42 protein-coding genes and 2 pseudogenes (1 of these 44 running past the window's edge) are annotated in these 57671 nt (G+C 61.6%); 30 read left to right on the forward strand and 14 right to left on the reverse strand.

The window, feature by feature from the left end; all coding sequences use genetic code 11:
- The first annotated feature begins 228 nt into the window (after window positions 1–228).
- Together FJ404_01275 and FJ404_01280 are read left to right on the forward strand one after the other, a co-directional pair.
- Window positions 229–615, forward strand: coding sequence for a type II toxin-antitoxin system VapC family toxin (locus FJ404_01275; protein ID MBM3821513.1), 387 nt, complete (start codon window positions 229–231; stop codon window positions 613–615).
- A gap of 119 nt (window positions 616–734) precedes the next feature.
- Window positions 735–1040, forward strand: coding sequence for a hypothetical protein (locus FJ404_01280; GenBank protein MBM3821514.1), 306 nt, complete (start codon window positions 735–737; stop codon window positions 1038–1040).
- Window positions 1041–1055: 15 nt separating this feature from the next.
- Here the strand turns inward: FJ404_01280 and FJ404_01285 are convergent, their stop codons facing one another.
- Both FJ404_01285 and FJ404_01290 read right to left on the reverse strand, forming a co-directional pair.
- On the reverse strand, window positions 1056–2096 hold the full coding sequence (locus FJ404_01285) for a hypothetical protein (GenBank protein ID MBM3821515.1): 1041 nt from the start codon (window positions 2094–2096) through the stop codon (window positions 1056–1058).
- A 250-nt stretch (window positions 2097–2346) separates the two neighbouring features.
- On the reverse strand, window positions 2347–2619 hold the full coding sequence (locus tag FJ404_01290) for a hypothetical protein (GenBank protein ID MBM3821516.1): 273 nt from the start codon (window positions 2617–2619) through the stop codon (window positions 2347–2349).
- Window positions 2620–2774: 155 nt separating this feature from the next.
- Between FJ404_01290 and FJ404_01295 the strand changes: the two are divergent.
- Window positions 2775–2978: pseudogene (locus FJ404_01295) on the forward strand (type II toxin-antitoxin system HicB family antitoxin).
- Entirely contained in the window at window positions 2975–3133 is a 159-nt protein-coding gene (locus FJ404_01300; GenBank protein ID MBM3821517.1) for a type II toxin-antitoxin system HicA family toxin, read from the forward strand. The pseudogene FJ404_01295 and the gene FJ404_01300 overlap by 4 nt, the downstream one beginning before the upstream one ends.
- Before the next feature lie 86 nt (window positions 3134–3219).
- Here FJ404_01300 and FJ404_01305 read toward each other — a convergent pair whose 3' ends face one another.
- The 5 genes and pseudogenes from FJ404_01305 to FJ404_01325 form a co-directional block, all read right to left on the reverse strand.
- On the reverse strand, window positions 3220–4722 hold the full coding sequence (locus FJ404_01305) for a DUF3160 domain-containing protein (GenBank protein MBM3821518.1): 1503 nt from the start codon (window positions 4720–4722) through the stop codon (window positions 3220–3222).
- A gap of 33 nt (window positions 4723–4755) precedes the next feature.
- Entirely contained in the window at window positions 4756–5976 is a 1221-nt protein-coding gene (locus tag FJ404_01310; protein MBM3821519.1) for a DUF3160 domain-containing protein, read from the reverse strand.
- A gap of 294 nt (window positions 5977–6270) precedes the next feature.
- Window positions 6271–6486 (reverse strand): annotated as a pseudogene (locus FJ404_01315) (type II secretion system protein).
- Window positions 6487–6566: 80 nt separating this feature from the next.
- Entirely contained in the window at window positions 6567–7058 is a 492-nt protein-coding gene (locus tag FJ404_01320; GenBank protein MBM3821520.1) for a hypothetical protein, read from the reverse strand.
- Window positions 7059–7173: 115 nt separating this feature from the next.
- Window positions 7174–7917, reverse strand: a complete 744-nt coding sequence (locus tag FJ404_01325; GenBank protein ID MBM3821521.1) for a sigma-70 family RNA polymerase sigma factor — start codon at window positions 7915–7917, stop codon at window positions 7174–7176.
- Between the two features lie 235 nt (window positions 7918–8152).
- Between FJ404_01325 and FJ404_01330 the strand changes: the two genes are divergently transcribed.
- The 3 genes from FJ404_01330 (at window position 8153) to FJ404_01340 (ending at window position 12418) form a co-directional block, all read left to right on the forward strand.
- Entirely contained in the window at window positions 8153–9259 is a 1107-nt protein-coding gene (locus tag FJ404_01330; GenBank protein MBM3821522.1) for a zinc-binding dehydrogenase, read from the forward strand.
- A gap of 430 nt (window positions 9260–9689) precedes the next feature.
- Complete coding sequence (locus FJ404_01335; protein MBM3821523.1) at window positions 9690–10151, forward strand: (2Fe-2S)-binding protein; 462 nt, start codon at window positions 9690–9692, stop codon at window positions 10149–10151.
- Window positions 10148–12418: a xanthine dehydrogenase family protein molybdopterin-binding subunit gene (locus tag FJ404_01340; protein MBM3821524.1), complete on the forward strand. Its 2271-nt coding sequence runs from the start codon at window positions 10148–10150 to the stop codon at window positions 12416–12418. The genes FJ404_01335 and FJ404_01340 overlap by 4 nt, the downstream gene beginning before the upstream one ends.
- Window positions 12419–12760: 342 nt before the next feature.
- Here the strand turns inward: FJ404_01340 and FJ404_01345 are convergent, their stop codons facing one another.
- On the reverse strand, window positions 12761–13813 hold the full coding sequence (locus FJ404_01345) for a ThuA domain-containing protein (GenBank protein MBM3821525.1): 1053 nt from the start codon (window positions 13811–13813) through the stop codon (window positions 12761–12763).
- Window positions 13814–13863: 50 nt separating this feature from the next.
- On the opposite strand from FJ404_01345, the gene FJ404_01350 reads away from it, so the two are divergent.
- Window positions 13864–14247: an NADH-quinone oxidoreductase subunit A gene (locus FJ404_01350; protein ID MBM3821526.1), complete on the forward strand. Its 384-nt coding sequence runs from the start codon at window positions 13864–13866 to the stop codon at window positions 14245–14247.
- 90 nt (window positions 14248–14337) lie between these two features.
- Window positions 14338–15774 (forward strand): phosphoglucomutase/phosphomannomutase family protein, encoded by a 1437-nt coding sequence (locus tag FJ404_01355; protein ID MBM3821527.1) that lies wholly within the window; start codon window positions 14338–14340, stop codon window positions 15772–15774.
- 22 nt (window positions 15775–15796) lie between these two features.
- Here the strand turns inward: FJ404_01355 and FJ404_01360 are convergent, their stop codons facing one another.
- Window positions 15797–17170, reverse strand: a complete 1374-nt coding sequence (locus FJ404_01360; protein ID MBM3821528.1) for a hypothetical protein — start codon at window positions 17168–17170, stop codon at window positions 15797–15799.
- Between the two features lie 276 nt (window positions 17171–17446).
- Between FJ404_01360 and FJ404_01365 the strand changes: the two genes are divergently transcribed.
- From FJ404_01365 to FJ404_01390, 6 genes are all read left to right on the forward strand, one after another.
- Window positions 17447–19588: a hypothetical protein gene (locus FJ404_01365; protein MBM3821529.1), complete on the forward strand. Its 2142-nt coding sequence runs from the start codon at window positions 17447–17449 to the stop codon at window positions 19586–19588.
- Between the two features lie 26 nt (window positions 19589–19614).
- Complete coding sequence (locus tag FJ404_01370; GenBank protein ID MBM3821530.1) at window positions 19615–20544, forward strand: glucosamine-6-phosphate isomerase; 930 nt, start codon at window positions 19615–19617, stop codon at window positions 20542–20544.
- A gap of 35 nt (window positions 20545–20579) precedes the next feature.
- The gene (locus FJ404_01375; protein MBM3821531.1) at window positions 20580–21389 is read left to right on the forward strand and encodes a TatD family deoxyribonuclease; all 810 of its coding nucleotides are present in this window, start codon (window positions 20580–20582) and stop codon (window positions 21387–21389) included.
- Between the two features lie 18 nt (window positions 21390–21407).
- Window positions 21408–23405 (forward strand): hypothetical protein, encoded by a 1998-nt coding sequence (locus FJ404_01380; protein MBM3821532.1) that lies wholly within the window; start codon window positions 21408–21410, stop codon window positions 23403–23405.
- Window positions 23069–24115, forward strand: a complete 1047-nt coding sequence (locus tag FJ404_01385; GenBank protein ID MBM3821533.1) for a hypothetical protein — start codon at window positions 23069–23071, stop codon at window positions 24113–24115. Before FJ404_01380 ends, FJ404_01385 begins: the two co-directional genes overlap by 337 nt.
- A gap of 604 nt (window positions 24116–24719) precedes the next feature.
- Window positions 24720–25151 (forward strand): DUF309 domain-containing protein, encoded by a 432-nt coding sequence (locus FJ404_01390; protein ID MBM3821534.1) that lies wholly within the window; start codon window positions 24720–24722, stop codon window positions 25149–25151.
- A 33-nt stretch (window positions 25152–25184) separates the two neighbouring features.
- Here the strand turns inward: FJ404_01390 and FJ404_01395 are convergent, their stop codons facing one another.
- Complete coding sequence (locus FJ404_01395) at window positions 25185–27101, reverse strand: hypothetical protein (GenBank protein MBM3821535.1); 1917 nt, start codon at window positions 27099–27101, stop codon at window positions 25185–25187.
- Between FJ404_01395 and FJ404_01400 the strand changes: the two genes are divergently transcribed.
- The 4 genes from FJ404_01400 (at window position 26968) to FJ404_01415 (ending at window position 33409) form a co-directional block, all read left to right on the forward strand.
- Complete coding sequence (locus FJ404_01400; protein MBM3821536.1) at window positions 26968–29277, forward strand: heavy metal translocating P-type ATPase; 2310 nt, start codon at window positions 26968–26970, stop codon at window positions 29275–29277. The genes FJ404_01395 and FJ404_01400 overlap by 134 nt on opposite strands.
- A 1602-nt stretch (window positions 29278–30879) precedes the next feature.
- Window positions 30880–31473, forward strand: a complete 594-nt coding sequence (grpE, locus tag FJ404_01405; GenBank protein MBM3821537.1) for a nucleotide exchange factor GrpE — start codon at window positions 30880–30882, stop codon at window positions 31471–31473.
- A 4-nt stretch (window positions 31474–31477) separates the two neighbouring features.
- Complete coding sequence (gene dnaJ / locus FJ404_01410; GenBank protein ID MBM3821538.1) at window positions 31478–32632, forward strand: molecular chaperone DnaJ; 1155 nt, start codon at window positions 31478–31480, stop codon at window positions 32630–32632.
- Between the two features lie 15 nt (window positions 32633–32647).
- Complete coding sequence (locus FJ404_01415) at window positions 32648–33409, forward strand: 16S rRNA (uracil(1498)-N(3))-methyltransferase (protein ID MBM3821539.1); 762 nt, start codon at window positions 32648–32650, stop codon at window positions 33407–33409.
- 28 nt (window positions 33410–33437) lie between these two features.
- On the opposite strand, the gene FJ404_01420 is transcribed toward FJ404_01415, so the two are convergent.
- The 4 genes from FJ404_01420 to FJ404_01435 are packed head-to-tail and all read right to left on the reverse strand — an operon-like array spanning window position 33438 to window position 35663.
- A complete protein-coding gene (locus FJ404_01420) occupies window positions 33438–34028 on the reverse strand; it encodes a hypothetical protein (GenBank protein MBM3821540.1) in 591 nt (196 codons plus the stop codon).
- Window positions 34021–34428: a hypothetical protein gene (locus tag FJ404_01425; GenBank protein ID MBM3821541.1), complete on the reverse strand. Its 408-nt coding sequence runs from the start codon at window positions 34426–34428 to the stop codon at window positions 34021–34023. The genes FJ404_01420 and FJ404_01425 overlap by 8 nt, the downstream gene beginning before the upstream one ends.
- Window positions 34425–35171 (reverse strand): hypothetical protein, encoded by a 747-nt coding sequence (locus FJ404_01430; GenBank protein ID MBM3821542.1) that lies wholly within the window; start codon window positions 35169–35171, stop codon window positions 34425–34427. The genes FJ404_01425 and FJ404_01430 overlap by 4 nt, the downstream gene beginning before the upstream one ends.
- 9 nt (window positions 35172–35180) lie before the next feature.
- Window positions 35181–35663, reverse strand: a complete 483-nt coding sequence (locus FJ404_01435) for a hypothetical protein (GenBank protein ID MBM3821543.1) — start codon at window positions 35661–35663, stop codon at window positions 35181–35183.
- A gap of 433 nt (window positions 35664–36096) precedes the next feature.
- Between FJ404_01435 and FJ404_01440 the strand changes: the two genes are divergently transcribed.
- From FJ404_01440 to FJ404_01490, 11 genes are all read left to right on the forward strand, one after another.
- A complete protein-coding gene (locus FJ404_01440; GenBank protein MBM3821544.1) occupies window positions 36097–37761 on the forward strand; it encodes a type II/IV secretion system protein in 1665 nt (554 codons plus the stop codon).
- A 28-nt stretch (window positions 37762–37789) separates the two neighbouring features.
- A complete protein-coding gene (locus FJ404_01445; protein MBM3821545.1) occupies window positions 37790–38992 on the forward strand; it encodes a type II secretion system F family protein in 1203 nt (400 codons plus the stop codon).
- 176 nt (window positions 38993–39168) lie between these two features.
- Window positions 39169–39687, forward strand: a complete 519-nt coding sequence (gene gspG, locus FJ404_01450; protein MBM3821546.1) for a type II secretion system protein GspG — start codon at window positions 39169–39171, stop codon at window positions 39685–39687.
- Window positions 39688–39716: 29 nt separating this feature from the next.
- Window positions 39717–40469 (forward strand): hypothetical protein, encoded by a 753-nt coding sequence (locus FJ404_01455; GenBank protein MBM3821547.1) that lies wholly within the window; start codon window positions 39717–39719, stop codon window positions 40467–40469.
- Window positions 40470–40484: 15 nt separating this feature from the next.
- Window positions 40485–41000: a hypothetical protein gene (locus tag FJ404_01460; GenBank protein MBM3821548.1), complete on the forward strand. Its 516-nt coding sequence runs from the start codon at window positions 40485–40487 to the stop codon at window positions 40998–41000.
- Entirely contained in the window at window positions 40997–41779 is a 783-nt protein-coding gene (locus FJ404_01465) for a hypothetical protein (protein MBM3821549.1), read from the forward strand. The genes FJ404_01460 and FJ404_01465 overlap by 4 nt, the downstream gene beginning before the upstream one ends.
- Window positions 41779–43218 carry a hypothetical protein gene (locus FJ404_01470; protein MBM3821550.1) on the forward strand — a complete coding sequence of 480 codons (1440 nt, stop codon included), beginning with the start codon at window positions 41779–41781 and terminating at the stop codon, window positions 43216–43218. Before FJ404_01465 ends, FJ404_01470 begins: the two co-directional genes overlap by 1 nt.
- Window positions 43211–44833 carry a hypothetical protein gene (locus FJ404_01475; GenBank protein MBM3821551.1) on the forward strand — a complete coding sequence of 541 codons (1623 nt, stop codon included), beginning with the start codon at window positions 43211–43213 and terminating at the stop codon, window positions 44831–44833. Before FJ404_01470 ends, FJ404_01475 begins: the two co-directional genes overlap by 8 nt.
- Window positions 44830–45849: a hypothetical protein gene (locus tag FJ404_01480; GenBank protein ID MBM3821552.1), complete on the forward strand. Its 1020-nt coding sequence runs from the start codon at window positions 44830–44832 to the stop codon at window positions 45847–45849. The genes FJ404_01475 and FJ404_01480 overlap by 4 nt, the downstream gene beginning before the upstream one ends.
- Before the next feature lie 54 nt (window positions 45850–45903).
- Complete coding sequence (locus FJ404_01485; GenBank protein ID MBM3821553.1) at window positions 45904–57555, forward strand: hypothetical protein; 11652 nt, start codon at window positions 45904–45906, stop codon at window positions 57553–57555.
- Between the two features lie 26 nt (window positions 57556–57581).
- Window positions 57582–57671 carry the 5' portion of a hypothetical protein gene (locus FJ404_01490; GenBank protein MBM3821554.1) on the forward strand. Its footprint extends 396 nt past the window's final position, so the window shows 90 of its 486 coding nt (coding positions 1–90); it begins with the start codon at window positions 57582–57584; the stop codon falls past the right edge of the window.

The following is a 57671-nucleotide window of genomic DNA, read 5'->3' on the forward strand; positions in this document are numbered from 1 at the left end:
CGGATCCTCACTTTGTCGATCTGTCCGGACTGGTAGCTCAGGGGGGCGGTGCCCGCCAAACATTGCAGCACGTTGTGGCTGCCGTAGCGTTGAGGATCGATGCCGATGGCGGCCAGCAGCCGCGGCGGTCGATCCCGTGGCGAAGCCTCGCTTCGGCTGCTTGGCGGGCAAAATCCAATTGGCCCCTGACTTCGACGAGCCCCTTGCAGACTTGGGCGAACACATGCAATGAAGTTGCTGCTGGATGCGCACACTCTGCTGTGGTTCTACGAGGGCAGCCCGTCCTTGAGCCTCCCGGCTCGCGCCGCCATCGAGGATCCAGCGAACGAGAAGCACGTCAGTCACGCAACCGCCTGGGAAATCGCGATCAAAGTGAGCTTGGGCAAACTCAAGCTGGCCGTGCCCTACGAAGACGTGTACCCCAACGCCGTCGCCGCGAACGGATTTCTGGTTCTGCCTCTTGATTTCCGCCACCTCCGCGAGCTTCTGACGTTGCCGTTCCACCATCGGGATCCATTTGACCGGCTTTTGATTGCCCAAGCTTTCGTCGAAGAGATGACGCTCGTATCTTGCGATCCTCATTTCCCGGCTTATGGAGCCAAGGTGCTCTGGTAAGAATTGTCCTCCCAACTGCACGTGCGACCGCAGAGAATGATCGCGGGAAAAGAACTCAAGGCAATTGAGCTTCTCCGTGTGCGCCGCCCAGGTCGTCTCAAGCTGCGGCACAGTGGAATATGACATCAACGTGCTCATGGGGCGACCGCCCGGTTGAAGCGCTTGGGGGCGTGGGTGGCGGTGGGGGGGCAGACGGTGGACGAGCCATTGAACCCGCCGAGCGGGTTGGTGAGCGGGTGCCAGATTTGCAGGTCGGTGGAGGATTCCAGCCGGGTGGTGTCCGGCGGGCCGGCGCCGCCAAGCAGCACGCGGCCGTCGCGCAGGCGTTTGACGCGGTCGAGGCGCGGAGCTGGGCCTTCGCCGAGGATCGTCCACTTGAGCAGTGTTTCGGTGCCTGCTCGCTCATGAGCATGAGCGACCCATGATTCATGGATGCCAGGTCATCTCGCAAGAGCACGGTAAAAGCGCTGGGAACTGTTGCCACCGGCGGGCATGGTCAGTTTCATCGGAGCGGCCCCCGGTGCGTTCGTGAAGGCCGGTTGCCAGTCCGCGGGCGAAAGACGAGTGGCGATTTCGATGACGATCGGTGAGGTGGCGTAAACGCCGGGCGAAAGGGGAAGCATGACCGTGCCATCGGCCGCCACTGTTGGAGTCCCAAGCCGCAAGGCCCGGCCATCGCCGTTCAATCGGACAAGGTGCGGGCGAGGAAATCCGCCGAAATCGGTGAATTCTCCCGCAACGAGGATTTGGCCGTCCGGCTGGACCACGATCCGATTCACGAATGCGGGGGAACGCACTCCCTCCGACGGCCATGGTGTGAGGGGTCCACTGCCGGCGTCGAACGTTATGTCCTGGCTGCCGTCGATGTGCAGCCGGACCAAGCCCGCCCGGTCGAACCGGGGCGGGTTGTTCGTCGTGGTGTATGAGTTCCAGCCCGCGAGAATTTTTCCATCCGGCTGAACGGCCAAAGCCGTTACGTTGAGCTTACGATGCGGCGCGGACAGTTGCGGCCATTTCGGCAGGAAACTTACGTCCACGGTCCCATCAAGGTGCAGTCGGACGATGGTTCTATTGGTGGCTCCGTTCAGATTAGCCAGCCGCCCCGCCGCCAGATACCGACCATCCGGCTGAATGACGATGCCAGGTCGTAGAATTGAGAAATCGTCGTTAGTGGAAAGAAGCTCCTTGAAGCTCGGATCCCGGGCTCCATTCGACAAGAGCCGCACGAGTTGGCGGCGAAACGATGGTTGATAGAACGTCAACACCAGCAACATTCTTCCATCGGGTTCAACCACCACGTTGTTGTCTTGAGACTGCAAGCTGACCCATGCATCGCGGAATTGAGGCTCCGCCACGAATAGGATTGACACTTGTCCCCGCCGCTGCGCCGACAGCAGATTCGGCAAACTCGCTCCCGGCTCCATCTGCAACCGGGCGGGAATCCACTTCAACGTCATCGTCGTCTTCGTCCGCAACTTCACGGCATGCTTCACTCTTGCCGGTCACCCCACTTGCGGGTAACTGCTCAGGTCCTGGGCCCACGAATCCACACCAATTCACACGAATTTAGAGTCCGCGACGATTGTAGTCGACTCGGCGTCTGGCCATTCGTGTCGATTCGTGTTCATTCGTGGGTGACCTGAGTAGTCATTGTTCAAGACAAGCTTTCGGCCGGCGGCGCTACGAGGAAGCCCATGTCGAAATATCAGACGTCATCGCATCGGGCCGGTCTCACAGGGCTAGAATGACCCAGCAAAAGGTCTGGCCGATCGGCTCGATTGGTTTGCTGAAAACCAACCGTTTTTGGGTGGTGGTCGCGGTGACAACGGCGTCGGTGCGCCACGGTGCGTCGAGGGTGTCCTTGCGTTGAACCCCGTAACTCTTGCCGGGACGCTCGGGGCGGTTTGATGTGATCGAAATCCCCGATCCGTTGCCCAACCTCGTCGGGCAGATTCCGCAGGAAGACTTGGACTTGGTGGTGGACTGCCAGGACCGCAAACGCATCCCTAACCCCGAGCACAAGAACGGGGTGATGTACGATGAATTCAGAGGTGTTCGGGCTAGCGGTACAGAGTCCGGCCACAGGTTGAGTTTTACGATTTGCGATCATTGTTTTCCCGCTTCTCTCTGATGCCGCCCGCGGGTAGCATTGCCGTGTTATGAAGCAATTCACTTTGGAGTAATGGATGGACGATGGCTGGTACGTGGGACGCCTGACAGAGATTCCCGCGGTGATGAGCCAAGGAGAGACGCTGGCGGAGTTGAAGGAGAACATTCGAGACGCCTATGAATTGGTTTCCGCCGATGCAGCGAGTGACGCTGATCTTCCTCCGCAGCGACAGCGAGTCTTGGTGGAGTTGTGAAACGGCGGGAGCTCATTCGTGAACTCATTGATGAGGGTTGTTACCTCAAACGGCATGGCGGGCGGCATGACCTCTACCACAACCCCGCCACCGGCCGATCCGTGCCCGTCCCTCGTCATACCGAACTGAAGGACAGTTTGGCCCGCGGTATCTGAAAAAAGCTTGGCCTTGTAGCTTCCAATTGAGCGACATCTAGGCTTCATGGCATCACCGCCCGCTAGAAGCGCGTGGGGATGTATGATCATGGCGCCGGCACGAGGTAGTCGCGCGTCCACGGAGGCGGCGGGGGAACCTGGCGTGTGTTGCCGAATTCGTCTTTCACTGTGCGCCATTCGGGGCGAAGCGGCTTTTCCAGTGGCTGACCCCAGAGCGCATCCTGCCATTGCGAGTCGGACAGCCGCCGCGGCGGTCCGATGAGTTCGAACTCGAAGTGACTCAGCACGGGGCCGGCGAACATCACCGGCTTGCCGCTCCGTTCCACCACGATGAACGCCATGTTGACCGCGCCGATGCCCTCATGCAGCACGCTGCCAGGGTCGCCGGGCGCGGTGACATCGGTGTGAACGTCGGCGACGATGGCGTCGAACTTGCCAACGCCGGTGTCTTCGTGGAAGGAGTTGCTCTTGTCGTTCAAAATGCTTCGGTAGAAAAGGCGCGGGTACCATCCGTCATACTTTCGCAGTGAACCGGACCCATCAGGAGTCCATGATTGCTCGATCAAATCACACGCAAACTTCTCCAGCGTGGGCGAATGTGCCAGATCGCCGCCTTGTTCCTGAATGCGTGCGATGGCTTCCAGGTTGGCGATGGACTCGACGAACGTGTCCAGATGTTCGACTTGCCGCGCCTTGACCACACCCAACTCCACCGAGCCAAATATCCTGGCCAGAATGTTGCGCTGTTCTTCGTCGAGTGTGGCCGGATCTTGCGTGGTCAGGGTTTCCCACTCCGCCAGGGTCTCAGAACTCCAGATTGGCCGGTAGGCGAAGCGAGTTCTGCCTTCATAACTCAACCCTCCGATGGCATCGCGGGTCCGTTTCACCATCTCGCGCATCCGCGTCCAGAATGCCGGATGGGGCTCGACCAAGAACGCTGGAAACTCACAATTGCCACCGCCCGTATAGCTCTGCTTTGCATAGAGAATCGTGTCGTGCCGCAGTTGCGACCACGAGGCGAGTTGGGTGTTGAGCGACTTCATGGCCCACGCTTTCGTGCGCAACGCTTGCGGAAACTTCGTATCGGTGAGCGGCTGGGAGAGTTCGCGCAGCGTGCCGAGCCAGTCCATGTAGAGGTTGCGCGTCCAGGCATTGGCACCTTGGGCATCCATCACGCCGCGCACAGCGGCAAGGTTGTGCTGGTAGTTGAAGCCGTCGCGGAACGGGTGGCGCGCCGGAGATCGATCGCGCAGACGCGCCAGCAACTCCGGCACGGTTTGGTTGTTGCCCAGCGTGCTGAAGGCCACATCCAAAGCGCTCGGCACACGGCGACTGACCTTCTGCTCATCCCAAATGATGCTGTCGAAGACGCACTGAGCCAGCGCCCAACTGTCCGGCACGAACTTCTGTCCGAAGACAGTGAACGATTGCGGCAGGCTGATCTGCTCGCGCCCGAGTGGCGAGACGAAGTAATCCGAGCGGATGTTCTGCACGCCGATCTGGCCTTGCGCGATCTGGTCCTGCAACCGCAGCAGCGCCGCCATGTCCGGCAAATCGGCGAGCGAAGTGATCTTCGCGGCGCGCAGCAGATCGCCGAGCTGCGCAAAGGTCGCCGAGTCGGTTCAGCCAACGAACACCTGGATGATCTGATCGAACTGCCGCCAGCGCTCGAATTGGCCGGATTGTTCCAGCAGCCAGTTCAACACCACGGCCGTGCCGAGTTCCCGTGGCGGCGCGGGATGCGGTTCGGTGCAATCCGAGTCGATCAACGGCCCGCCCGCCAGGCGCAGATCGGTTCGTCCCAGCCACATGACGGATTGGAAGTAGCGTCCGAGCCGGGGCGAGTTCTCGTAATGCCCGCGCACCTTGAACTGCGAGAAATCGACTGCGCGCGGCGCGCCGAACAGATCGAAATAGGTGTCGAGCTTGGGCTCGGGATCTTGAATGGCCTTCAGCGATTTGGCCACGCGCGCGTCCTGGCCGAGCGCGCTGGGAACGGGCTTGCCCTTGAGCAGCGTGCGTGCCACGGCGATGAAGTAATCCGCGTCGAGCACACTGTCCTTGAGCACGCCCTGGCCGGCTTGCGCCGCGGCGGCGGCGAGTTTGCCCGCCATGCCGTCGAGCAGGCGCTCGAGGTTTTCGTAGAGGAAGGTTTCCTCAAGTTCCTCCAGCATCGCATCGTAGGTGCGATGCCAGGCGTGGAGGATCGCATCGGTCGAGACATACACCGGCATGTCGTCCTTCCAGATGCGGTAGAATTGGTCAGCGAAACTTGGCATGGCCTGGCGTTCGCTGACGACAAAGCCGTTCTTCTTGAACACCGCGAGTTCGTCCGCGTTCAGGCGGAAATCGGTGAGACGCTGCGGCTCGGTTTCGGGCAGGCCTTTGGCGTTGACCTTGGCAGGATCGGCATCGAAGTCGGTGAAGAACTTCGCCGCGAACTGTTCCGGACTGATCTGGCCGAGTTTGGTGAGCTCCGTCACGAAGGCTGCGCCGTAGCCAAAGACCTCCGCTCCACCCGAGGCGAGGCTCGCCTTGGCCCTGGTGTCGTAACGCGCGAGCAGGCGGTAGAACGCGCGGGCACGATCGGTGGCGAACGAGCGCAAGTGCAGTTCATCACTCGACGCGGAACGGACCGGGGACCCGATCGGGGACCACTGCCGGAGGTCGTCGCTGGTTTCGAGCTGGTAGGTTGGGAGACGGTTCTGCGGCCCGCCCGCCGGGTTGCGCCAGCGCAGTTCGACGCCGTTGGGTGTGCGTTGCAGGTCGAGCTTGGGCGGGGTTTGGGCGAGCGTCGCGACTGCCATGGATAGCAGGGCGAGAGATGCGGGGAAGCGCTTCATGGGAACGTTGGGATTGGTGGCTGCGGAGGTTGGGCGAGTGGGCTGTTCGTTCCTGGTTCACGTTCGAGGGAACGAGGCGGCGTGCGAGGGGCGGGGTGTCATGAGCGTGCGGATCTGAACGGCAGAGATGGTTGTCCGTGAGCATTCCTAAGGCGATGGGCGGGAGGACCTTTCGTGTATCCAGGCGATGTCCCGGTTGGAGGGATTGCCCGGAGCGCCGTCCATGTCCCCGGTCACCCAACGGAAAGGGGAGCTGTCGACTATCCAGCCCGAGTGGATCAACCGATCCCGACTGTCATCGGCGTACATCCGCCAGGCGAGCGCCAATTGATTGTGATTGTTCATGCAGAAGATCCCCTGCGCCTTCTGCTTCGCCTTGCCCAGCGCGGGCAGGAGCATCCCCGCCAGAATGGCGATGATGGCGATGACGACGAGCAGTTCGATGAGGGTGAAGGCGGTGGCGAGGGGGTGGGGACTGCAGGAGCGGGCATAGGATTGCGAAGTCTTCATACTGCGTTTCTACAGGAAAATCGTTTCAAGGTTGTGCCGTAATTTCGAAAAGGATGCGTCTCGTAGTTGAAGGTGCCTGATCAGTGACGCCGAGAGGGTATGGCGCGGTCCAGGGCGGCCAGGTTCGGTCCGTCCACCCACTCCATGGCGATGAAATGCTGACCCTGATGCAAACCGACTTCATGCACCGCGACGATGTGGGGATGATGCAGTGCGCCGGAGGCCGCCGCTTCGGTGCGGAATCGGCGAATGGCCTCCGGGGACGACATGGCGCCCAGGCTCAGGACCTTCACGGCCACCCAGCGGTGGAGGCTGTGCTGCCAGGCTTTGTAAACCACGCCCATGCCGCCGCGCCCGATTTCCTCGTGCAGCACGAAATTGCCGAAGGGAGTCCCTGCGTCGTCCATCGGCGAGGAGGCGGTGTCCGGAGCAGGCTCGAATTCGAGCGCGAGCGAGAACAGGCAGCGCAGGCACCGGCCGCGGGGAGCAAACGCATCGAGTGGGGCGCCGCATTGGGGACAGAGGGAACGAGGATCCATAACAAGATTGGGGATGGCATCGCGATCGTTCATTCCATCCGTTACAACGGAGAACGCGCGAAAAGGTGACAACGAACCGGACCCCGGCGGAGGGCCGGTTGACGGGACCCGAAATCCGAGGAAGCACGGGGTGGACTCGGCACGCCGGTCATCGGCTCAGGATCGCGAAAAGATAATCGATTTCCTCCTGGACCTCGGGCGGACTGGACACGGTTTGGGCCACTTCCTCGCGGAAGAGGTCGCGGTAGCGGGCGCGCAGGCGCGAGATTTCCTTTTTGACAGCGTCCTCCGACATGCCGAGTTGGAGCGCCAATGTCGCTTGGGGTTCGTCGGGTTTGCGATCGAGCAGCCAGGGTTCGAGCCGGGCGAAGACACCGCCGCGCCCGCGCGCCCGATACTCTCCTTCGAGGCGGTCAAGGACATGGTCCAACAGGGCCGCGGCCCAAGCGCGGTCGAACAGGAGGACAGGGTTGTCAGGGGCGGCGGGTTCTGGCGGAAAAGGGGAGTTGGATTCCGGCACGGGTTCGTCGAGGGGAACCCATTCGATGCCGCCGCCACGTTTGAGGGCCTGGTTGCGGTCGTGTTGATCCGCGAGAAAATGTTTGAGGCAGCGAAGCAGGTAGGAACGGAATTTGACGCCGGTTCGGGGTTTGACCCTCGAGGCCAAGCTGGCCTTGAGGAAATGAGCGAAGAATCCCTGGGTCAAGTCTTCGGCTTCGGATGGACCCGAGCCCAGGTGACGAATGTGAGCCAGCACCGGGGAACGATAGGTTTCGCAAAGCCGGGCCAACGCTTCGGCCGCCACCGGTTCGGCCCCGGCGCCTGCTCGCAGGATGACGCTCCAGTGCGTGGTGGCGAAAGCCGCCGGATGGCCATGCGGTCCGGAACTCATGGGGCGGAGAGTATGTCAAAGGGTCGTGAGCGCCAAGCATTCAGGTCAAAGTTGTGCTGTGTTCAGGGCATTCACAGGTTGTCGGTGATGCGCGCGGCGGCGCCGTGAACGGCGCGCTCCGACAGCTTGCGCATGCACCGCCGTGAGTGGGCAGTCGTCATTGAAGATTGACTCGGATGGGGGGCGGGGCATCGTCGCGCCGGTTTTTTGATCCTTGGTTGACCGTCGAGTTCACATGAAATCTCCCTTGGCACGAGCGGCTGTCCTGGATGCATTCAAGGCGCCCCTGAATCTCACGAGTTATCCGTTGCCGGAACACCCCGAACCGGGGGCGGCACTGGTGCGAACCTTGATGGCCGGAATTTGCGGCACGGATGTGCATCTGTGGAAAGGCGAGCTGCCCATCCAGCTCCCGGTCATTCTGGGCCACGAAACGGTGGGTGAGATCGTCGCGCTGGGTGAAGGGCTTGAAACGGACTGGAACGGCCAGCCCCTGCGCCTGGGAGATCGAGTGACCTGGACGTCCACCTCTTCCTGCGGCGCGTGCTATTATTGCACGGAGAAGAAGCAGCCGACGCGGTGTCCTCGCCGGCGGGCCTACGGCATCGGTTATCGCTGCGATGAATCACCGCACTTTTTGGGAGGGTATGCCGAGTTCCATTACCTGAAGCCACGAGCCAACATTTTTCGCATTCCCGAAACGCTGCGGACGGAGTCGGTGGTGGGGGCGGGATGCGCCTTGATCACCGCCATCCACGGGGTTGAGCGGACCGGCATCGAATGGCGGGACACGGTGGTGGTGCAGGGGAGCGGTCCCGTCGGGATTGCCGCCCTGGCGGTGGCGAAAAGCGCCGGAGCGGGCAGGGTTTGTGTGATGGGAGCACCGCGCCATCGACTGGAGATGGCGAAGCGTTTCGGAGCTGACGCGGTGGTGGATATCGCCGAGGTGAATTCGCCGGAGGACCGGGTAGCTTGGGTGCGTGAGTGGAGCGGGGGTTATGGCGCGGATGCGGTGCTGGAGTGCGTGGGACATCCGAGCGCGATTGGCGAGGGCATGGAAATGTGCCGGGACGGAGGCAAATACCTGATCTTGGGCCACTATTGCGACGCGGGTCCGGTCTCGTGGAATCCGCATGTGGTGACGCGAAAACAACTGCAGGTGTTCGGATCGTGGTCCAGTGAACCGCGGCACCTGAAGGCGGCACTCGATTTTCTAAACTCAACCTCCGGTTTGTTTCCTTTCGCCGAGATGGTGACGCATCGATTTCGTTTGGAGCAAGTCAACGAGGCGCTGGAGACGACCGCCAGTTGGGCTGCCGCCAAAAGCGTGATCGTGCCTTGAGACCGGACCGCGCCGTTCACGGCGCTTCAAGGTGTGTCTTCAACGGGACAGGGCAGGTTCAAGGGGCAAGGGTGCGGCCATGGCCCAGGCATTCACTCAGGGCGGGCCATGGAGCGGGATGATATCGCCGCGGCAGGTTGGCGCGAGCGGAAGCGCCGTGAACGGCGCGCCCCGACCACCTCTGGATACACTGCATGGGTCGCGGTGCATCCCGATGTTGCCGGAGATGCAGGTAGGGCGCGTCCGTCCCGGCGCGCCGCCGGAGCATGATGTTTTGCATCCAGTGGGCGGCGGGCTGGGACAGGCCCACCTACCAACAACATCGGGATACACGGTATGGGTCGGAAGAAGTCAGGTTCACGTTGATTTTGGCGGAGGGATGGGATTGAGTGAGGGCACCCTCTCGAGTCAACAACCGGCCTTTTCGTTTATGATCAAATTGCAAGTGAACGAGGTGGCGCAAGAACATGCCGGGGAGCCCGACATGCCCCTGGTGTGGTATTTGCGCGACCAACTGAAACTCACGGGAACCAAACTGGGCTGTGGCATGGGATTGTGCGGTTCCTGCACGGTGCATGTGAATGGCATTGCCGTACGCAGTTGCATGACGACGATGCGCGCGGTGGCTGGCAAGAAGATCACCACCATTGAGGGCCTCAGCCCCAACGGCAATCACCCGGTGCAGGAAGCCTGGAAGAAACTGGGCGTTCCGCAGTGCGGTTATTGCCAGTGCGGCCAGATCATGCAGGCGGCGTCCTTTCTCCAATCGAAGGGGAAGAACAAGCCGACCGATGTGGAGATCGAGACCGCGATGCAGGGCAATCTTTGCCGGTGCGGGACTTACCAGCGCATTCGGCAAGCCATCAAGAGCGCGGCGGAGGTGATGTCATGAGCACGATTCGCATCATGGATCGCCGGGATTTCCTGGAGACCTTGTTTTCCGCCGGCGCGTTGATCCTCTCGGCTCCGTTGCTGACTTCGTCCGGGCAGGCAGCGGCGGGTGCCTTCGCCGCGAGCGGGAGAGCGGCCAAGTCGGCTTGGCGATCGGGGCTTTGGCTGGGCATTGAGACCGATGGCACGGTCATCATTATCACTCACCGGTCGGAGATGGGCACGGGGGTGCGCAGCACATTGCCGATGATTGTGGCAGAGGAGCTCGACGCGGAGTGGGACCGAGTGAAGTTGGAGCAGGCCGTGGGGGACGGGCGATTAGGTTCCCAGAATACCGACGGTTCCTGTTCTATTCGCGATTTCATCGGGACCATGCGCGAGGCGGGCGCGACCGCGAGACTGATGCTGGAGCGCGCGGCGGCGGCACGGTGGAATGTGCCCGCTTCAGAATGCATGGCGGAACGGCACGAGGTTGTCCATCGACCGACCGGCAAGAAAGCCGGGTTCGGTGAGTTGGCTTCGGAAGCCTCCAAGCAGCCTGTTCCGAAGAAGGAGGATTTAAAATTCAAAACGCCGGATCGTTACCGTTACATCGGCAAGACCATGCCAACGAAGGACGTCGAGGATCTTTGTCAGGGCAAGGGAACGTTTGGTTACGATGTCCAGGTTCCGGGCATGGTCTATGCCTCAATCGCGCGCTCACCGGTTTTCGGGGGTGAATTGGAGGATTACCACGACGGCGAAGCGAAGAAAGTGAACGGAGTTCGGGGCACGGCGGTGATCCCTCCGTTCAAAGCCCCTCACGCGTTTCAAGCGCTGGGCGGGGTGGCGGTCATTGCGGACCACACTTGGGCCGCCTTGCAGGGGCGCAAGAAGTTGAAGGTGAGCTGGAAATCCAGTCCGCATGACAATTTCGCCTCCGACGCCTATCGCAAAGAACTCGTTGAGGCCGCGAAGAAGCCGCAGAAGTTGGTTCGCAATGTGGGCGATGTGAACCGAGCATTCGGCCCCGGCGCAAAGACGTTCGAGGCGGATTATTACACGCCGATGCTGGCGCATGCGCCGATGGAGCCCCCGGTGGCGGTGGCGGATGTGCGGGAGGGTCAGGCCACCCTTTGGGCGGCGACCCAGGATCCGCAGGCTGTCCAAAGCGCGGTGGCGGGCGCACTGGGCATCGACAAGAGCAAGGTGACCTGCCACGTCACGCTGTTGGGCGGCGGGTTCGGGCGCAAATCGAAACCGGATTATGTGTGCGAGGCGGCGTTGCTCTCCAAACAGCTTGGCAAGCCCGTGAAGGTGGCTTGGAGCCGTGAGGATGACATCGGATTCGATTATTACCACGCACCGGCCGCGATGCACATGAAGGCGGCGGTGGACGCCAAGGGACGTCCGACGGCGTGGCTCCAACGCAGCGTGTTTCCGACCATTGGATCCACTTTCAACGCGGCGGCCCGTTACGGCGAGGAATTCGAGATGGGCATGGGCTGGACCGATCTGCCGTTCGATATTGCGAATCATCGCGCGGAGAACGGCCCGGCCGAAAATCATGTGCGCATCGGGTGGTTGCGATCGGTGGCGAATGTCTACCACGCCTTCGCGATTCATTCCTTCCTGGACGAATTGGCCCAGGCGGCGCGGCGCGATCCAGTGGAGTATTTTCTCGATGTGCTGGGTGCGGATCGGGTGGTGCTGCCCAAGCCCGAAGGCATGGGGCATTGGAACAACGGAAAGCCGCCGGAAGAATTCCCCATCGACACCGCCCGATTGCGTCGGGTGGTCGAGTTGGTGGCGGAGGAATCGGGCTGGAAGAACCGGAAAAACGGCGGCGGGCAGGGTTGGGGCTTCGCCGCGCACCGCAGCTTCCTTTCCTACGTGGCGGTGGTGGCGAGGGTGGAAGTGGATCGAGCCGGACGGATCCGGATTCCCCGCATGGACATTGCGGCGGACGTGGGCGCGGTGATTCATCCGGACCGGGTGACCGCCCAGTTCGAGGGCTCGGCGGTCTTCGGCGCGAGCATTGCGTTGATGGGGGAAATCACGGCCGCGCAGGGCCGGATTCAGCAGTCCAACTTTCACAATTACGGTATTGCCCGGATGCAGGAAGCGCCGATGGAAACGCGGGTGCATTTGGTGGCTAGCGACAAGGCGCCGGCGGGCGTGGGCGAGCCCGGAGTGCCGCCGATTCCACCGGCCTTGTGCAACGCGGTGTTTCAGGCCACCGGCAAGCGGGTGCGCGAGCTGCCTTTGCGCCGCGCGAAGTTGACTTGAGACCGGATGAGGCAGGAATCGGCCAGCCTGGAAGTTTCGCAGGGGTCCACGACGGGGAGCCTTCGTGCTCGAGAACCAAGCGATTTTCAGTTTCGAGAACTCTGGCGTGTTTTTGTCGAGCCTGCGCTCACGAAAACTCAAACATGATGCTGTTCCATTCCGGTCGCGTGTGAAGTGCTGTCACCACGGATCAGGGGAAGGGGCTAACTCGGATGTTTCACGCTGAGCTTGAATCCGCGACCGTGTGCCGCGTGAGGGCACGCGGCCTACAATCGTGCCTGCCTCTGTGTTTGCAGGCCCGATGTCCTGTGTGTTTGAAGTGTCCTCACCGGGCGTCCCGGGCTAGGGAACGAGCGGGACACCCTCGATCGCCAGCGCGTCGAATCGGCGGGGTGATTCCTTCGCGGCCCACGCCATGCCCCTGAGCATGAGCAGACGAAAGTAGGGATCGTCGAAGGTCCAGGAATAATGACCGAAGATGGAAACGAAGACGCGCGCTGAAGTTCCCGGCGGTTGATAGGCCCAGAAAACCGGCACGGATTGCACCGTGTCATCCCCGGGATTTCTGGCCCGGTCGTCCCCGCGATAAATCATTTCGTCCGAGGTCGCGAGAATCTCGATGCGATTGGTGTCCCCGATGAAAGGCCAATAAGGTTCGTCCACGAAGTCCATGAGGGGAGGCAGGCCACGAGTGATGGGGTGGTCGGGAACGGTTAGTTTGAGTTTGACGGGGCCGTGGCGGTAGGAAGCGGCTTTATAGGAAAGGCCGAAGCAATGGGCGTGGTTTGGCCAATCCTGGTCGCATCCGATGGCCCAATGGATGGTGGCCACACCTCCGCCTTTCCCTTGGTGGCGGCGGATTTGCGCGACTTGGTTGGAGTCCCATTTCGTTTTCAGGTAGAAGACGACGAGATCGACGCCGTCCCACTGATGGTTTTCCGGCCAAGGAAAGGCGGTGGAGACTTTGACGCCGGGGGCTTTGGCGAGGAGGGGCGCCCAGTCCTTTTGCCATTTCGGGTAGTCATGTTCCCCGGGACCGTGGTCCTTGGGACCGGCGACGAGCAGGATGTGGAGGGGACGCGGGGCGGGGGAGTCTGGGGCGGGCGATTTCAGGATGGCGTCGACGGCGGCCCGGGAACGTGGCGCGGGAGCTTGGGCTGCTTCGAGAGAAAGTCCGAACAGCGCCAGGAAGAGGGAAGGGAGGGAAGATTTGAGAAAAGGGAGGTTCATGACGATGAAGATCTTGCTGTGTATCCCGATGTTGTTGGTAGGGCGGGCCTGTCCCAGCCCGCCGCCCACTGGATGCAAAACATCATGCTCCGGCGGCGCGCCGGGACGGACGCGCCCTACCTGCATCACCGGCAACATCGGGATGCACCGAAGATCTTGTAGCATTCTCAATAGGTCTTGCCAACCTCCGAGCCAAAAATCACATTCGACTCTTTATGAGTTCGCAGTTCGAACAATATGTCCCGGTTCTGATGCTGGGGGCGCTGGCGGTGGTGTTTGCCTTTGGCACTCTCCTGGTTTCGGTGGTCTTCGGAAAACTGGGCCGGCGTTATCGCACGAAGGATGTGGCGTATGAGTGCGGCATGGCGCCCATCGGCGAGGGGAGTTCGCGGCTGTCGGTGAAGTTTTATCTCGTGGCGATGTTGTTCATTCTATTCGATATCGAGGTGGTTTTTCTCTATCCATGGGCGGTCGTTTACAAGAGCCTCCTGGCGACTCATGCCGGCTTGATTTTCGGGTCCATGATTTCTTTTTTGGGGATCTTGTTCATCGGCTATCTCTATGCGGTGAAGAAGAACGCCCTCGACTGGAAGAGCTAGTCCGAGAGCGTGGCCCTCTCGCCCGGGCCTGGAAACCGGGTGGGGTTGGGTCGGTTGGTTGTTTCGATTTTGCGCAAGCCTTTCATTCCCATGTCCTCTCCCATCAAGTTCGGCACCTCGGGTTGGCGCGGCCTTATCGCGCGCGATTTTACATTTTCGAACCTGCGCCTGGCGGCACAGGGCGTGGCGGACTATTTGTGTGAGGAGTTACGGCGGGAGGGTTCCGAAATCTTCGGGAGAAAACCCGTCGTCATCCTCGGGCATGACACGCGGTTCCTGGGCCGTGATTTCACGCTGGCGGCGGCGGAAGTGCTGGCGAAAAGCGGCTTGATTCCCTGGCTGTGCGAGCGTGACGCGCCCACTCCGGTCATCGCGCACACCATTCGGGATCGGCGGGCCATCGGCGGCATCAACATGACTGCCAGCCACAATCCGGCGGAGTATCAAGGGCTGAAGTTCAGCACGTCGAACGGGGCACCGGCCAATCCCGAGGCGACGCGCCGCATCGAGGCTTTGATTGAAAAGCGCGCGGGGGAGGGTTGGTCCCTGGACGCCGCGGTGATTGGCACCTTCACGTGCAAGACGATTGATCCTTTGCCGCGCTATTTTCACCAGATTCGCAAGCTAGTGGATTTCGAGGCGATTCGACGCGCTCGCATGAAGATCGCGGTGGAGTTGATGTACGGGACGGGTCGCGGCTATTTGGATCGGTTGCTGGAGGAGGCGGGAGCCCAAGTCACGACTTTCCATAACGAGCTGAATCCCCTGTTCGGGGGGCATCACCCTGAACCCAACTCCGAGGGCATGGAGGAGGTTCGCAGATTTGTGCGTTCGGGCAAGGCGGTGATTGGCTTGGGGTTGGACGGCGACGCCGACCGATTTGGCATCGTGGACAGGGATGGGACTTGGCTGACCCCGAATCAGATTCTGGCCCTGGCCTTGTATCACCTGAAGAAGAATCGGGGATGGACGGGCGCGGTGGTGCGAACGGTGCCGACGAGCCATCAAGTCGATGCGGTGGCTTCCATGCTGGGAGTCAAACTCCACGAAACGCCGGTGGGATTCAAATACATTGGCGCTTTGATGGAGAGCGAGCCCATCATCGTGGGGGGCGAGGAATCAGGCGGGTTATCGGTCAAGGGGCATGTGCCGGAGAAGGACGGCGTGCTGGCCTGCCTTTTGATGGCCGAGCTTGTGGCGACGGAGAAGAAGCCACTTGGCGCCATTCTGAAATGGATTTCGAAAACGGCCGGCGAATTTCATACTGATCGTATCAATGTGAAGATTCCGCCGGATCGCAAGGAGGCTTTGTTGAAGCGGCTGGCGCTGGGATTGGACAAGATCGGGAAGCTGCCGGTGCAAAAGTTCATTACCACGGACGGCTTCAAGTTTCTTTTGCCCGACGGAGAATGGGTGGCCTTCCGGGCGAGCGGCACTGAGCCGCTGATTCGTTGCTACCTGGAGGCGCGATCCGCCGCCGGGCTCAAGCAACTGGACACCGCGTGCCGGCGGGTCTTGAACTCTTGAACTCCTGACCGGCGGCCGCGGTTCAGTTGTGCTTGGCGCGGTAGAAATTCTTCACCGCGGCCGTGGTGGAAGTGTCCGTGACCGTTGCGATTCCCGCGGCGGTCATGGGGACGGACTGAATCTGAGCCCAACCGGTGAGATCGGCACTGCGATCGATGATGACGGTCGAGCCGGGTTGGGCTTGAACCACCATTTCGACGGAGCCGTTGTCCTTGCGCACGATGCTGAGGAATTTCGGAGCGCCCAGAAGTCCGGTGCCCCCCGTCGTCTTAAGGCCGAATTCTGTCGCCCGGCTCAATCCGCCTCCCCCCGTGGCTTGAGGAAACACGTTGTTGGCGCGCAAGGAATATCTGAAGAAACTGAGGCTGCCTGAGTAATTCTTGCCGGACTTCAGGGTGCCGCGCGGGATCACGATGGAGGATGCCGAGGCGGGCAATTCGCGTGGCACACAAATATCCGGCGCAGAAAAAACCTCTCCTCGCTCATCGGAAATGCTCAATGCAATGCTGTCATTCGGACCGACTCCCGGGATGGGATCCCATTGCAGGGCGAAGTCGGCGTCCGGATTGATCGCCTGGGCGGCGTTGTAATTGGCGATATGAGGAACGGGAGGATATCCGTTGGCAGGAAGGGCGATGGTTGAGGGAACCGGATTTCCTCCAACCACCGAAAGGAGGTAGGTCCCCGCGGGGTAGCCGACATCCAAGGCCGCTTCGCTGGCGAAGGGTTGGAAAAAGAAAAATCCGCTTCCGAAGAAATTGGTGAGCGTCCGCGTCGTGCCGGTCGGGGTTTGGAGGGTGGCGGCTGAGACGAGGCCGTTGGCGGGAGGTTCGACGGAGGCGAGGAACGCCGCCGGAGTTTCCGTTTGAGGTGTCGGTGGACCGGAGTTCGCTTGCACCCAATTCGAAGCTTTGAACACTCCGACTGATCCGTTCTTCTTTTCTTGTTCGGCGGCGGGACAGGGCGTGGTGGGGCCTCCACCGCCTCCTCCGGTGCCCAGCGAGAAACTTCCACGGAAAGTTGCTGCGGGGAGTGGATTGCCCGAGGCATCTTTGAAAGCGTTGGCTTGGCCTGCGGTGGGGTTGAGCACCCAAGTAATGGTCGCGTCGGCCGGCCATCCTGGAGGGTACGTGACCATGAGCGTGGTATCATCCACCCAGGAAAATGAGACGAGGGCCGCATTGACATTCGAGCTCCAGCCAATGGAGGCGGTCGTCCCCATGGGTTCGTCAAAAGCGAGGATCAAAGGGAAGAGCGAGAGCACTCCTGTTGCGCCATCCTCAGGTTGGGAGAAGATCAGGGACGGTGGTGTGGTATCCGCGGCGTGGACGCGGTCCATCCTTCCGAAGATTCCGGCGAGAAGGCCGGCGACCAGGGCTAATGACACGATGCGCATATGATGATGAACCCGAATTGGAGGTAGAAAAACGCGGCCGATAAAGCGCCGCGAGTGGAGATTTGGTAATCGAATCGTCGCGGCGAGTCAATGTCACCCAGCCATTCTGATTTTGCCTGGAACAAGGTAGGGCGCGCACTCCGCTGCGCGCCGAGACCGGCTGTTTTCAAGAGCGGCGTGCAGCGGAGTGCGCGCCCTACGCATCAAAATGAGAACTGCTGATTTCGCGAACACCGCGTTTCTTGCTATTTCCACGTCGGGATTTAGGATACCGGCATGCGCCTCGCTGCCCCTCGCCTTCATCGCGTCGTGGTGGAAAGGGTGGCGATGCGACCGTGCCTTTGGCCTGTGTGGTTTTGGGTGGCAGCCTGCATGGCCGGACCGTTGCAGGCGGATTCCGCCTGGAAAGTGGCTTCCGGGAATCTTCCAGCGGCATCGCTTTCCCAGCCGGCGGCTTTTAGGCCTTCATGGGGACCCGCCCCCCGCTGGCCCGTGGGAACGGGGCCTTCATTCCATTCCCGAGGCGGACGAGCGCTTCCCGCGGAAGGATTCTCGCTTTCGACGATGGATCGAGAGCAAGTCAGAGTTTTCTTTGCCGCGGTTTTCTCAGCCTCGGAAGGTGTCGACATGGGTTGGACCGGTTTTCATTCCACCGGTGATCCGGGCATGACCAACCCGGATTTCAAGGAGGCGGTGCGGCGGCGGATTAATTTTTTCCGTGCGATGGCGGGTGTGCCTGCGGGAATCCGTTTTTCCGACACTTTCAATCGCAAGTGCCAGCAGAGCGCGCTGATGATGAGCGCGAATAACGATCTGAGCCATACTTCGCCGCCGCAATGGCGCTTTTGGACTGAGGAGGGATCGGAAGCAGCCCGAAATGGAAACCTGGCTTTGGGATCCGCGGGTCCGGACGCGATCGTGGGACTGATGCGGGACAATGGTGGAAACAACACGGCCGCCGGGCATCGCCGCTGGTTTCTTTTTCCGGAAACCCAGATCATGGGGACGGGTGATGTGCCTCGGGTGGACGCCCACCCTCCCGCGAATGTGACCTGGGTTTTTCCCGATTCGGATACCTCTCTCCAACCGGTAAGTGTGCGGGACGAGTTTGTGGCCTGGCCTCCTCCGGGTTTCGTTCCGTATCCCGTGATCTATCCGCGATGGTCATTCGGGTTGCGCGACGCGGCATTCAGGGGCGCCACGGTGACCATGACCCGGTCTGGAACGAACATACCGGTCCGATTGGAGGCGGTGCAGGATGGGTTTGGGGACAACGCGATCGTGTGGATTGCCGATAATCAGCCCACCGATACCTTTCTCAGTTCTGCATGGCCCAAGCCCGCAAAAGAGGAACCGATTCGCGTGGTGGTGGCGAACGTTCGCTTGAACGGCCAGGTCCGGCGATTCGAATACTTCGTGACGCCCATGGATCCCGCCATGAAGACGCCGGGAGCGCCGGAGGCTTCCATCACGGGACCGCAGGAAATGTCGCCACAAATGCGCGGGAATTTTCAGATTCAGACGCTGGTGCAGGCTACCGGCTACGAGTGGCGCAGTGGCTCTCTGCATCCGGCCGAGCTTGAAGGGGCCGAGAAAGGGTTGGGCGAATTTCAAACGCGGACCTCCCCGGGATACGCGGTGATCGACTCCGGTTCGCGGCGGACGGGATCGGCCGGATTTCATCTGGTGATGCCCGATTTTGCGAGCCAGTTCCTGACGTGGAAAAAGGAGTTTCTGTTGCTTCCTGGAGCGAAGCTTCGCCTGCAAAGCCGCCTGGGCATCGCCACGCCGGATCAATCCGCGCGGGTGGAAGTTTCCTCGGACGCGGGGGCGTCCTGGAGCGTGATCTATCGACAGGCGGGCGCGGACATTCCCGGCGAGCGCAGTTTTGTGTTGCGGGAGATCGATTTGACACCCTGGGTGGGGATGGTGGTTCAGTTTCGATTTTCTTACTTTTTCGAGGAGGGGAACGCTTATTTTGACACCGACTCCAACCTGGGCTGGTCCCTGGACGATCTGCAAGTGGTGCAAGGATTGGCGTTGTCGGGACTCCAGGTTTTTCCGGCCGCGGCCGGAGGGACATTTCAGGCGAGTTTTTCGGAAGCCGGTGAGCGGCTGTTGCAGGCGAGGGGATTTTTGTTTGGAGGATTTCCCGGCGAATGGGGGCCGCCGCACCGATTGATGGTGAGGACGTCTTCGCGCATTGAGATTCGCTCCATCGTGCGATCCACCGACGGGCGCATTCGTGTCCGCGCAGCAGGTCCGGCCGCGGGTTCGACGGTGATCTTGCAACGCTCGGAAGACTTGTTGACTTGGAGTGAAGCCTCCCGAGGGGGGGGCAACGGTGGCGAAATCGAACTCGCTGACGATTCGGCGGGACCGGTGCGCCTCCGATTTTACCGGCTCCTGCTCCCCTAAAAACCCGATCGAAACGACGTGAAACTATGCCTCGAAAACTGAGCTCCATCGCCCCTGACTGGTGGGATTACACGACCCTGGACGACGCGTTGATTCGCGACGCGGCGGCGTTGACGCCTGAAAAAATGCTGCGGCTTTCACGGCCGGGATTCCAAGTGGTCTTTTTTGACACGCTGGAAGAATTCTACCTGGCCGAGGCCTTGGAGTATGTGGAGGCGTGGCGGCAATCCACCGAGGACAACCCCGTGGGCCTTTGCGGGCCGATCGGGCCGACCGAGCAATTGCCTTTGGTGGCCCGGATCGTCAATGCCCTGGGTTTGAACCTGGGGTCCGCGCATTTCTGGGGCATGGACGAGTGGTGTGTGGGAGGGCGGGAAGTGGGCGTCGATCATCCGCTTTCCTTTGAGCGAGCAGACCGGGAAATGTGCTTTAACCGAATTCGAAGGGAACTTCGCATGCCGGACGCTCACCTGCATTTTCCGAAAGCCGACACCCGCGCCTATCGGGCGAGTTGGGAGGGGGTCCGGTGCGCCGTGATGCAGGGAGGGCAGGGCGACGTGAAGCACTGGGCTTTCAATGATCCGCTGCCGCGCCGGGGAAAATACCGCCACGCGCCTCCTTCGCCCGCCGAGTATCGGAAACTGGCCACGCGCGTGGTCGATCTGCACCCGCTCACGATCGCCCAAAACGCGCGCACTTCGGGAGGAGGAAACATTTCCCTCGTGCCCACTCAAGCGATCAGCGTGGGGCCGGTCGAAACCTGGAAAGCCGAGCGCGTTTCAATCTGGCACGCCGGCAAGCATGACAATCCCTTCGGACAGCGCTTGACCACGTTGATGATCGCCAAGCGCGTGGTCGATAGCGCGGTGCCCATGTCTCTGCTGGCGGATCACCCGAACGTGCGCTTCCATTTTTACCGGGGCGGCATTGGTGCGTGTGAAGTCGAAATGCATTGAACCGGGGCCGATCGGGCCTGGCTGCTCTCTTCCTCATGGAATCCTGGTGGTACGATACCCACGCGCATCTGGATTTTCCGGATTTCTCGGGGGATTTGGAGGCTGTTTTGCAACGCGCGCGGGCTGCCGGGGTGAGCCGGATCGTGACCATCGGCACCGACTTGGCCAGCAGTGAACGAGCGATTGGACTGACCGGCCGTTACGCGGGATTGTTCGCGGCGGCCGGGTGGCATCCGGGACATGTCGAGGAGGCTCCTGATGATATCCGGGAAACGTTGCGCACGCTCGCCAAGCAGCCCGGCGTGTGCGCTTTGGGTGAGACCGGGATGGACTTTTATCGCCTGCCCTCGGGCCGGGGGGGGACGGTCGAGGACGACGCGCTTTACAAGGCCAGACAGGCCCGGCTCTTCGAACAGCATCTCGAGGTCGCGGCGGAAACCGGATTGAATTGTGTCATCCACACCCGCGACTCGATGGAGGCGACGCTTGAGATCTTTCGAGCCTATGCTTCGCGTGTGCGTGCCGTGTTCCACTGCTTCGTCGGCTCGGTGGAAGAACTGAAGGCGATCATGGACCTCGGATCGCTGGTCAGTTTCACGGGCATTGTGACGTTCAAGAACGCCGCCACGGTGGCGGAGGCGGTCAAGGCGGCGCCGCGGGAGCGTTTCATGGTGGAAACGGACGCACCTTTCCTTTCACCTGTGCCGTATCGCGGAAAACGGTGCGAACCTGCCTACGCCGCGCTCACGGGCCAGCGCATCGCGGAACTTCGAGGCGAAGCAGCGGAGGACGTTGCACGACGAACCTGTCTGGCAGCTCACGAATTCTTTCGGGGATTCCATTGAGCGTCGGCACTGAGTGTTGTGTGCCCTGAACGTTCATCAGGCCATCATGGAGCCCATGTGCTGGCGGCGTTTCTCGGGATGTTCTTCGCGCTGGGGTTGACCGCACAGACGCTGGTTTTGAACGAGGTCGTCTCCTCGAACAGTTCGGGGCTGGAGGACGAGGACGGCGATCGTCCGGACTGGGTCGAGATTCACAATCCGACATCGGAGTCCATTGAGCTGAAGGGATACGGATTGAGCGACAAACCGGAGGCGGTTTTCCGGTGGAAATTCCCATCCGTTTTGTTGGGACCGGGAAGATTCCTGGTGGTCTTTGCGTCGGGAAAGGATCGTTTGTCCGGGCGAATGCTGCACACAAACTTTCGTCTCGGCGCTGACGGCGAAGCCCTGCTGCTCACACACCGGGACGGGAGCATCCTCGATCGCATTGAGCTTTCCGCGCTTCAGGCGAACCGGTCCTACGGTCGGCATCCGCAGAGTGGGCGTTGGGTCTTCTTCGATCCGCCCACCCCAGGCGCGAGCAACACGAGTCGATTTGCAGAGTCGCTGCTCGATCCGCCCTCGGCGTCGCACCGGACCGGCCGCTATGACCGGCCCTTCGATCTACAGCTCTTCGCGGCGGAACCGGGCTCCGTCATCCGTTACACCCTGGATGGATCGGATCCGAGTGAAGACTCTTTGGATTACCGGGGGGCTATTGGCGTGCGCGACCGGACAGGGGACCCGGATGTGCTGGCGCGGATCTCGGGCACCTCCACCAACAATCAGCACACCGACGGTTGGAAGCCGCCGCGTGGACTGGTGCGGAAGGCCACCGTGATCCGCGCCCGGGTATTTCGCGAGGGCGCTTTGCCCAGTCCGGACTGGTATGGAACCTTTGTGGTCGGGGCGTTGCCTTCGACTCGCTTGCCGATCGCGAGCCTTCAAATCCCGGCCGCGGATTTGTATGACTTTGATCGGGGGATTTATGTTTTGGGCAGGGTTTTCTCGGACTGGCGCCGGTCGCATCCGGTCGAACCGCTGACGGGCCACACGCCGGCGAACTACACGCAACGCGGGTTGGCGTGGCAGCGCGCCGCCCTGCTGGAATGGTTCGAGCCGGGAGGCCGGCCTGCGTTCGAGGCCCGCGTCGAGATCGATATTCAAGGCCAGTCCTCGAGGTCATTCAGGCAAAAGTCCTTGGGAGTCAAAGCGAGGTCAGGAACGATGGATTACGCGTTCGTGCCGGGGCTCGTTCGGCGGGGATCCGGACATCCGCTTGCTTCTTTTCGAAGCTTTCGATTGCGGAACTCCGGAAACGATTGGGCTTACTCGATGTTTCGCGACGCCCTTTGCCATCGCATGATGGAGGGGTTGCCGATCGACGGACAGGGATATCGTCCGGCCGTGGTCTTCCTCAACGGCGAGTATTGGGGCATCCATAATTGGCGGGAGCAGCACGATGCGGACTCGCTGGCTTTGCACTACGGGCTGGATCCTCGCCGGATCGTGATTTGTCATGGGGCGGGCGGGCTCGAAGAGGGGCCGGCCGGTGCGGAATCTGCGTATCGCGCGCTGTTGGACTTTGCGAGGACGGCGGATCTTTCGCGGGAGGACCGGTTGCAGCGCCTGCGGGGGATGATGGACGTTGAAAATTTCCTGCTCTATCAGGCCGGCTCCATCTATCTGGGGAACGCGGACTGGCCGCACAACAACGTTCGCGTTTGGCGCGACAGTGCCGTCAGTTGGCCTGTCGTGGCGGAGGCTGGGGAGAAGGCCCTTGGGAACGAGCGCCTTGGTTCAGGGCGGCAATCAGGGGGGATGGACGTTGGAGATGGTTGTTGTTCGATTGCGATTTGGCGTTCGCGCATCCGTGGAGCGGAGGCGCCACTGACGAGACCCTTGCGGCGGCGCTTTCACCTTCGGGAAGGTCTGGTTTGGGATTTGACGCGGGCTGGTCCACGACGTTGTTCAGGGGCTTGCTCAAGAACAAGGATTTCGAGCGGGTGTTCATCAACACTTCGGCCGATCTCCTGAACTCGTGGTTCAAAGAGAACCGGGCGGCGGCGATGGTTGATGAGATGGCGGCGGTGCTGGCACCGAACATGCGCGAGCACTTGGACCGCTGGCAGACGGCGGGCTCCACCAACGAATGGTTCAATCAGGTTCGGGGACTGCGCCAGTTCGCGACTCAGCGGCCGGTGATCTTGCGCCAACACTTTGTCAGGCAATTCAAATTGGGCGGCTACCAGACCTTGACGGTCGAGATTTCGGATCCGGCGGCGGGCAGAGTGAGGGTCAACCGGTTGATCATCGACCCGAGTTTGCCCGGGGTGGTGGGGGCTCCTTACCCATGGCGTGGCTGGTATTTCAAAGGCGTTCCCGTCGAGTTGGAAGCCCTTCCGGCCCCAGGCTGGATGTTGGTTCGATGGGAAAAAATGGGGATTTCTGGCGCCGCCCAGTCGGAGGCCTCGAAGTTCCAATGGGATCCGCAGGAGAATGCCACGTTCAAAGCGGTGTTCGGGCCGAAACCGCCGAGCATCCGGAACTGGGTGCGTTCCGGATCAGGCCGATTGAGATTGGAATTGGCGGGGGTGCCTGAACGAACAGTCCGAGTGGAAGCGAGTGTCGATTTGCGGCATTGGGAGCCTTTGGGAGAGACGCGGTTCGATGTGATGGGAGAGGCGCATTGGGAGGTGTCGATCGATGCGGCGACCTCCCGTTTCATGCGCTTGGTGATGCCTTGACGGAATGTTCTGAAACGGTTTGGAGAAGGTCGAATTTCAAGGTGGGCATGGTTGTTCAGCGCATCGTGGATTCAGCGTTGGAGCGGCGCGGGCGGCCACGAAAGCCGCTCCTTTCGTCGTCTTGCTATTTCAGGCCGCGCCGGGGTGCGGGATGGTGAGCAACTTCACCATCAAGTTAGTCGGGAGGTTCAACCTGTTGCAACCGACATCAAGCAACTCAAACTCATCCCGCCAAGGATCCCAACCGGATTCCGTCGTGGAGACGCAGAGGACGGAAATCCGACTGATGCTTTGTGAATCGCGCGAGCGGCTTGGAGTGCGGCAGCCCTCTGCCGCTTTGGAGCGCGGGGTGAATAGGATCGCGTCTGAAAGCGCCAGAGGGCTGGCGCACTCCAAAACCTGGCGGAGCCACCACCACCTTCTCCTTTCCTGAACGGTCTGTGTGAATCTACGTTCATCTGTGGACCCACCTCCCCTCTTCTCCGCTCCTCCGCGCGCGGTTTTCTCTAGCCCGCACGGCGACCACTCCATCATGATCCTCGGTCAGTCCAAACGTGTGCGAAAGAAGCGGGCCGGCATGAGCGCGGATGGACCCCCAACGAGCATGAGCAAGAAGACTCCGCGCATCGCCGAACGTATTGAGCGATTTCGAGCCCACCCCAGCGGTTACGATCCGCACTATTTGGGCTATTTCGATTGCTTCAACGCCGGCTTGTATTACGAAGCGCACGATGTGCTCGAGGAACTCTGGCTCCCGTGCCGCGGACAGGCTGATGACTTCTTCTACAAAGGACTTATCCAACTGGCAGGGGCCTTCGTGCATTTTCAGAAGGGTCGGCTCGGTCCGGGCGTGGCACTTTTGAAACTGGCTGTCGGCAATTTCGTCCGGTATCCGAGTCCGCACCACGGGTTCGACCATCACTCGATCGAGAGACAGATTCAGGCGTGGATCTTGCAAGCAAGCGCCGGAGCATCGGCGTCGAATCCTCTCGCCACTGGTCCAGCCCCGCGGCTGTCTCTCGCCTTGTGGAAATGAGACGGTGACGCCTGGGATGCGAGGTGCTCCGAGTCAATGCGGACTCAGGAGGAATCCGGCGTCGGCCCAATTGGCCAGGTCTTGATGATGGCCGTCTCCCGCGTCCATAGCCACGAGGGTGATCGTCTTCGAGTGCTCGGGGATGTCCACTTGAAACCGCCATGCGAGCGATTGCATGCGCATTACTGGACTGGCGGCCCGTTCCACGTGATCGATGAAAACCTTGAAGATGACACTCGGGTAACGGGCCAGGTTCGAGCCATGGCTTTGCTGAACAAGGTTCTCGTCCACACCGGCCACCGCGACGAACTGCTTGTAACCGGGCTTGAGTTCGAACGTCATGGCGCAGGGGGCGTGAACCCCCAAGCCTTGCTCGTAGGTGCGCCGGTTGAGTTTGAGAGGAAGTCCGATGTTGGATTTGTTTTTTTGGGGCGCTTGGAAATGGCCCGAGTAACGGACGGTGCCGCCGTAAGTGTGGCCGAAACCGACGTTGCGGACCGGGGTCAGGTCCGTGAGCGGGGCTTCGGGGCGTGGGGGCGTGGGCGGGAGTTTGTAGAAAACGCCTTGCGATTCGCGGGCGACGAGGAGGTCTTTCCGAAAGGCCGCGGCGCGAAAAGAAGCCGTGTTCGTGATGAGGATGGGCTGCCGATAGAGCAGGGAACCGGGGTTGGGTTCAGTGCCATCGAGGGTGTAACGAATCTCGGCCCCTGCCTGGAATGGGGTCGTCAAGGTGACCACAACCTCCTTTTCAAAGAGATGGGGACGCGCATGCGTTCCCCATGGAGTGACACGAACGGGATCGAGAGGTGTTGCTGGGTTCCATCTCCCGAGCCGGGTGAGCTCCGCCTGGAGGTCAATGGTGGAGGCGAGGTGCTTTTCGAAATGCTCAACCACCTGCTCGGTGTTGAGGTCCGGCGTGAACTGGCGCGCAGGATTGTATCCGGGATGCGCGTCGGTCATGTCGCGGGCGAGGATGCATTGAAGTCCGGCAGATTTCATGGCTCGCAGCCCCATCGGTTTGCCGAGCAGACACACCTGCGTGTGGAAGCCCACGTAGATCAGGTGGGTTAATCCTCTTTGCTGGCAAAGGGCGTAAACCTCCGCCTGCGTGTCGGGCATCCAGTCCGTGTCGGCGATGCTCAGTCCCGGATGCATGCCGTCCCAGCCGTAATTGCCGCCGCAACGTTCGGTGCCGCAGGCGCACCCGCCGGCGTCGGGCGCGGGCGGGCAGGAAATCTCCACCACTTTGGGCACGCGGACGCGCGGCAATGCGAACACGGCCTCCCGCTGCGGGTATCCGGCGTAGTTTTCCACCACGTCGCTGGGACACAACATCACCGTCATGCCGAGTGCCCGCGCTTCCTGAAGGGCGTGGTTGATGCGAGGGACGAAGGCGTCCACTCTCATGGTGGCGGTTTTGCACCAGTGGAAATTCCAGACATCGACGGCGATGACGCCGACTCGTTGCGGATCGATTCGTTCGGTGCGGTGGAGGAGGGCGCCGGATACGGGGTCGCGAGATTGCAGTTCGAATGGGATTTCGGCGGCTTGCAAGGAGCCTAGCGCGGCGAGGGCGAGTCCGAGCGCAAGCCGGGCGAAACCCAGCGAAGGACGTTGTGGTTCGAACGGGAGCAGCGAGGGACCGCTTGCGTTCAGGAACGTTTGGGACATGGGGTTGGCAGGAGGGCGAACGCCGGGCTTCATGCGGGAGTCAGGAGGAAGGGGCATGGGGGGATTTTCCTGGAAGTTGGGCGCGGTTGAAGCCTTTTTTTGAGAGCCTTGGCAGGGACGGTGGATGGAACTAGAATGAGATGGCATGCATGAACAGGGCCAAGCGGATGACGGGAAATCGCAGGATCGCTGCCTTGTGAGGGTGGTTGCCGATGTGCTGGAAGAGGAGCCTGCATTGGAAGCGGTGAGCGTGGATCGCAGGCACGAGGCGGTTTCCATCGCAACCCTGGGCCAGGTCGATGACGAGGCCCTCAAGAGGAAGATCCAGGAGAAATTGAGCGAACTGGGGGAGCACTCGGAGGCGTGCGGGTTGTTGGATTCGAGCCGGGGTTGCGAGGACTGCGCGGTCCGGCCCACGCCCGCGATTTTGAATCGGATCGAAGTGCGGCATGATGGGTGCTCGACCACGGTGTCGCGGAAAACATGCCCGACGGCGCCGCGTTTTTGGAAATGGCACCGGCTGCCGTGGCCCCGTTTCAAGCAGCGCCTTTTCGAGCCCTTTCGGGACGTGGAAGAGGAGGGGATGGAGGAGGAGGAGTGGAGGAAACAACTTTGGGCGGCGGCGGTTTGTGGGGGGGCGGGTTTGTTGGGAGCCTTGGGAACGGGCAGCTCCGTTGGAGTCCTGGCTTATGGTGTGGCTTATGTGGCCGGTGGATGGTCTGCAGTGGGTGAGGCTTTGGAGCGCTGGCGGGAACGGTCGATTGATGTCCATTTCTTGATGCTGGCGGTGGCCTTGGGCAGCGCCGCCATTGGGGCGTGGGGGGAGGGAGCGACGTTGCTCTTTTTGTTCAGCCTTTCGGGGGCTTTGGAGCATTATGCGATGGGCCGGACCCGGAGGGAGATTCGATCTTTGTTTCGAGCGGCGCCGAAAAGGGCTGTCGTGGTGGATTCGAGCGGTTCGGAAAGCGAGCATCTTGTCTCCGGCCTTCGTCCTGGCATGACCGTGCGGGTGAGGGCGGGGGGACTTTTTCCGGCGGACGGGAGAGTGGTGGCGGGAGTCACTTCGGTTGACGAGTCGACGCTGACGGGAGAATCCGTGCCGGTGAGCAAGAATCGGGGCGACCTTGTTTTTGCGGGGACCTTGAATCTGATGGGGATGGTCGATGTGGCGTTGGAACGGGGTCCGAGTGAAAGCGCTCTTGAGCGAATCATTCGATTGATTCAGGAGGCCCAAAAACGAAAAGCGCCGACCCAGCGGTTCGCAGAGGCCTTCAGCGGCGTTTACACGTGGGTGGCCTTGGGATTGGCGGGCGGCATGTTCTTCGTGTGGTGGCTGGGGATGGGAAAACCCGCCTTTGCGGGGGGGGAACAGAGCGCTTTTTACCGGACCATGGCCTTGTTGGTGGTGGCGTCCCCGTGCGCGCTGGTTCTCTCCATTCCCTCCGCCGTGCTGGCCGCGATTGCGGGTGCGGCTCGACGGGGCATTCTCTTCAGGGGGGGGGCGGCCGTGGAGAAACTTGCGGAAATTCAACTCGTGGCGCTGGACAAGACAGGCACCTTGACGACCGGAGAGTTGTCGGTGGAGAAGGTGGAGTTGATGGAGGGAGATGTGACCTCGGAACGCATTCTGAGGACGGCCTTTGACGTGGACACGACGTCGAGCCATCCGCTGGCGAGGGCGATCGTCAGACATGGCAGGCGTCAAGGCTGGGAACCCGTCGCGTTTGAAGAGTCCGAATCTGTGCCGGGCTGCGGGATGCGTGCCCGGCGGGGGAGCGAGTGGTATTGGACGGGGTCGAAATCCTGGGTGCTGCGGGAAACGAAGCGGGCGGGGGAGCGGTGGGCGGCGCCGAGTCCGTGGGGCCGGACGGAGGTGTGGGTGGCGGGGCCCGGCTTCCTGGGGCGGTTGGAACTTCGGGACGAAGTGCGCGGTTCATCGAAGGGAGTGGTGGAGTCCTTGCGAAACCGAGGATTGCGCACCGTGGTTTTGACGGGAGATCGGGCGGAGGCGGCGGAGATGTTGCGCAGCCAAGTGGCGGTGGATGAAGTGCGGGCGGCGCTTTCGCCTGAGCAGAAGGTCGAGTCCATTCGCCAGTGGCGGGAGAAGGGCATCAAGGTTGCGATGGTGGGAGATGGAGTCAACGATGCTCCGAGTCTGGCCTCCGCGCACGTGGGTGTGGCGATGGGGGCGCGAGGCTCGGACGCGGCTTTGGAGCAGGCGGACCTTGTGTTGATGCACGATCGGTTGGAGGCCTTTGTCGAAGCGCATGCATTGAGTAAACGGGCGCGGCGGATTATCCGGCAGAATGTGGTGGTTTCAATGGGAACCGTCTTGGTGCTGGCAGGATTCGCGGTGGCGGGCTCGATTCCGCTGACTTTGGGAGTGGTGGGTCACGAAGGCAGCACGGTGTTGGTGGTTTTGAACAGTCTGCGGCTCTTGTTTCATCGGGACTGAGGCGACGAGAAAGCTCCCAAGGTCTGAACACTCCTTAATCCTCACGACCAACTGGATGGTGAAGTTACTCACCATTCCGCACCCCGACCCGGCGGAGATTTATCGCTAAAAACGGCAATTGAATGGCTTCTCACGGAGCCACAAAGGCACGGAGATGGGGAAGCCCGCTTGAACCGGTAACCGCGTGAGTGAGACGGGCTTCGGACACCCTTTCTCCGTGCCTCCGTCAGAGCCATCCGACCTCCCGGTGTGACCCGGCAGAGTGTCATTCATGGGCAGGCCGTTCGCGCAACACGGTCATCACACCGTTTTTCCTCTCGCCCCGCGAGGCACGAGTGGGGAGAGAGGGGAATTCTCAGCCAACCCTTCTCCTCGGTCCTCTCCCCGCTCATGCTTCGCAGGGAGAGGAAGAAGTTCTTTGGGGACCGAGATCTCGAATCCTATCCCGAGATCACGATGGTGCCCATCGCGCCGCGTTACGGGTTGGGTGCGAGGATCTTGCTTTTCCTCACGCAAAGGCCGCGAAGGACGCAAAGAGAACGTCGAGGGGACAATCCTTTGGGGACAGCGATCTCGAGGAAGATCCCAATCTTGCCCCAACTCCCTCTTCGCTGTCTTCATGAACTTCGATGATTCCGTCGATGGTTTGAAGCCGGCATGAAGCCGTGACCTTCGGAGCGCGCCGTTCACGGCGCCTCATCGTGGACAGCTTGACGACGTGGTTGGGCCGAGGAGACTGGAGCAGGGGGGAAGTTCGCTAGTGACAGGGGGCAGAGTTCTCAGATCTCAGGTTCGATTCTTCGTGGCGGGCGTGCTGTACGACTCGTCACTGAGCTGCGAAGTTCGGGGTCGAGCGGGAACACCAACGGCGTTCTGTCCTTCAGCCCGGAGTTGGCCCGCGCATGCGGGGCTACCCCGGGGAACAAGGCCCCCACCAGTGCCAACCCCAACGGGGTTTCGCTAAGCTTGGAAAGTTGCCTCGGGGCCTCCGATTCGCATGCTGCAACCCCGTTGGGGTTGGATTTCACACACGCAGGTGGCCCGGGGTAGGTCCGCGGGGACGCGGCCCAACCCCGGGCTGAAGGACGGAATCCCGTTGGGATTCGAGACAACCCAGCCGACCGCGATGCATGCTCCTGCGAAGGCTTGCATCGAGCGCGGAGATTCGGCGCTCGGCGGTTTTCGGAGACGTTATTTAGGGACAGAGATCTTGGGTTATCTGACGAGTGGCGCTGTCGTCCGGTTGCGAGGCTGGGAGTTTGTCAGGGTGAGCCTGAGGGAGCTCGTTCAAGGAGCGCGCGTCTTTGGCGTCTTCCTTCGACCGGCCGCAGCCCGTTGAAAAACCTGGATTCCTCCGACCTGTCCGCGTGCTGGGGCTGGTTTCCGACACAGCCGCGCTCCCCAAAATGAGACTTCCCCGAACTTTTTCATGCGGGTTGCGCCGATGAAGCTCAGCACGTGGCACTGCGTGATTATCAAGGGTGGCGATTTGAGGTTCATGGGCAGAATGATTGCTTGAAACGGCGTCGCGGTTGCTCTCGGCAAGGCGGTCGTGTATCTTCCGGTTCCCGATCATTGCGGGGAAGCAACATTGAATTGACGATGAGTTCTGAAATGACACAGCTGGATGAGGGCGCGAATTCCGATGCGGCGGAGAATGAGCCCGGAAACCTTTCCACCACCGCAGCGGGCACGGCACCGTCCGCGGATCCTGCCGCGGCTGCCCGTGAGGAGATTGAGGCGCTCAAAGCCAAGGCCCAGGAAAACTGGGACCGTTACTTGCGGCAGGTAGCCGAGCTCGACAATTACAAGAAACGCGCCGCCCGGGAGCGACTGGACGCCCTTCGCTATGCGAATGAGGCGTTACTGGAGAAGCTGATCCCGGTGCTGGACAACTTTGAGATGGCCGTGTCGGCCGCGAATCAAGCGCCATCGGACTCCGTGGACTCGCTCCGGTCCGGCATCAGCATGATTCTAAGTCAACTCAAGGGCGTCATGACGGAAAGCGGACTGGAGGAGGTTCCGGCCGTGGTGGGGGGGGCGTTTGATCCGAACCTGCATGAGGCGGTTTCGCAGCAGGATTCCGACGAGGTGGACGAAGGCCGTATACTCGCGGCGATCCGGCGAGGTTACAAGCTCAAGGATCGTTTGTTGAGACCGGCGACGGTGGTGGTGGCGCGCAAACCGGCCTCCTGATCCCATGGCCAAACGAGATTATTACGAGATCCTCGGAGTCGAGAAGGGCGCCAACGAAGAGGAGATCAAAAAGGCTTATCGAAAGCAGGCCCTCAAATTCCATCCCGACAAGAATCCCGGGAACAAGGAGGCCGAGGAGAAGTTCAAGGAACTGGGCGAGGCCTATGAAGTGTTAAGCGACGCTCAGAAGCGGGCCGCCTATGACCGGCACGGGCACGCGGCGTTTGACGCCAGGACGCGAGCCGGGGCTGGGGCGGGGCGTGCCGGCGGCGGCTTTCACGATCCTTTTGAGGTGTTTCGCGAGGTGTTCGGGTCGGGAGGCGGCAGTATTTTCGATAGTTTCTTTGGTGATCGGCAGGAGGCCGGCGGTTCACATCGGGGCTCGGATTTGCGCTACGATCTCGAGATTTCCTTCGAGGAGGCCATCCTGGGCTGCGAGAAAGAGATTTCGGTGACCAAACCGGATGCGTGTGACGAATGCCAGGGTTCGGGCGCGGAGTCCGGGTCAGGACTCAAGACATGTACTCATTGCGGCGGGCGGGGACAGGTCATCAGTTCGCGAGGCATTTTCAGCATTGCGCAGACGTGTCCGCGCTGCGAAGGGGCGGGGCGGCGCGCCGAAAAACTCTGCCGGAAGTGCAACGGGGCGGGTCGGCGCGAGCGGACCACCAAGATCAAACTGAAGATTCCGGCTGGAGTGGATACGGGCGCGCGGCTGCGGTCCTCCGGCAATGGGGAAGGGGGCACCCAGGGCGGTCCTTCGGGCGATCTCTATGTTGTCTTGCATGTTCGGCCCCATGAAATCTTCCAGCGGGACGGGGACGATTTGATTTGCGAGGTCCCGATCAGCTTCGTGCAAGCCGCGCTGGGGGCGGAAGTCGAGGTGCCCACGATGTCGGGCCACGCGATGATCAAGATTCCAGCCGGCACGCAGGTGGGCACGGTGTTCCGGCTGAAAGGACGCGGGGCGCGCAACGTTCAGGGCTACGGGGTCGGTGATCTGCACATCAAGATATCCGTGGAAGTGCCGAGTACCCTGAACGCCACGCAAAGGCAGAAACTGAAAGAGTTCGCCGACAGCTGCGATTCCAGCGTCAATCCCTTGAGCCGCTCATTCTTCGAGAAGGCAAAGCGGTTTTTTCGGGGCGACACCCCTTAGCGGATCCCATTCCTCATGAGACGTTTTTACCTGCCGCCCTCGCAATGTACGGGCCCGGTGTGGAATTTGTCGGAATCCGATGCCCGGCATGCCGTGCAGGTGCTGCGGACAACGGCCGGCGAGCCGGTGGTGATTCTGGATGGCGCCGGCGGGGAGTGGCGGTGTGAAGTGATCGAGTGCGGACGCAAGCATGTTCGACTGAAGCCGGGCGCTCAGACCCGGCACAAGCCTCTGCCGGCCAGGGTCACGCTGGTGCAGGCGATCACGAAGGGGAAATCGATGGATTGGATCGTCCAGAAGGCGACCGAGCTGGGCGTGTCAAGAATCGTGCCGGTGCTGTCCGACCGCTCGGTTCCGTCGCTGGATGATGAGGCCGCAGAGGACAAGGTTGAGAAGTGGATGCAAATCGCCATCGAGTCCATCAAGCAATGCGGTTCGCCCTGGCTGCCCACGATTGAGCCGCCCCGGAGCGTGCAAGCGATCTTGCAGCACCGTGAACGTTTCGAGTGTGCGCTCGTGGCCTCGCTGGCGCCGGAAGCGCGGCATCCGCGGACGGTTTTCGACGCTTTTCGGCGTGAACGGGGACGAGGTCCGATTTCGGTGGCGGTTTGGGTGGGGCCGGAGGGGGATTTCACGCCGGCGGAGCTCGCGGACATTGGTTCGGCGGGATTCACGCCGATCACTCTGGGGCCGCTCGTATTGAGGAGTGAGACGGCGGCGGCCTATTGCCTGTCGATCATTTCCTACGAGACGGGAGGCAGCCCGGGAGCCGGTTAAGGAATTCGTGACCGAGTCCTCACGGAGGCTACAGTGTCGGTTCGGCCGGCTTGACGAGGATGCTTAATTCGACGCGGAACTGCACGAGGCCCTCCTCGTCGGGGCTGGGGATTCCGTAGGCGGCAGGTTCGATTTCGAGGTGGCGGAGCCTCAACAACGGATGGTCATTTTCGAAGGCGGCGAGAAAATGGCCGAATTGGGCATAATCGGCTCGGCCGGTGACGGAGAGGGTGGCGGATTCGTAGGGAACTTTGGGAAGGACGGAGGAAGGTTCCATCCGCGGGGGATCGATTTGACTGAATTCGATCCCGTGGGAATCGCGGTATTTTTCCACTTCACGGACCATCCAGAAATAGACGTCGCCGGTGGCCATGTGGGATTCGTTGGTGTAATTGTCCGTGGTGATCTGTTCCAGGAGCATTCGGTTGGTTTCCATGCTCATCGCCATGGTGCGGATGGATTCGCGCTTGGCGAGTACGTCGGAGAACGTGGACTCCAGTTGGCGGATGGTGGCTTGCTGAGGCTTGATGGCTCCGTAGTAAATGGCGGCTACAACAATGCCGGTCGCCAATAGGATCAGCCGAAGCTGTTGCAGACGGGACTGTGGTTTATTAATCATCCCGGACCACTTTCTCCTGGAACGAGCATTCGATGGTGAACGGGATGAAAACGCGGTCCGGATCAAAAGGATCGACGCGGGGCGGCAAGCGATCCTTCAGCCGGATGCCGCCCGCCCGTTTGAGCTTTTCTCTGAAGTAGGCATTGGTGGCGATGGTTTGCACAAACGTCTCCGCGGCGGGCGGGGTGGTATAATCCTTGGCGGAAATCGTCAACGTGGTGGTGAGCGTGGCGATCGCCGCGATGCCGGGGACGACGTTTCCCAGCTTGTTGGTGCGAGTGAGCACTCCCGGGATCAGATGGGTGTATTCATCCATCTTGATCTTGGTGACGTGGATATCGTCCACCATGCAAAAGCGCAACGCGTCGAGGGGGTCTGCCCAGAGGAATCGTTCGGTCATTTGGCGATGCAGTTGGCCGACCATGCGGTTTTGGCTCGTGAACGCGTTGTAAAGCGTCCGGGATTCGACCTCCTTTTTTGGAGCGCTTCGAGTTGGGCGCGGGCGCCGCTCAATTGGACGCGCAAGGCACCCTGCTTCACGAGCAGAACTCCGGCCCAGGCGGCCGTGGCGACGACGATCATGGTGGCCGCTTTGGAGAGCCAACGGATGGGATCGCGCCGTTTTTGAGCCTTGAGTTGCCTTGCTTCGGCGAGGAAATCGAGTTCAAAACCCCCTTCTTCAAAACCCTGCAAACCGATCCCCACGGCCATCGTGAGTTGGGGGAAATCGACTTTGAGTTCCGAGGCCTTCGCCCCGGTCAGGGCATGCTGCAGCGATTGGGTGGCATTCCACACTTCGCAAGGAACGCCGAGCCCAGCTTCGAGCATGCCGACGAGGAACCTGGATTTGGAGGTGCCACCCGCGAAGTAGATTTTCGAAACGGCGGAACCGTGGGTTTCTTCGAAGAAATCGAGGGCGCTTCGGAGCTCCTTGGCGAGCGATTCGATCACGCTGTGGAGCTTCTTCTCCACTTTTTCGGGCATGGTTAACTTGACCGCCTCCGCCGCGGCATATTCCACGTTCATGGCTTCCGCCAGGTTGGCGGTGATCGTGTCGCCACCACTGTGAGCCACCCGGGTCAAGACGGGGACGCCGCCGATCAAGATGCTCAACGAAGTGTGCTTGAATCCGATATCCACCACCGCGGCGGTCTATCCAGGAAGCACGCCCGAGAGGGTGGTGGCGGCGGCATTCACCAGAGCCCCTTGGGTGCAGGTGATGACACGGGCCTTGAGACGGAGCGCTTTCAGCGTGGACTTGAGAATCGCGATATGCTGCGCGGGAGCCCCCATGGCGAAGACGATTTCCCGATTCGATCCGCGGGATGTTTTGGCCAGGGTGATGGTGGCGGTATCTCCCGCCGCCTCGAAGCTCTGCCCGGATTCCGCGGGGGAGGGGACGGGTCTGTCCGCAACCGGCGGACTGACGGGGCAGCAATCGAAATCATAATCGGCGAGCTCCATTTGGAAGAACGCCTTGGGGTTGCGGCGAAGCAGGATTCGCTGTTCGCTGAGGGGCGCCTTGGGAATGCCCACGTTCCGCAGCACACACTCTCCCATGTTGAGGGCGACAGCGACCTCCTTAAGCTGGGCGGAGAGCCGCGAAAGGATCGAGCGAAAATGAGCGGTCAACACCTCCTGGGTGAAGCCTTTTTCGGGGATCGGCGATAGTTCTGAGGCGTAATCGAGCAGCGCGATGGAGGACTCTGTTTTTTTTCAAAGAGTACGGCAACGGTGTTGCGCTCCCCCAGGGTGATCGCCATCAATTGCTTGGGAAATTCACGTCCGCCAAACATCAGGCCCCCTGGTCTAACCTGTTCCAAAACGGAACTCAAGGAACACCGCAACCCTGAGTGAACCTGAACGGAGCCTCAGAACGCCATGCCCGGGGTGGAACGAGGATCAGTTCTGGGGCGGTGGACGAGGCGGATGGCGGTGATGGGAAAGGTCGTTTCCGCCAGCCGAAGCGGCGCTGAACCGCGGATGAATCCAAGATTTCACCAACCGCGGCCTTGCCCAATCGACGGAACGTGGCTTATGCGTAGGGCAGGATGTTGAGGCGACGCGCATGAACCTGGCTGAATTACTCGTGCAACGCGGGATGGTGTCCCCTGAGAAAATGGCGGATGCCACGGCGCTCCACACCGCGGAGGGGCTGCGCCTCGACCTTGCTTTGCTCCAGCTGGGCCATGTCACCGAGCTTCAGTTGCTCGAATTGCTGGCGGAACAGTTCCATTTGCCCCTGGTGGAACTTGAAGGCGTGGTGATCGACCCCGAAGTGATCCGCGCGGTTTCCTCCAAAATCGTTTTTCGCAAACGCATTGTGCCCGTTTCGCGCGTGAACAGCACCCTCCGCGTGGTGACGTCCGACGCTCTCGACCTCTCGGCGCTGGATGACGTGAGGTTGATGACGGGCCTGACCATCGAACCCGCCCTGGCGCCGCGGGAAGCGATCGAAAAAGCCATCAAAGCCCATTATGGCCTTGGGGGCGATACCCTCGACGAATTGGTGGGCGAGGATCGCGGCCCGGCCCCCGGCGCCGAGGCGACGGACGATTTGCTCGACATGGCGCAGGAAGCCAGTGTCATCCGGCTCGTCAACGAGATCATCGTGGAAGCGGTCAACGAGCGGGCCAGCGACATTCACATCGAACCTTACGAGACCGAGCTCTCCATCCGCTACCGCATCGACGGGGTGTTGCAGGAGGCGTCGGTGCCGCCCCAGATCCACCGGTTTCAAGCCGCGATCATCAGCCGTGTGAAGATCATGGCCAATATGAACATCGCGGAACGGCGGGTTCCCCAGGATGGACGCATCAAGTTTCAGGTCGGGGGTCGGCAGATCGACGTGCGCGTCAGCGTCATTCCCATGCTCTTTGGGGAAGGCGTGGTCATGCGGTTGTTGGACAAGGCCAACGTGCTTTTCACGCTGCAAGAGATCGGCATGGACGAGGAAACCCACTCGAGGTTCAAAGGACTGGTGGATCGTCCGCACGGCATCATCCTGGTCACGGGTCCGACGGGCAGTGGCAAGACGACGACATTGTATTCGGCGCTGAACGCGATCGTGGGTCCGGATTTGAAAGTGCTGACGGTGGAAGATCCGGTGGAATATCATCTCAAGGGCGTGAATCAGATTCCGGTGGACGCCCCGGTGGGCATGACGTTCGAGCGCGGGTTGCGCGCGATTCTGCGGCATGATCCGGATGTGGTCATGATTGGGGAAATTCGCGATTTGGAGACGGCGCGAGCTGCCACCCAGGCGTCTTTGACGGGCCATCTGGTGCTCTCGACCCTGCACACCAATGATGCCGCGTCGGCTCCGTTGCGGTTGATCGACATGGGGGTGGAGCCCTATTTGGTGGCGAGCACGCTGGCCGGCAGCATGGCCCAGCGGTTGGTGAGAAAGATTTGCGGCAAGTGCCGGGCGACGCTGGCGCCCGGCACGATTCAACTGCCGAAGGATTTCGGGTGGACCCCGGAGGACTCGCTTTATGCCGGGACGGGTTGCGTGGCCTGCCGCAACCAGGGCTATCGGGGGCGGTGCGGCCTGTACGAACTGCTGTTGATGGACGAAGAACTCGGTCGGATGATCATGGAGCGGGCTCCCTTGCCTGACTTGATCGTGGCGGGGCGGAAGACGGGTTTGAGATTATTGCGCGAGGATGGGTGGCTGAAGGTTCGTCGCGGCGTGACCACGGTGGAGGAGGTGCTGAAATGCACGGCCGTCTGATTACCCCAACCGTTCAGCGACCCAGGGCATGACCAAGTTTCGTTACATTGTTCGCGACGAATCCGGCAACAAGCTCGAGGGTTATTTGGAAGCGGAAACGGAGGGAGCGGCGGCCCGCGTCCTGGAGGAGCGCCGGCTTTTCCCGATGATGCTCAGGGCGGAGGGCGTCGGGAAATCGGGGGAGAAGCCCAAACGCAAAGTGCGGTCGCGCGACGTGGGCATCATGTACGGGCAGTTGGCGGACTTGATCGGATCGGGGGTGCCGATGCTGCGCGCCTTGGATTCACTGGCGAGGTCCACGGTATCCGTGTCCCTGCGAGAGATGATTCGGGAAATCCGGCAGGGGGTGTCGGAAGGGAAATCGCTGACCGACTCGATGCGTGAGTATCCGGAGGTTTTTCCGCCTTTGCACACGGCGATGGTGCAGGCCGGGGAGCGCGCGGCGTTTTTGGAGCAGGTTTTGCGGAGTTTGTCGGAGTTCCTGGAGCGGCTCGACGAGCTTCGCAGCAAGGTGATGGGGGCGATGATTTATCCCGTGCTGCTGACCTTGCTGGGGACCACGGTGATGCTGGGGGCGCTGGTCTTCTTTGTGCCCAAGTTTCAGCCTTTGCTGGAGAACGCCAAGAAGCCCCTGCCCACGGAGATTCTTTTTGCCGCGAGCAAAATGGTCAGGGGTTATGGTTATGTGCTGGTGATCTTGGGGGGGGCGGCGGGAGCTGTGGCCTGGACGCAGTTGAGGAGCGAGCGTTCGCGGAGGACGCTCGAGCGGTGGCGCTTGAAGGTGCCGGTGGTCGGGGACGCATTTCGCCTGCTGGCGATCACGAGGTTTTGCCGGATCCTGGGCACGATGCTGACGAACGGCGTTCCGTTGTTGCAGGCTTTGAGAATCAGCAAGGATGCGACCGGTTCTTCGGTGCTGGCCGAGCGCATCGAGGAAGCCACGGAATCGGTGCGGGACGGCAAGCGGCTTTCCGAGCCGCTGGGCACGGGCGGTTTTTTTCCGGAACAGATTCTGGCGATGATCGCGGTGGCGGAGGAATCGAACAAGCTGGACAAAGTCTTGGTGCAGATCGCGGACACGGTGGAGCGCCGAACCAACCGGCAAGTGGACCAGGCGGTGAGGCTGATCGAGCCGGTCATTTTGTGTTTGGTGGCGGCGGGCATTGGTTTCATGGCGCTGGGTTTGCTTTTGCCGATCTTCACGATGGCCAGTTCGCTCGGCTCGAAATAATCCGGAATTTTGTGAATACCTCGCCGCGGAAATGCGTCAGAGTTTTTCGGCGGGCCTCCATGGAAGCGGGGGGGCGAGGGCTGAAAATTTTTCGCGGCCATCGCAATTGAGTCTTGCGACTCGTTGAAAATTCAGGTTAATTATTGAGCTTGGACGGAGCTGATTTTGAATAGACTATGACCTTGCAGAACCAGAGTTGGATGAAGCGGCCGCGGAGCGGCGCGCGCGGGTTTACGCTGATCGAGATCCTTTTGGTGATCGTGATTATTTTGCTCCTGGCGGGCGCGCTGGTGGTCTTCGTGCTGCCGCAACAGGAGGGTGCGGAGAAGAACACGACCAAACTGATGTTGAGTCAGATTTCGAGCGCGCTCGACACCTATCGTTTGAATCTGGGGCATTACCCGACCGAGCAGGAGGGCGGCCTCGACGCTTTGACCAAGAAGCCGACGTTTGAAAACGAGCGGATGGGAGAAAAGTGGCAGGGTCCGTACCTCAAGCCCGGGACGGCATTGGACGATCCATGGGGACATAAGCTACGTTACGAAGTGGTGGATCGGACCGCGGACGCGGGGAAGACCACCTTGCCTTACAAGTTGTATTCGGTCGGCCCGGATGGACAACAGGACACGGAAGATGACGTGAAATTTCAGACTGGCGAAGGCGAGAAAGATGCCGCCGCGCCTGCCGCAAAATAAACCCGGGAATGAACCGCATGGTCCTACGCATGACGACCCCGCACCCATCGCGGATTCGAGGGGGCTTCAGCCTCGTGGAGCTCTTGTTGTCGGTGGTCCTGCTGATGTTGTTGTTGGGGGCGGTCGTTTTCAACTTTTCCACTTTTCAACAGGGTGCCCAGCTTGACGAGGGGGCCATGAGGGTGGAGGCGACGCTCCGGTTCGCCAAGGCGAAGGCCTCGAGTTCCGGCAAGAAAGTGCAGGTTCGTTTCCTCGAGGAGCCGGCCAGCACCCATGCCGCCACTCCTGCCGCCGTGAAGATGGAATTGATGTGGGAGCCGGATCCCCTCGGGGAGCCCGGCCGGTTCGAGAAGCTGCCGGAGAGCCAGGGATTCGTGGAATCGGCGGCGGAACTGGTCCAGATCAAGGCGGTCCGATCGATTTCATCCGGTGAGATGACGGAACGGGCCGGCGGACCCTCGGCAAGCCCCGCGAATGCGACGGAACTTGCCTCTGCTGCGAGTCCGGCGAGAAAGCAGGACGAAGCGCGAGGGGAGGAGAATCGGGTGGAAGAATCCGGGGCCATCCCCATGCCCACGATCGAATTTTTTCCCGACGGATCCAGTGATACGGCCCAGATTACGCTGGCTTCCCTGGATTTGGATGACCAACGGCGGACCGCCATCCGTTTGAATGGCGACACCGGCGAGTTGAGGCGTGTCTCGATGCCTGAGGGGCAAGATTTGGTAAGGTTCCTCTCGGGGGCTGCGGATTTCGACGACACCGGCTTGGGAGAACCATGAGCGGGCTGCTTGGCCATGCGAATCGGTTTTCCAACGGGCCTTCGAAGTAAGCAAAGCCCGGCGAATGAAGCTTGCGGACGGGTGCCGCGGGGTTGGGAGAGGGTGGGACGACAGGCCAGGAATCTTTGCCGGGGGGCGATCCTGCTCGAAGTTGTGTTGGCGTTGGGTCTCTTCGTTGGGGCAGCCGCGTTGCTCGGCGGGGCGCTGAGTGCGGCGTTGGATGGCGTGGAAAGGCAGCGGTTGGATACGCATGCGGCGAATCTTGCGGCGACCGCTCTTTCCGAAGTTCAACTTGGCCTGCGAGGGATTGGGAGCGGATCCGAATCGTCCGCCGTGCTGGAACCGCCCTTTCAACATTGGACCGTGGAAGTTCTCGCCACGCCCATGGAAACCGAACTGGGTGAAACCAGCGGATTGACCCTGGTTGAAGTGGTGGTGAGGCACCCTGATCCGCCGGTGACACATCGGCTGGCTCAAGTCATGAAATTATCCGAGATCCCCCGAGGGGAGACCGTTTTGGATTTACCTTGAAGCAGACCCATCCAAGAGCGGGCGCGGGCTTCACCTTGATCGAGGTGGTGCTGGCCATCGGTATTTCCGTGGGAATCCTCGTCGTCGCGCTCGTATTTTACCAGCAGTCCGCCCAGTTGCGGAATCAATTGTTAGGGGAAACCGAGCGACTGGCCGCCATCCGCCTGGCGATAGATCGCATCACTCAAGATTTGCGGACGGTGGTGGTCTCCGCCGAGCAGGGATTTGTCGGGACAGCCGAGACGGTGCAATTCGCCCGGAGCGCGGCTCTGGACTTGAAATCACTGGGCGAAGCTCGTTCAGGACGCTCTCATGTTCCTGCCAGCGATTTGCGACTGGTCTCCTACCGGCTTTTGTCCACGACCGAAGGAACCAACATGGTCGTGCAGGGCATGGAACGTTTCGAGGAACCCCTGTTGATCGGATCCCGTCAAGCACCGCGGGAGGTTTCGCTCTCTGAAAGCAACTCACCGGGGCAGACCGTGCGTTCGAGAGTGGCGGACACGAACGCGCTTTCGCTGAGCACGAACCAAGCCTGGGGAGAAGGTTTGAATGCTTCGATTCGCTATCTCAAGTTGAGATATTGGAATGGGGCGAGTTGGGTGGAGGAATGGAATAGGGCCACTGCGCCTGCCGGGGTGGAGGTCACTCTGTCCCCGGAGGCGAGAAGGAATGCCGCGGCGCCTGCAGAAATGGAGGAGTCGGATCAGGTGTTTCGGCGTGTGGTCTATTTGCCGGCGGGACGGGCGGGGGCCGCACCCGGGGGAGGTTTCCTGTGATGAGCGTCCGGGTGTCCAATCCTTCGACCCGGGGGAAATCGAACCATGGGTTCGTGCTGATGGTCGTCCTCATCATTGTCATGCTGGCTTCGATGGTGACCTTGAGCCTGGTGTTTCGGATCAAAGCCGAGAGAACGGCCGCGGCGGGAAGCATGGGGGGAGACCAGGCTTGGGCGGCCGCCATGAGCGGCGTGCAGGAGGCCATCAGGCTGGCCGCTGCGACCGGAGGCGACGAGGATCGTTGGATGAACAATCCCGCCGCTTTCCGTCATCGCTTGGTGTTCGATGACGCGTCGGAGCGGTGGTTTTTCACGGTCTATTCAGAGGGGGTCGAGGGCGACGAGGTGCTCCCGCGGTTTGGTTTATCGGACACCGCCTCCAAGCTTGATTTGAACCGGGCCGACGAGGCTGCGCTAATGGCCCTTCCGGGGATGACCCCATCCTTGGCGCAGGGGATTCTGGATTTTTCCGACGCTGATTCTTTTCCCAGGCCGGAGGGTGCCGAGCAGGAGTTTTACGACGCACTGCCCAGGCCATTCTTGATTCACAATCATCCGTTCACGACTCTCGACGAACTTCTCCTCGTCCGGGGGGTGACTCCGGGATGGCTTTACGGAGAAGACATGAACGGGAACGGGCGACTGGAGCCCCATGAGGACGACGGACCGGAGCAGTGGCCTTTCGATAACAAGGACGGGCGATTGGACGCGGGGTTCCGGCACGTCTTGACCCTTTCGAGTTACGAGCCGGATCGCGATGATCAAGGCCGATTGCGAATCAATGTGAATCAGCCGGCGCCGGTTTTGACGGGACCCGAATGGCCGCGGGCCTTGACGAACTTCGTTGCGGCTCTGAGGCGCGGCCAGGTGAAGCTGAGGCATCCGGCTGATCTGTTGGAAGCGCGCATGACGTTGGCCGACGAATCCGGCGCCGGAGTTGAAATGGACTCGGGGGTTGGAATGGCGGAGTTGCCGTTGGTGCTCGACCGGCTTTCCACGACCGACTGGGTCAAGCTGGAAGGGTTGGTCAATATCAATACGGCCTCGCTACTGGTGCTCAAAACAATTCCCGGGATGGACGTTTCACTCGCGGAGACGATCCTTTCCGCTCGGAAGAGTCTGCCTCCTGAAAAGCGGAAGACGATTGCGTGGCTGGTTCAAGAAGGCTTGGTGGATGCCGCCCGATTCAAAGAGCTCGCTCCCCGGTTGACGGCGCGGAGTTATCAATTTGAGTTCCGCGTCGTGGGCTACGGGGTTCCCTCGGGAAGGTTCAAGGTTGCGGAGGTTCGCATCGATTTGGCTCTCGCCCGCCCCGGAGTGGTCAGCGTTCGCGACCTGACCAGGATGGGAATGCCCTTTCCGATTTCGAACTCGATGGAGTCTGAAGCGCCCGCCCCCCGCTTCAGCCGCCACCGCCCCGGGAGGCCGGCCCATGGCTGATCCAGGATCCATGACCCTGGAACCCCGGAAAGGGGCGGCACGAAGCCGGTTCGGTTTCGGCCGCGGGTCGAACGCGATGTCTCGGGGCCCGGCGATCGCGGTGGAGATCGAAGGGCGGCGGCTGTGGATCGCGGAGGCTGCGGTCCGCGGGGGAAGACCGACGATCGTTCGCGTTGCTTGCGCTGAATTGCCGGAGATCCAGGAGGAAAAGGACGACGGTCCCGAAGAGCTGGGTCGGGCGGTGGGCGAGGCCCTGAGGAATCTCAAGTTCCGGCCTGGCGCGGCCGTGATGGCGGTGCCCAGTTCGAAGCAAATTCTGAGAAACCTTTCGGTGCCGCCGTCGCCGAATCTGGGCGAAACGGCGGCCATGGTCCGGTTTCAAGCGGCCAAGGACTTGCCTTTTCCCGCGGAGGAGGTGGCGGTTGATTTCCTGGTGCGCACGGAGGCGGCGGCGATCGGTCCAGGCTCGGCGCCCAATATTTTTGCCGCCGCATTGAAAAAGGAGAGTGTGGCGGCGTCGATCGCGCTGGCTCAGGCCGCTGGGTTTAAGTTGAAGGGCTTGGGATTGCGCGCCGTGGGCGCTGCCGCCTTCTGCCATGCTTGCTGGCCTGGTCGAGGGTCGAAAACGGCGGTGGCCCTGATTACCCTGGGAGCCGAATTCGTGCATACCGATGTGGTGCGTGGAAAGGATTTGCTATTCACCCGCAGCACCAAGCTTCCGGTGGTTGCAAATGACGAAGGGGCAGCCAAGGCGGTATCGATCGAGTGCGTCCGAGCTTTGAGCGGCTTTTCGGGTGCTTCGCTGTCGCGAGGCATCGAGTGCGTTTGGGTGGGGGGAGCGACCGGGTTGGAATCGAGGGTGGCCGCGTTGTTGAAAGATCGTTTGTCCCTCCCGTGCGAGGAGCTGGATCCTGGCGTTTTGTTGGGCTTAACCGGGGAAATGGCGGACGCGGCGAGAGGCGGGGCGGGCGCCTTGGGGCTCGCGTTGGCGGCGGCTGATGCAGACGGGCTTCGAATCGATCTGTTGAATCCCAAGAAACCAGCCCAGCCCAGGGACCTGGGGAGGCTGCGTCTGCTGGCCGGTCTGGCCCTGGCGGCGGGCGCCTTGTTGTTGCTGGTCGCCCTGCGAACCAACATGGTGAAATCGCGCACGGCGATCCTGAAGCAAATCGAGCTGGAAATTGCGGAAGGGGAGAAAAAGCGCCCGATTTACCGGGCCATGAAACAGCAGGCGGCGACGCTGCAGGAATGGAACCGCGGCCGACGCGACTGGCTCGATTTCTACTCGCATCTCACCACCGTGATGCCCTCGAGCGAGGACGTTTATCTCACGTCTCTTGCCGTGAGCGGCTCCTCCAGCATCCGGCTTTCCGTGCAGGCGCGCGGAGGGGAAGTTCTCTCGCGGTTGGAAAAGCAGCTTCGCGCGGCGGGCTACGAAGTGAAGCCGATGGCCATCCAGCCGGGTTCCGACCGGTTTGGCTACGACTTTCGCACGACGGTGGAACTCATCGTGCCGGATCAATTGAAGCTCGACTGGAACAAGCAGAAACCGCCGCCTCGGCTGGCGGATGACGCTTCCTTGGAGCCCGGAGCGATCAAGGGGGTTCGGCCATGAACCGCCGCGAGAAAATCCTGGCCGGCATCGTCGGGGGCATTTTGGCCACGATTCTGGCCGGCTTCGGCGTTCGGGCCATGGTCGTCGCCCCGGCCAAGGCCGTGGACAAGAAGATCGCGGGAGCGCGGGCGCGCTTGGATCAATTGAATCAGGAACGGCGCGCTTATTTTGCGGACGAGGAGAAAGTGAAGGAAGCGGCCCAAAAAATGTTCTCGGATCGCGTGGAGAACACGGCCGCCATCAGCGGGGAAATGATCACCCGTTACATTCTCCAGTGCGGGCTGAAGGAATCGGAGTTTACGCGGCTCCCCGCGGGTCCACGCAAACTGCGCGGCGCCGTGCAGGTAGGATGGCGGGTGCAAGGGGATGGCCCTCATGCCGACGTGGTGGATCTGATTTACAAACTCAAGTCCGCGCCCCAGCTCAGCCGCCTGGACGGTTTGACCCTTGCGCCGGGCGACAAGCCGGGGCTCCTCCGCGTCGGGTTCACTTACTTGACCCTGGTGATGGATCCAACGCCGGCTGTGGAGCCCCTCTCGATGGTGGCCCAAGTGGCTTTGGATGTTCCGGAGCGGCGGGCCTATGACGCGAGCGTGGAGCGTGATTTGTTCCGACCCTACGTCAAGAGACAGGAGCAGCCGGCGCTGGCCGGAATCGAGAATCCACGGACCCCGAAGCCGGTGGGCGGTCCCGAAGGTTTTCGCATCGTTTCACTCTCGGAGTGGCAGGGCGAACCCGAAGTTCACGTGCTCGACGTGAACCAGCACAAAACCTTTCGCTACCGGCCCGGCGATTATCTCGCCGGCGGGACGGTCGTCATGGTCGATTACCGGAGCATGCCGATGCCCGGACGAGAGATCATCCAGTCCGAGAGCCGCGTCATTCTTCGCTTTGGCAAGGAGTATTGGGCCATTGATCGGGGGCAGACGCTGGCGGACAAACGTCCGCTCAAGCCCGACCAATGGCCGCCGGAGCTTTCTAAACTTGCCTCGGCCGAGCCGGCCCCTGAGCCTTGAAGCACTTCATCGCGACTCGCCATCCTCCACTCACCCTACCACACTGCCCATGTTATGAAACTCCCGCGACGCATGATCCAAGCTTTTGGGCTGATGGCGGGCCTGGCGACCGCCACGCTGGCCGCTCAATCCAATCCCGCAGGACCCGCGGCCAACGATTCCCGGACGGTGGCGCCTCCCGCCGCCGCATCAGCGCCCGCCGCGGCCCCGCGCAATATTCGCTTCCAGTTCGAGGGCATCCCATACCGCGACGTGATCGAGCGCTTCGCCCAAATGTCGGGCAAGCCGTTGCTGGCTGAAACCAACGTTCTCGGCACGCTCAGCTACAATGACCCAAACCCTTACACGTTTCCGGAAGCCCTCGACACCCTGAATCTGATCCTTTCCATGAAGGGATTCATGCTGGTCGAGTCCGGCCATTACCTTCGGCTGGTTCCCTTGAAGGAACTTCCTTCAATGCCCCTCCGCATCCTGCGCAGCGCGGATCCCACGGGCGACGTGCGCCCGGGCGAAGTGGTGACGGTGGTTCTTGACGTGGAAAACGTGGACAGCAAGGAGGTTGCCGATGCGGTGACCGCCATGCTCTCCAAGGCTGGCTCGTTGGCCGTGCTGCCTCGCGGCCGCGGGCTGATCGTCACCGACCGCATCGAGAATATTCAGCGCATGCGCCTGCTTTTGTCCGCGGTCGACACCAAGTCCACCGTGAACCGGCAGATGAAAACCTACACACTGCTGAACGCTTCGGGCGCCATTGTGGCGGACTTGCTCAACCGCACCTTCGGGGTGGCGACGGCGCCGAAGCGGACGACCTACAACGCCAATACCAAGGCGATGGAGGTCCTGCCGCCCGATCCCAATGATTACATCACCGCGGTGTACGACGATGCCTCCCGCACGCTGGTCATGTTCGGGCCGACCGAGCGCCTGGAACTCGCCGAGGAATTGATCAACCGGTTCGAGCAAAAAGACGGTCCGGCAGGCGACGTTCGCATCTACTATCCGCAAACCCTGCGGGCGGATGAGCTTGCGGCCATGCTACGCCAGGCGATTCCCGGCGTGGCGGCTGCCAATGAAATCGCGACGACCGCGGCGACCAAGGCGCGGTTGATCACCGACACCAACCAGAACCGGTTGATTGTGGCGGCGCCCATTTTGGGCCAGTTGGAGCAAATCGAGCAATTGATCAATCGCGTGGACAAACCGGTTCATGGCCAGCCGCCGGGGGCTCAGGCGCCCGTTCGCTCCGAGGCGGTCCAGCTCACCAGGGTCTTCCGTCCGCGTGCCTCCGAAGCGACCAACGTATCGCATATTTTGACGCAGGCCCTGACCCGACGAGGACCCACCGGCCAGCCGGTGACCTCCGCCAGCGTCACCTTCGACGCGGGCAGCCAGTCGGTGATCGTGAGCGGATCGCCGCGCGATTTGCAGATTTCGATGGACATCATGTCCCAGTTGGAAACCGGCACGACCCACCCGATGCCCATGCAAACGCGCTTCATCGAGGTGGGCAGCCCGGCTGAGGCGCGCAAGATTTTGCCGCTGGTGGAGCAGTTGTATCGCAATCAAGCCGCCGACGGCGGGTTGGGGGCTGGGGCGCACGCGAAGATGGTGGCCGATCCCAATGCGGGCCGCTTGATCGTGACCGCCAGCGAAGAACACGCGAATCGCATCGAGGCGCTGGTCCGTCAATTGCGGCCCGAACGTCCTCTCAGCCTGGCCCGGCGGCTCGAGATTGTTCCTTTGCAGCACGCCCGGATCGAATCGGCCTTCGCCAGCCTTCAGAACATCGTCCAGGACAAAATGGCCGACCCGACCTTCGCTGATATTCCCAAGCCTTCCCTCCTCTCCGATGTCGTCAATAACCGGCTCCTCGTCACCGCCACCGAAGCGCAGATTGCGGAAATCAAAAGCATCGTCGCTTTGCTCGACGTGGCTTCCGAGAAACCCGCCCGCCAGTTCAAGGCGCTCGAACTTTTTGGTCGCACTGCGTCGGAGCTCGCGCCCCTGGCGACCCAGCTCTACCAGGAGCAGATTCGCGGGATTTCGCTCCCCTCCGGTGCCGCGGCCACCGTGATGGTTGAAGGTCGTTCGAACCGTCTCATGGTCAGCGGGGAGGAAAAGGAGATCGCACGCTTGGAAGCCATCGTGCGGCAACTCGATCCGGCGGAAGCCAAGCCGGCGAAGGAGGAAACGCGGGTCGTGCGGTTGAAAACGGCGCAATCCGCCGAGATTTCCGGACTGGTCGAGAAGAGCATCAACGCCCGCAATCAAAAGGTGAGGGTGCTGGTGGATGCCCGCAGCAACAGTCTCGTCTTGAACGGCGACCCGGCCGAGGTGACGTCCGCCGCGCAACTCATCCAGGAACTCGATGTCCGTCCCGAGACCGCGCTGAAGGAAATGCGCATTCTCGACTTGAGGTCGGGCGACGCCAGTGCGATCGCCCCCACCATCACGAGTCTCTTTCAGGACATGATCCGCGATCAGCGGGGAGCCGGGGCGGTCTCGGAGACCAAAATCATTCCCGATCCCGCGGGACAGCGGTTGATCGTCACGGGTCCGCGCGAGGAAATCGCGATGGTGGCGAGGCTCGTGAACCAGGTGGATCAAACCCCGGAACAATCCTCCAGCGCCCGGGTGTTCAAGCTGCAAGCGTCGCAGGCGCTGGCGATGGCCCCGATCGTTTCCAACGCCATGGTGCGTTTCGACGCGCGAGGGTCTCCCGTGCGCAAAGTGGTGGTGGCTCCGGATGAACGGTCGAACAGCCTGATCATCACCGGCGCCCGCTCCGATTTGCAGGACGCGGCGCTGATCATCGAGCGGCTCGAAGGTGAAGGCGATTTTGACACCGGGGGATCGCGCGAGCGCAGTCGTGATTTGCGCATCGTGCCCGTGAACACCAGCGACGCCGATGGCCTGGCCACTCTGGCCATGCGCGTCTTCGCCGCCCAGAACGCCGGTCGTTCCGTCACCAACTGGCTTTCCATCACTCCCGAGCCCGCCGGCAAGCGCATGATCGTGCTGGCACCCCCCTCCATGATGGCTCAAGTCGAGACGGTCATCCTGGCGCTCGACCAGCCGGCCGACCAGGCCGCCCGCGAGCTTCACAGCGTCGAGCTCAAGCAAGGCAACGCGAGCGCGGTGTTTCCGACCGTGTCCAAAATCTACGAGGATCAATCCAAAGGGAAAACGGTCCGCCCGGCGACTTTGTATCCCGATGCCACCGGCACTCGCCTGACGGTTTGGGGCACCAAGGACCAGGCCGAGACGATCCGCCAAATCGTGGCCACCCTGGAGGGTGAAAGCCGGGCAGCCCGGGAAACGAAAATTGTCGAGTTGGGCCGTCAAGCCGAGGCGGAACGCCTGCTCCCCCTGGCCCGGCAGCTCTACAAAGACCAGCTGATGAGCCGCCCGGGCGCCGGAGCGCCGGATGCCCAATTCATCACGGACGGACGCACCGGACGCGTCGTGATCTCGGCCCGCCAGGATCAAATGCCGATGATTGACGGGATTTTTGCCGCCCTGCGGAAGGATCATGGCGAGCCCGCCGTCGAGCGCGAGACGAAATCCTTCGAGGTGGGCAACGCCGCCGAGGTGCAGCGCCTGCTTCCGCTGGTCCAACAGCTCTACAAAGACCAATGGAAGGAGAAACAGGACACGGATCCGGCGGACGCCCAGTTGGTGGGAGATGCCCTGGCGGGACGCATTGTCGCCAGCGGCAAACCCGCCCACCTGAAGCAAATCGAACAAATCCTTCAACAACTCGGAGGAACCAAGCCGCGCGCCGAAGCAGGAGGTCGGGAGACACGCGTTTTCGACTTGACCACCGCCAACGCCTCCGAACTCGCTTCCACGCTGCGCACGCTTTATCTGGAGGAAGCCAAGTCCCGCTTGGGGAACATTCCGCCCGACACCCTGATTTTGCCCGACGCCGCCGTGAACCGGATCATTGCCACCGGCTCGCAGATGGAATTGGCCGCCGTGGATGAGTTGGTGAAGAAACTGGATCGAGCCGGGGCCCAGAGCGCTTCCGCCCGGGTCTTCCGCCTCAAGCACGCCGAGCCGGAAAAGGTGATGGAAATCCTGTCCACCGCCCTCGTGCGCTACGATGCGTATGGCCGCCCGCAACGCCGCGTCTCCATCAGCGTGGATCCTGGCTCCCGCACGTTGATCGCCACGGGAGATCCCAAAGAATTGCAGGCGGCGGCGGTGATCCTTGAACAACTCGATTCCAGCCTGGGCGGGCAGTTTGATCGGAAAATGAAAGTGCTGCCGGTCAAGTCCGGCAAGGTGTCCGATTGGGCTCCTCGATTGCGCCAGCTTTACGCCGACCAGATGCGGAACAAGCCTGGATTGGGCACCGCGGACGCGCTGATTCTCGAGGATGAGCTGAGCAACCAATTGATTCTGACCGCGGCGACGGGACAACTTGAATTGCTCGAGCAGATCCTAGGTGAACTGCAGCAATCCGCGGTCAATCGACCCGCGCGAGAAACGAAGATGGTCGAAGTCGGCCCTTCGGAAGAAGTCGGCCGTCTCTTGCCCCTCGTCCGCCAGCTCTATCAGGAACGTTTCCGCGACCGTTCGCCCGCGGAGGCTCCCGACGCGCAGATCCTGCCTGATGCCCGGAACGGACGATTCATCGTCACAGCCCGGACGAATCACATCGCCGAAATCGAGTCCATCTTGACCCAGCTCAAGGCCAAGGACACCCCCGCCCCGAGGGAAACCAAGGTGTTCGATCTGACCTCCGCTTCGGCGGTGGATCTCGCCGTGACGGTGAAAACGCTTTACGCGGAGCAAAGCAGAGACAAGCCCGGCGTGCGGAGCGCCGACGCGATGATCTTGCCTGACGCCGCGGCCAACCGTTTGATCGTCACCGCGTCCGCTCCGGAATTGGAGATTCTCGAGGGGATCGTGCGCAAGCTCGACAAGGCCAGCTCGCAGAGCGCCACCGCCCGGGTTTTTTCCCTGAAGCACGCGGATCCTCAGCAGGTGGCCTCCGTGCTGTCCGAATCGCTCGTGCGCATTGTGGAGAACGGACGCCGGGTTCCACGCGTCAGTGTGGGCGCCGATTCCCGGCAATCCATGCTCGTGGTTTCCGGAGAGTCCAAGGATCTCCAAGCCGCCGCGCTCATCGTGGAGCAGATGGACACCGCGGGATCCCAGGAGCCGAGACGGATGAGGATTTTGCCGTTGAAATCCGGTGTCGCTTCGCAAGTTGCCGCCCGCGTGAGGCAATTGTATCAGGACCAATCGCGCGGCCTGGCCAAGGACGGCGGCGCGGATGCTCTCATTCTTCCGGATGACGCTTCCTCCCGTCTGGTGGTGACGGGCAGCGAGACCCGCCTTCGATTGATTGAGGAGATCGTGGCCCAGTTGCAGGACGGCGGCGCGGGAGCGGGTCGGGAAGCGCGGATCATCAAGCTGGAACATCATTCGGCTCCGTCACTCGTGGCCATCATCAGCCGCTTGTTTTCCAGGCAGGTGGCCAGCCAGGATCCCGCCGAGCGGGTGATGATCAGTGCAGGTCCTGACGACCGCACGATCGTGCTCGACGCCGCGGGCAGAAATCTGGATCAGATTCAGGCTTTGGTCGCCAAGCTCGATCAGTCGGACGCCGATTCGAGCCATGTCATTCAGGCGGTGCAGCTCAAGAAAGGGGATGCCACGACGCTTGCGGAGGCCGTCAATCAGGCCATGGCCGCGCGTTACCCCGGAAGGCGTTCCCTCAGCCTGGGCGTGACGCCGGTCAGCGGGGCCAACAGCCTGCTGCTCAACGGACCCACCAATCAGGTGAGCGAGGTGCTGCGCATCGTGAAGGAACTCGATCAGGAAAGCGCCGGTGACGAAATTCAGGTCAGAATCTTCAAGCTCGAGAATGGCAACGTGCGCGAAGTGCAGGGGGTGCTCAGGCAATTGCTGCGCAATGTCAGCGATTCCCTGGAGCGGCGGCGATCGGACGGGCGGAACGTCGAGGCTACGGTGGCCATCGACGAGCGCGGCAGCCAGTTGATTGTCACGGCCACTGATGCGCATTTCAAAGTGGTCGAGCAAGTTTTGCCCACCCTGGACAAGGCCCCCGAACGTTCCGACCGCGACGTTCACTTCGTCTGGCTCAAGAAGGCCAAGGCCTTCGACGTCGTGTCCAAAATCCAAACCCTGTATGAAAATCGGCCGAGTGAGGAACGCCCCATTCTGGAATCGGACTCCAATAACAATTCGATCACCGTCATCGCCCGGAAGGCCGATCTGGCCCAGATTCAAGATTTGATCTCGCGCCTGGATGACACGTCGCGTGATGCGAGTGTGCAGGTTCGGTTGCGCTCGATGGATCGCGTTGCCGCCGAACAAATGGCGCGCATGTTGCGCAATATTTATCCGCAGGTCTCCTCGGGAAGATTGCGCATCGCCGACCGGATCCCCGGTCCGGGCGCCGCCACCAATGCGGTTCCCCCGGCCACCTCGGGCACCGCTCCGCCGGCTCCATCCTCCACCACCCAGGCCGTCCCGGGCGAGATTCCCGAAGTGGTCGTCTCGATCGACAAGGACGCGAACGCGCTCATCTTGTCCGGTCCGGTTCAGGAACTCGATCATATCGACACGATTATCAGCGAGCTGACCTTTTCATTCTATGGCAACGAGTCCGAGTTTCGCATGTTCCCGCTCCGCGATGCCGATCCGGTCATCGTGGCGCGGGCCTTGAGCGACCTCTTGCGGCAGGATCCGCCGCCCCCTCCCCAACCGGGGCAAACGCAGATCGTGCGGAGCAGCCAGCCGCGCATCACCGTGGTGGCGGAACCGAGAACCCGGAGCGTCATCGTCCGCGCACGGCCCACGGATTTCCAACTGCTCGAGTCCCTCATCCGCCAGTTGGACACCGCCGGCCAAACGGCGCAATTGCAGTATCGCGTCGTGCCCCTCACCAACGCTCCGCCCCAGAAAGTGCTGGCCGCGGTGCAGCAAATGGTCACGCAGTTGAACGCCTCCCGCCCGGGCGAGCCGCTGTCGGTGTCCATCGATGGACGCTCCAACGGCATCCTGGTCATTGGCCGGGACACCCTGATCCAGCAAGTGGAGAACATGATTCGTTCGCTCGACACGCCGTCCTCCTTCGCCGAGGCCGAGATGACCGTCGTGCCGCTCAAGCACGCGAACGCAGCCCAACTCGTGACCGTGCTCCAAAGCATGCTGCGGCCCGGTCCGACCGGCGAAACCACCGCCCAAGGCCGCGAGTTGCAGGAGCAGATCCGGCGCCTGCGGATTCGAGATCCGCGCGGCGAACCCGTGGTGCTGGACCTTTCCCAGCCGATCCGGCTCTCGGCGGACGGAGGCGCGGGACAAGGCGGAGGCAATCGCATCGTCGTCACTTCCACGCCGTCGAATTTGCAGGCCCTTACTCAACTGATTGCCATGATGGACCGGGAGGCGGTGGCGGAGGGGGTGATGGTGCGGTTCGTCCCCTTGCAACACGCTGACGCGGCCACGGTGGCGCAAACTTTGAATCTGATTTTTCAGCAAGGCCAGCGGCTGCGGACGGGTCCGGCAGGCCCCGGCGCTCAACCCGAGGGCGACACGGGCAAAGCCTTGACCAGCCCTCTGAATGTCGCCCTCGACACCCGATCGAACACCCTCATCTTGAGCGGACATGAGGAATCGATCCGGCTGGCGCTTCGAGTGGTGGATGACGTGGACAAGCCGATGGAACGTTTTGTCACCGAAGTCAGGCTTTTCAGGCTGAAGCACGCGACGGCGACCCGGGTGGCGCCCTTGCTTCAGGCGGTTTTCGCCGAAGGCTCGCCGGTTCCTGGTTCGGAAGGACTCAGCACCCAAGTGTCGCGATTGCGGGTGGTGCGGGACCGCTCTCCTCGAACCACGGAGACGGCCAAAGCGCGGGCGGCGCTCACCATTCAAGCGGACGATCTGTCCAACACCCTCGTCGTGGCCGCGCGCAGCGATACGCTGCCGTTGATCACCGAGGTCATCGAACAGCTTGATATTCCCGCCGCCTCCGGCCTCGAGACGGTGCGGATTTACCCGCTCAACCATGCCGATCCCCTGGTGATGCAGCGGGTCTTGAACGATCTCTACACGAATCCTCGCGCCGGACAAATGCGGACGGAGGACAAGCCGATCATCAGTGTGGACGATCGCACCAGCTCACTCATTGTGGCGGGCAACCCCAAGTCCTTTGCCATTATTGAAAGCATGTTGCAAAGGCTCGACCAGCCTCTGCCCTTCAGCCTTCGCGATATCCGGATCCTGCCCCTCGAACACGCCGACGCCTCCGAGTTGGCGTCCACGCTGCAGCGCCTGGTCGATGCCCGGATCACCCAGCGCGCGGCGGCGAATCAGACGGCGGCTGATGCACTGAAGGTGACGATCCTGGCCGACCCGCGCAGCAACAGCCTGCTCGTCGGCGGATCGCGCGACAGTTACGAACTCGTCGAGACCCTGGCCCGGCAGCTCGACAAACCTTCCGCGGCGTTGAGCGGCCAGATGCGGGTGATTCCCCTGCAGCATGCGGACGCCAGAGTATTGTCCTCCACCCTGGCCAGCCTGTTCCAGCAGCGCTACGCCGCCGCGCGCAGTGCGGACGTCAATCGCCAGCGCCCGGTGATTCTGGCGGATCCGCGTGGGAACAATCTTCTTGTCACGGCCAATCAGGAGGATCACCGGTCCCTAGACGAGTTGCTCAAGAAGCTGGACGTCAAACTCGAAAACCCGTCCCTGACCCTCACGGTGATGCCGTTGAAGCACAATGATTCGGCCCGCGTGGCTGTCCTGCTCGAAAGTTTGTTCGCCGCGCGCTTGAGGGCGCAGACGCTGCCCGGGCAGAACCCGCTGCCCTCGGAGCAGATCAAGGTCGAGCCGGACCCCTTGAACAACGCGCTCATCATCTCGGCCAGCAAGGAGAACGTGGAATTGATCCAGGGCTTGGTTTCCAAGATCGACGCGGAGCCCGCCATTCCCGGCGGCGTCCTGGAAATGTTCACGCTGCAATTTGCGGACGCTCAAAGAGTGAGCACGGTCCTGCGCAGCCTCGTCGAGCAAGGACTTTACCGGCCAGGGATGGCCGCGGGAACGGCTGGAAGAGGCACGTCACGCGATGCCCTCGCCCTCAGTGTGGACGCCCGGAGCAACACCTTGATCGTTTCGGCCAGCCCCGAGAATCTCACGATCGTCAGGGAAATTGTGAGGAAGCTGGACACCCGCGACTCCGCCGCCACGGGGGATGTGAAGCTCTACGTGTTGAAGAACGCGAGGGCGAGCACGCTGGCCACGACCCTGACTCAATTCTTCCAGGCCAAGAGGGCCGCCGACACCGTGGCTGTGAATGCGGGGGAACGGCTCGTGCCGGTGGCCGTGATCGGCGACGACCGGGTCAATACGCTGCTCGTCATCGGCGGGAAGGAAGCCTTTGACACAGCCGACCGGGTGATCCAGCAACTGGATGGTGACAGTGTTTTTTCGCGGCTCAATTTCCGCGTGTTCCCGCTGAAGAAAGCCACCGCCCTGAAGCTGCAGGCGACGTTGCAGCCCATCTTCGCCAACCGGCCGCCGCGCGTTCGCGGAGAACCGCTGGACCCCATCACCATCGTGGCCGACGCGTGGGTCAACGCCCTGCTCGTCGGGGCCAACGTGGAGGATTTGAGCACGGTCGAAGCACTGATCCAGCGGCTTGACACCGAGCAGACGGATCCCGGCTTGGCGGTGCACCTTTTCCCGCTGGCCAAGGCCGATGCCCGCAAAGTGGCGGCGACCGTGCAAAGCATCTATCGGGAGGGCCTGCCCGGTTCCGTCCTGCCCATTGCCGTCTCAGCCGACGAGCGGATCAACGCCATCGTGGTCAGCGCCGGTGAAAACGACGTTAAACGCATCGGGGAGTTGGTGTCCAAACTCGACACCGACCAAGTGGCGCGCGTGAGTGAAATCAGGGTGTTTCCGTTGCGCCACGCCCGGGCGGAGAATCTTTCGTCCATCCTGACCACGGCCCTGAACACCAAGCCGGCCCCTCTGACGGAACAGAGCCCGAACGCGCAATCGGTCCTCCAATTCATCACACGCACCGAGAAGGGACAGGAGCTGGTCTCCTCGGCACTGAAGGAATCGGTCTTGATCACTCCCGATCCACGCGTCAATTCGCTCATCGTCTCCGCCCCGGTCGATTACATGGGGCTGCTCGATCAGATCATCACCCGGCTCGACGACGCCTCGCATCGCAAGGCGAAAATCAAGGTGTTCAGCTTGACCAATGCGGATGCCCGCCAAACCTCGGAGCTGCTTTCCTCCATGTTCCGGCTCCAGCCGACCGCTGCGGGGACCGCGTCGGGCGCCCGTTCGATCCAATATTCGCTGCTGAAGCCGCATGTGGGCGAGCTGGACCCCAACAAATCGCCGGGGAACGACGAAGAAATCGCTTCTGCCGTCCTCGGAAGTGAAGAACAGTCCGCCCTGACCATGTCGATTGATCCCCGCACCAACACCCTGCTGGTCGGAGGGACCGAGGATTACGTGGCGCTCGTCACCCAAATCATTGAAACCCTGGACAGCTCGCCGGCCATGGAGCGGAAGACGGAAGTCTATCGCTTGCGCAACGCCCAAGCCCAGGAGGTTGCCCTGGCCGTGCGCACGTTCCTGGACCAGGAGAAGCAGCGCGTCACCCAGGTGTTGGGAGCGGACGCCGTGGGGACTTCGCAGCGGTTACTGGAGCGCGAAATTGCGGTGGTGGCGGAACAGACCAGCAACGCTCTGCTGATATCGGCCAGCCCACGCTATTTCGACCAAGTCAAGAGCCTGATCGAGGAACTGGATCAGGCGCAATCCCAGGTGCTCGTCCAAGTGCTCATCGCCGAAGTTTCCCTGGATAGTGGACTGGATTTGGGATTGGAGTGGAACTACAATGGAGTTCCTTATGCGGCGGGCATTGAGGTCAATGAAGCCTCCTGGATCTCCGGAGGGTTTTCTTCCGCCGTGACCGGCGGGGACTACAGCTTTCTTTTCCGCACCCTGGAAGACAAAGGCCGCCTGGAAGTGTTGAGCCGACCGCAAATCGTCACTGCGGACAACAAGCCCGCGGTGATCAAGGTCGGGCAAACGATCCCGCTGATCACGGACAGCCGCGTGACGGAGCGAGGGGACACCATCAACTCATTCCGCTACGAGAACGTGGGCATCAATTTGAGAGTCACGCCGCGCATTGCCCCGGATGGCTTCGTGAAATTGGAAGTCGGGACGACGAACAGCACCGTGAGCAGTTCGACGGTGCGCATCAACAACGAAGCCGAGGTCCCCATCGTCAATGAGCGTGTAGCCAGCACCACCGTGACCGTGCAGAGCGGACAGTCCATACTCATCGGCGGATTGATCGGCACGCTCGACGACAAACGAATCCGCAAGGTCCCGTTCCTGGGCGACATCCCGGGGCTGGGAACATTCTTCCGTTCGGCCCGCAACCGCAAGGAACGCAAGGAACTGCTGATCCTGCTCACGCCCCAGGTTCTGAACAAATCGGAAGTCGAGGCTTTGCGCATGGATCCGCGAGTCATGACAGACGACCAATTGCGTAATTCGAGAATCAAAGACGAAATCCAGCGCGACGAGGTGCAAAACCAAATCCTGGATCCTGTCTTTCCCCGCGAAGAATTGATCGGTCCTCCCGCTCCCGAGGCCCCGAAGAAGAAGCGGTCCAAAGGCGGCGTGCTGTGATCAGGAATCGGTTCTGGCAGTTAATCTTGGCCTGCGGACTGGCGGGATGGGTCGCGGGATGCGCCACGGACGGGGGCGGGTTGTCGCGCGTGACTTCCGGCGGCCCTTCTCAACCG

Source organism: Verrucomicrobiota bacterium (assembly GCA_016871495.1).
Taxonomy (GTDB): domain Bacteria; phylum Verrucomicrobiota; class Verrucomicrobiia; order Limisphaerales; family VHDF01; genus VHDF01.

Coding starts and splice junctions, on each gene's coding strand:
- FJ404_01325 (MBM3821521.1), bottom strand. CDS start 7,917: ATGAGTTCCGGACCGCATGGCCATCCGGCGGCTTTCGCCACCACGCAC.
- gspG (MBM3821546.1), top strand. CDS start 39,169: ATGACCTTGCAGAACCAGAGTTGGATGAAGCGGCCGCGGAGCGGCGCG.
- FJ404_01275 (MBM3821513.1), top strand. CDS start 229: ATGAAGTTGCTGCTGGATGCGCACACTCTGCTGTGGTTCTACGAGGGC.
- FJ404_01445 (MBM3821545.1), top strand. CDS start 37,790: ATGACCAAGTTTCGTTACATTGTTCGCGACGAATCCGGCAACAAGCTC.
- FJ404_01425 (MBM3821541.1), bottom strand. CDS start 34,428: ATGACCGAACGATTCCTCTGGGCAGACCCCCTCGACGCGTTGCGCTTT.
- FJ404_01455 (MBM3821547.1), top strand. CDS start 39,717: ATGACGACCCCGCACCCATCGCGGATTCGAGGGGGCTTCAGCCTCGTG.
- FJ404_01485 (MBM3821553.1), top strand. CDS start 45,904: ATGAAACTCCCGCGACGCATGATCCAAGCTTTTGGGCTGATGGCGGGC.
- FJ404_01415 (MBM3821539.1), top strand. CDS start 32,648: ATGAGACGTTTTTACCTGCCGCCCTCGCAATGTACGGGCCCGGTGTGG.
- FJ404_01420 (MBM3821540.1), bottom strand. CDS start 34,028: ATGATTAATAAACCACAGTCCCGTCTGCAACAGCTTCGGCTGATCCTA.
- FJ404_01280 (MBM3821514.1), top strand. CDS start 735: ATGACATCAACGTGCTCATGGGGCGACCGCCCGGTTGAAGCGCTTGGG.
- FJ404_01375 (MBM3821531.1), top strand. CDS start 20,580: ATGGAATCCTGGTGGTACGATACCCACGCGCATCTGGATTTTCCGGAT.
- FJ404_01390 (MBM3821534.1), top strand. CDS start 24,720: ATGAGCAAGAAGACTCCGCGCATCGCCGAACGTATTGAGCGATTTCGA.
- FJ404_01360 (MBM3821528.1), bottom strand. CDS start 17,170: ATGCGCATCGTGTCATTAGCCCTGGTCGCCGGCCTTCTCGCCGGAATC.
- FJ404_01365 (MBM3821529.1), top strand. CDS start 17,447: ATGCGCCTCGCTGCCCCTCGCCTTCATCGCGTCGTGGTGGAAAGGGTG.
- FJ404_01290 (MBM3821516.1), bottom strand. CDS start 2,619: ATGCGTTTGCGGTCCTGGCAGTCCACCACCAAGTCCAAGTCTTCCTGC.
- FJ404_01340 (MBM3821524.1), top strand. CDS start 10,148: ATGAGCACGATTCGCATCATGGATCGCCGGGATTTCCTGGAGACCTTG.
- grpE (MBM3821537.1), top strand. CDS start 30,880: ATGAGTTCTGAAATGACACAGCTGGATGAGGGCGCGAATTCCGATGCG.
- FJ404_01480 (MBM3821552.1), top strand. CDS start 44,830: ATGAACCGCCGCGAGAAAATCCTGGCCGGCATCGTCGGGGGCATTTTG.
- FJ404_01460 (MBM3821548.1), top strand. CDS start 40,485: ATGCGAATCGGTTTTCCAACGGGCCTTCGAAGTAAGCAAAGCCCGGCG.
- dnaJ (MBM3821538.1), top strand. CDS start 31,478: ATGGCCAAACGAGATTATTACGAGATCCTCGGAGTCGAGAAGGGCGCC.
- FJ404_01335 (MBM3821523.1), top strand. CDS start 9,690: ATGATCAAATTGCAAGTGAACGAGGTGGCGCAAGAACATGCCGGGGAG.
- FJ404_01310 (MBM3821519.1), bottom strand. CDS start 5,976: ATGAAGCGCTTCCCCGCATCTCTCGCCCTGCTATCCATGGCAGTCGCG.
- FJ404_01370 (MBM3821530.1), top strand. CDS start 19,615: ATGCCTCGAAAACTGAGCTCCATCGCCCCTGACTGGTGGGATTACACG.
- FJ404_01355 (MBM3821527.1), top strand. CDS start 14,338: ATGTCCTCTCCCATCAAGTTCGGCACCTCGGGTTGGCGCGGCCTTATC.
- FJ404_01320 (MBM3821520.1), bottom strand. CDS start 7,058: ATGAACGATCGCGATGCCATCCCCAATCTTGTTATGGATCCTCGTTCC.
- FJ404_01475 (MBM3821551.1), top strand. CDS start 43,211: ATGGCTGATCCAGGATCCATGACCCTGGAACCCCGGAAAGGGGCGGCA.
- FJ404_01330 (MBM3821522.1), top strand. CDS start 8,153: ATGAAATCTCCCTTGGCACGAGCGGCTGTCCTGGATGCATTCAAGGCG.
- FJ404_01440 (MBM3821544.1), top strand. CDS start 36,097: ATGAACCTGGCTGAATTACTCGTGCAACGCGGGATGGTGTCCCCTGAG.
- FJ404_01395 (MBM3821535.1), bottom strand. CDS start 27,101: ATGGAAACCGCCTCGTGCCTGCGATCCACGCTCACCGCTTCCAATGCA.
- FJ404_01400 (MBM3821536.1), top strand. CDS start 26,968: ATGCATGAACAGGGCCAAGCGGATGACGGGAAATCGCAGGATCGCTGC.
- FJ404_01470 (MBM3821550.1), top strand. CDS start 41,779: ATGAGCGTCCGGGTGTCCAATCCTTCGACCCGGGGGAAATCGAACCAT.
- FJ404_01350 (MBM3821526.1), top strand. CDS start 13,864: ATGAGTTCGCAGTTCGAACAATATGTCCCGGTTCTGATGCTGGGGGCG.
- FJ404_01345 (MBM3821525.1), bottom strand. CDS start 13,813: ATGCTACAAGATCTTCGGTGCATCCCGATGTTGCCGGTGATGCAGGTA.